This window comes from Acinetobacter sp. AOR01_HL (assembly GCF_027855455.1).
GTDB lineage: Bacteria > Pseudomonadota > Gammaproteobacteria > Pseudomonadales > Moraxellaceae > Acinetobacter > Acinetobacter baumannii.
The window spans coordinates 173,015-229,228 of the sequence record NZ_JAKTIM010000038.1 but is presented as its reverse complement, the minus strand read 5'-3'; the positions used below and the strand labels follow the sequence as shown (position 1 = coordinate 229,228).

The 56,214-nt window shown below is 37.0% G+C and carries 51 protein-coding genes and 1 pseudogene (1 of these 52 running past the window's edge); 20 read left to right on the top strand and 32 right to left on the bottom strand.

All coding sequences use genetic code 11. From position 1 onward, the window contains the following. Window positions 1-132: 132 nt before the first annotated feature. Window positions 133-456 (bottom strand): hypothetical protein, encoded by a 324-nt coding sequence (locus MKL62_RS12105; RefSeq protein WP_004739049.1) that lies wholly within the window; start codon window positions 454-456, stop codon window positions 133-135. Window positions 457-466: 10 nt separating this feature from the next. Further along, window positions 467-1,684 carry a phage/plasmid replication protein, II/X family gene (locus MKL62_RS12100; protein ID WP_000884016.1) on the bottom strand — a complete coding sequence of 406 codons (1,218 nt, stop codon included), beginning with the start codon at window positions 1,682-1,684 and terminating at the stop codon, window positions 467-469. A 129-nt stretch (window positions 1,685-1,813) separates the two neighbouring features. Here MKL62_RS12100 and MKL62_RS12095 point away from each other — a divergent pair, with 129 nt between their 5' ends. The 7 genes and pseudogenes from MKL62_RS12095 (at window position 1,814) to MKL62_RS12065 (ending at window position 9,966) form a co-directional block, all read left to right on the top strand. Continuing rightward, window positions 1,814-2,017 (top strand): hypothetical protein, encoded by a 204-nt coding sequence (locus MKL62_RS12095; protein WP_000301760.1) that lies wholly within the window; start codon window positions 1,814-1,816, stop codon window positions 2,015-2,017. Between the two features lie 1,082 nt (window positions 2,018-3,099). Then, window positions 3,100-3,390: a hypothetical protein gene (locus MKL62_RS12090; RefSeq protein WP_000794349.1), complete on the top strand. Its 291-nt coding sequence runs from the start codon at window positions 3,100-3,102 to the stop codon at window positions 3,388-3,390. A gap of 489 nt (window positions 3,391-3,879) precedes the next feature. Continuing rightward, window positions 3,880-4,413, top strand: a complete 534-nt coding sequence (locus MKL62_RS12085; protein WP_000731819.1) for a fimbrial protein — start codon at window positions 3,880-3,882, stop codon at window positions 4,411-4,413. Window positions 4,414-4,501: 88 nt separating this feature from the next. After that, window positions 4,502-5,236: a fimbrial biogenesis chaperone gene (locus tag MKL62_RS12080; RefSeq protein ID WP_000774086.1), complete on the top strand. Its 735-nt coding sequence runs from the start codon at window positions 4,502-4,504 to the stop codon at window positions 5,234-5,236. A 57-nt stretch (window positions 5,237-5,293) separates the two neighbouring features. After that, window positions 5,294-7,852 (top strand): fimbria/pilus outer membrane usher protein, encoded by a 2,559-nt coding sequence (locus MKL62_RS12075; protein WP_005128664.1) that lies wholly within the window; start codon window positions 5,294-5,296, stop codon window positions 7,850-7,852. Then, a complete protein-coding gene (locus MKL62_RS12070) occupies window positions 7,849-8,880 on the top strand; it encodes a fimbrial protein (protein ID WP_000821745.1) in 1,032 nt (343 codons plus the stop codon). The genes MKL62_RS12075 and MKL62_RS12070 overlap by 4 nt, the downstream gene beginning before the upstream one ends. 112 nt (window positions 8,881-8,992) lie before the next feature. Next, window positions 8,993-9,966, top strand: a pseudogene (locus MKL62_RS12065) (DUF4882 family protein). Window positions 9,967-10,023: 57 nt separating this feature from the next. Here MKL62_RS12065 and MKL62_RS12060 read toward each other — a convergent pair. Both MKL62_RS12060 and MKL62_RS12055 read right to left on the bottom strand, forming a co-directional pair. Next, window positions 10,024-11,133, bottom strand: a complete 1,110-nt coding sequence (locus MKL62_RS12060; RefSeq protein WP_000842124.1) for an S-(hydroxymethyl)glutathione dehydrogenase/class III alcohol dehydrogenase — start codon at window positions 11,131-11,133, stop codon at window positions 10,024-10,026. Window positions 11,134-11,362: 229 nt separating this feature from the next. Then, window positions 11,363-13,234, bottom strand: a complete 1,872-nt coding sequence (locus MKL62_RS12055; RefSeq protein WP_005128668.1) for a non-contractile tail sheath protein — start codon at window positions 13,232-13,234, stop codon at window positions 11,363-11,365. Between the two features lie 182 nt (window positions 13,235-13,416). Between MKL62_RS12055 and MKL62_RS12050 the strand changes: the two genes are divergently transcribed. Continuing rightward, window positions 13,417-14,580 (top strand): catalase family protein, encoded by a 1,164-nt coding sequence (locus MKL62_RS12050; protein WP_005128669.1) that lies wholly within the window; start codon window positions 13,417-13,419, stop codon window positions 14,578-14,580. 77 nt (window positions 14,581-14,657) lie between these two features. Here the strand turns inward: MKL62_RS12050 and MKL62_RS12045 are convergent, their stop codons facing one another. Together MKL62_RS12045 and MKL62_RS12040 are read right to left on the bottom strand one after the other, a co-directional pair. Continuing rightward, complete coding sequence (locus tag MKL62_RS12045; RefSeq protein WP_001127349.1) at window positions 14,658-15,023, bottom strand: hypothetical protein; 366 nt, start codon at window positions 15,021-15,023, stop codon at window positions 14,658-14,660. Window positions 15,024-15,835: 812 nt separating this feature from the next. Then, window positions 15,836-16,303: a hypothetical protein gene (locus MKL62_RS12040; protein WP_005128670.1), complete on the bottom strand. Its 468-nt coding sequence runs from the start codon at window positions 16,301-16,303 to the stop codon at window positions 15,836-15,838. Between the two features lie 431 nt (window positions 16,304-16,734). Between MKL62_RS12040 and MKL62_RS12035 the strand changes: the two genes are divergently transcribed. Then, entirely contained in the window at window positions 16,735-18,294 is a 1,560-nt protein-coding gene (locus tag MKL62_RS12035; RefSeq protein ID WP_005128671.1) for a phospholipase D family protein, read from the top strand. An 8-nt stretch (window positions 18,295-18,302) separates the two neighbouring features. Here the strand turns inward: MKL62_RS12035 and MKL62_RS12030 are convergent, their stop codons facing one another. From MKL62_RS12030 to ppk1, 9 genes are all read right to left on the bottom strand, one after another. After that, window positions 18,303-18,890: a uracil-DNA glycosylase family protein gene (locus MKL62_RS12030; protein WP_005128672.1), complete on the bottom strand. Its 588-nt coding sequence runs from the start codon at window positions 18,888-18,890 to the stop codon at window positions 18,303-18,305. A gap of 168 nt (window positions 18,891-19,058) precedes the next feature. Further along, a complete protein-coding gene (locus tag MKL62_RS12025; protein WP_000044010.1) occupies window positions 19,059-19,295 on the bottom strand; it encodes a hypothetical protein in 237 nt (78 codons plus the stop codon). A 1,008-nt stretch (window positions 19,296-20,303) separates the two neighbouring features. Next, entirely contained in the window at window positions 20,304-21,356 is a 1,053-nt protein-coding gene (locus MKL62_RS12020) for a dipeptidase (protein ID WP_005128675.1), read from the bottom strand. A gap of 16 nt (window positions 21,357-21,372) precedes the next feature. Continuing rightward, a complete protein-coding gene (gene pqqE / locus MKL62_RS12015; protein ID WP_002047332.1) occupies window positions 21,373-22,527 on the bottom strand; it encodes a pyrroloquinoline quinone biosynthesis protein PqqE in 1,155 nt (384 codons plus the stop codon). Then, window positions 22,524-22,808 carry a pyrroloquinoline quinone biosynthesis peptide chaperone PqqD gene (pqqD, locus tag MKL62_RS12010; protein WP_001031364.1) on the bottom strand — a complete coding sequence of 95 codons (285 nt, stop codon included), beginning with the start codon at window positions 22,806-22,808 and terminating at the stop codon, window positions 22,524-22,526. The genes pqqE and pqqD overlap by 4 nt, the downstream gene beginning before the upstream one ends. After that, window positions 22,805-23,563 carry a pyrroloquinoline-quinone synthase PqqC gene (gene pqqC / locus MKL62_RS12005; protein WP_000195110.1) on the bottom strand — a complete coding sequence of 253 codons (759 nt, stop codon included), beginning with the start codon at window positions 23,561-23,563 and terminating at the stop codon, window positions 22,805-22,807. Before pqqC ends, pqqD begins: the two co-directional genes overlap by 4 nt. An 8-nt stretch (window positions 23,564-23,571) precedes the next feature. Then, a complete protein-coding gene (gene pqqB, locus MKL62_RS12000; RefSeq protein ID WP_005128677.1) occupies window positions 23,572-24,483 on the bottom strand; it encodes a pyrroloquinoline quinone biosynthesis protein PqqB in 912 nt (303 codons plus the stop codon). A 75-nt stretch (window positions 24,484-24,558) separates the two neighbouring features. Further along, a complete protein-coding gene (gene pqqA / locus MKL62_RS11995) occupies window positions 24,559-24,633 on the bottom strand; it encodes a pyrroloquinoline quinone precursor peptide PqqA (RefSeq protein WP_001982218.1) in 75 nt (24 codons plus the stop codon). A 223-nt stretch (window positions 24,634-24,856) separates the two neighbouring features. Further along, window positions 24,857-26,932: a polyphosphate kinase 1 gene (gene ppk1, locus MKL62_RS11990; RefSeq protein ID WP_005128678.1), complete on the bottom strand. Its 2,076-nt coding sequence runs from the start codon at window positions 26,930-26,932 to the stop codon at window positions 24,857-24,859. A 306-nt stretch (window positions 26,933-27,238) separates the two neighbouring features. On the opposite strand from ppk1, the gene MKL62_RS11985 reads away from it, so the two are divergent. Continuing rightward, the gene (locus MKL62_RS11985) at window positions 27,239-29,020 is read left to right on the top strand and encodes a bifunctional metallophosphatase/5'-nucleotidase (RefSeq protein ID WP_031945815.1); all 1,782 of its coding nucleotides are present in this window, start codon (window positions 27,239-27,241) and stop codon (window positions 29,018-29,020) included. A 59-nt stretch (window positions 29,021-29,079) separates the two neighbouring features. On the opposite strand, the gene MKL62_RS11980 is transcribed toward MKL62_RS11985, so the two are convergent. From MKL62_RS11980 to MKL62_RS11950, 7 genes are all read right to left on the bottom strand, one after another. Then, a complete protein-coding gene (locus tag MKL62_RS11980; protein WP_000207886.1) occupies window positions 29,080-29,481 on the bottom strand; it encodes a transcriptional repressor in 402 nt (133 codons plus the stop codon). A gap of 527 nt (window positions 29,482-30,008) precedes the next feature. Further along, window positions 30,009-30,650, bottom strand: coding sequence for an isochorismatase family protein (locus MKL62_RS11975; protein ID WP_005128680.1), 642 nt, complete (start codon window positions 30,648-30,650; stop codon window positions 30,009-30,011). 72 nt (window positions 30,651-30,722) lie between these two features. After that, entirely contained in the window at window positions 30,723-31,493 is a 771-nt protein-coding gene (locus MKL62_RS11970) for an SDR family oxidoreductase (RefSeq protein ID WP_001257949.1), read from the bottom strand. A gap of 359 nt (window positions 31,494-31,852) precedes the next feature. Continuing rightward, window positions 31,853-32,473: an ATP-binding cassette domain-containing protein gene (locus tag MKL62_RS11965; protein WP_025470041.1), complete on the bottom strand. Its 621-nt coding sequence runs from the start codon at window positions 32,471-32,473 to the stop codon at window positions 31,853-31,855. A 4-nt stretch (window positions 32,474-32,477) separates the two neighbouring features. Then, a complete protein-coding gene (modB, locus tag MKL62_RS11960; RefSeq protein WP_005128682.1) occupies window positions 32,478-33,170 on the bottom strand; it encodes a molybdate ABC transporter permease subunit in 693 nt (230 codons plus the stop codon). Beyond that, window positions 33,167-33,952 (bottom strand): molybdate ABC transporter substrate-binding protein, encoded by a 786-nt coding sequence (modA, locus tag MKL62_RS11955; protein ID WP_005128683.1) that lies wholly within the window; start codon window positions 33,950-33,952, stop codon window positions 33,167-33,169. The genes modB and modA overlap by 4 nt, the downstream gene beginning before the upstream one ends. A gap of 188 nt (window positions 33,953-34,140) precedes the next feature. After that, entirely contained in the window at window positions 34,141-34,491 is a 351-nt protein-coding gene (locus tag MKL62_RS11950) for a winged helix-turn-helix domain-containing protein (RefSeq protein WP_000664116.1), read from the bottom strand. Window positions 34,492-34,710: 219 nt separating this feature from the next. Here MKL62_RS11950 and antA point away from each other — a divergent pair, with 219 nt between their 5' ends. The 4 genes from antA (at window position 34,711) to MKL62_RS11930 (ending at window position 39,168) form a co-directional block, all read left to right on the top strand. Next, window positions 34,711-36,126, top strand: coding sequence for an anthranilate 1,2-dioxygenase large subunit (gene antA / locus MKL62_RS11945; RefSeq protein WP_005128684.1), 1,416 nt, complete (start codon window positions 34,711-34,713; stop codon window positions 36,124-36,126). A 2-nt stretch (window positions 36,127-36,128) separates the two neighbouring features. After that, the gene (gene antB / locus MKL62_RS11940) at window positions 36,129-36,620 is read left to right on the top strand and encodes an anthranilate 1,2-dioxygenase small subunit (protein WP_000076814.1); all 492 of its coding nucleotides are present in this window, start codon (window positions 36,129-36,131) and stop codon (window positions 36,618-36,620) included. A 5-nt stretch (window positions 36,621-36,625) separates the two neighbouring features. Beyond that, window positions 36,626-37,660: an anthranilate 1,2-dioxygenase electron transfer component AntC gene (gene antC, locus MKL62_RS11935; protein ID WP_109850647.1), complete on the top strand. Its 1,035-nt coding sequence runs from the start codon at window positions 36,626-36,628 to the stop codon at window positions 37,658-37,660. Window positions 37,661-38,109: 449 nt separating this feature from the next. Beyond that, window positions 38,110-39,168, top strand: coding sequence for an AraC family transcriptional regulator (locus MKL62_RS11930; protein ID WP_005128688.1), 1,059 nt, complete (start codon window positions 38,110-38,112; stop codon window positions 39,166-39,168). 55 nt (window positions 39,169-39,223) lie between these two features. Here the strand turns inward: MKL62_RS11930 and MKL62_RS11925 are convergent, their stop codons facing one another. Genes MKL62_RS11925 through MKL62_RS11905 form a run of 5 tightly spaced genes read right to left on the bottom strand, consistent with a single transcriptional unit; the run spans window position 39,224 to window position 44,115 of the window. After that, on the bottom strand, window positions 39,224-40,171 hold the full coding sequence (locus tag MKL62_RS11925) for a SphA family protein (RefSeq protein ID WP_005128689.1): 948 nt from the start codon (window positions 40,169-40,171) through the stop codon (window positions 39,224-39,226). 54 nt (window positions 40,172-40,225) lie between these two features. Beyond that, the gene (locus tag MKL62_RS11920; RefSeq protein ID WP_000379602.1) at window positions 40,226-40,756 is read right to left on the bottom strand and encodes a flavin reductase family protein; all 531 of its coding nucleotides are present in this window, start codon (window positions 40,754-40,756) and stop codon (window positions 40,226-40,228) included. 28 nt (window positions 40,757-40,784) lie between these two features. After that, a complete protein-coding gene (locus tag MKL62_RS11915; RefSeq protein ID WP_005128690.1) occupies window positions 40,785-42,023 on the bottom strand; it encodes a styrene monooxygenase/indole monooxygenase family protein in 1,239 nt (412 codons plus the stop codon). Window positions 42,024-42,066: 43 nt separating this feature from the next. Beyond that, window positions 42,067-42,852, bottom strand: coding sequence for an SDR family oxidoreductase (locus MKL62_RS11910; RefSeq protein WP_005128691.1), 786 nt, complete (start codon window positions 42,850-42,852; stop codon window positions 42,067-42,069). A 12-nt stretch (window positions 42,853-42,864) separates the two neighbouring features. Beyond that, entirely contained in the window at window positions 42,865-44,115 is a 1,251-nt protein-coding gene (locus tag MKL62_RS11905) for a dienelactone hydrolase family protein (RefSeq protein ID WP_005128692.1), read from the bottom strand. A 328-nt stretch (window positions 44,116-44,443) separates the two neighbouring features. Between MKL62_RS11905 and MKL62_RS11900 the strand changes: the two genes are divergently transcribed. Further along, window positions 44,444-45,787 (top strand): MFS transporter, encoded by a 1,344-nt coding sequence (locus tag MKL62_RS11900; protein WP_005128693.1) that lies wholly within the window; start codon window positions 44,444-44,446, stop codon window positions 45,785-45,787. A 69-nt stretch (window positions 45,788-45,856) separates the two neighbouring features. Here the strand turns inward: MKL62_RS11900 and MKL62_RS11895 are convergent, their stop codons facing one another. From MKL62_RS11895 to MKL62_RS11880, 4 genes are all read right to left on the bottom strand, one after another. Next, complete coding sequence (locus MKL62_RS11895) at window positions 45,857-46,843, bottom strand: AraC family transcriptional regulator (RefSeq protein WP_001987950.1); 987 nt, start codon at window positions 46,841-46,843, stop codon at window positions 45,857-45,859. 323 nt (window positions 46,844-47,166) lie between these two features. Next, entirely contained in the window at window positions 47,167-47,952 is a 786-nt protein-coding gene (locus tag MKL62_RS11890) for a 3-hydroxybutyrate dehydrogenase (RefSeq protein ID WP_005128694.1), read from the bottom strand. 33 nt (window positions 47,953-47,985) lie between these two features. Beyond that, window positions 47,986-49,407 (bottom strand): GntP family permease, encoded by a 1,422-nt coding sequence (locus MKL62_RS11885; protein WP_000263722.1) that lies wholly within the window; start codon window positions 49,405-49,407, stop codon window positions 47,986-47,988. 443 nt (window positions 49,408-49,850) lie between these two features. Beyond that, window positions 49,851-50,363 carry a hypothetical protein gene (locus tag MKL62_RS11880; RefSeq protein WP_001121559.1) on the bottom strand — a complete coding sequence of 171 codons (513 nt, stop codon included), beginning with the start codon at window positions 50,361-50,363 and terminating at the stop codon, window positions 49,851-49,853. 226 nt (window positions 50,364-50,589) lie between these two features. On the opposite strand from MKL62_RS11880, the gene MKL62_RS11875 reads away from it, so the two are divergent. The 5 genes from MKL62_RS11875 (at window position 50,590) to MKL62_RS11855 (ending at window position 55,827) form a co-directional block, all read left to right on the top strand. Next, window positions 50,590-51,471 (top strand): LysR family transcriptional regulator, encoded by an 882-nt coding sequence (locus MKL62_RS11875; protein WP_000172956.1) that lies wholly within the window; start codon window positions 50,590-50,592, stop codon window positions 51,469-51,471. 245 nt (window positions 51,472-51,716) lie between these two features. Next, window positions 51,717-52,421 carry a CoA transferase subunit A gene (locus MKL62_RS11870; protein ID WP_001045572.1) on the top strand — a complete coding sequence of 235 codons (705 nt, stop codon included), beginning with the start codon at window positions 51,717-51,719 and terminating at the stop codon, window positions 52,419-52,421. A 1-nt stretch (window position 52,422) separates the two neighbouring features. Then, window positions 52,423-53,064, top strand: a complete 642-nt coding sequence (locus tag MKL62_RS11865; protein ID WP_000312583.1) for a 3-oxoacid CoA-transferase subunit B — start codon at window positions 52,423-52,425, stop codon at window positions 53,062-53,064. A gap of 115 nt (window positions 53,065-53,179) precedes the next feature. Beyond that, complete coding sequence (locus MKL62_RS11860) at window positions 53,180-54,589, top strand: short-chain fatty acid transporter (RefSeq protein WP_005128695.1); 1,410 nt, start codon at window positions 53,180-53,182, stop codon at window positions 54,587-54,589. Window positions 54,590-54,654: 65 nt separating this feature from the next. Further along, a complete protein-coding gene (locus tag MKL62_RS11855) occupies window positions 54,655-55,827 on the top strand; it encodes a thiolase family protein (protein ID WP_005128696.1) in 1,173 nt (390 codons plus the stop codon). 59 nt (window positions 55,828-55,886) lie between these two features. Here the strand turns inward: MKL62_RS11855 and MKL62_RS11850 are convergent, their stop codons facing one another. Next, window positions 55,887-56,214, bottom strand: partial view of a LysR family transcriptional regulator gene (locus MKL62_RS11850; RefSeq protein WP_001983834.1) — the 3' portion only. The gene runs 569 nt beyond the window's last position; the window shows 328 of its 897 coding nt (coding positions 570-897); its start codon lies off the right edge, out of view; its stop codon occupies window positions 55,887-55,889.

Sequence of the window (56,214 nt, the reverse complement as noted above, 5' to 3'; positions counted from 1 at the left end):
GCGTAAATATGGTCGCATCATTGACAAAAAACCCCGCTAACGCGGGGTATTTAGTCAATGAACATGGCAAGTAACATAATGCCGTATTATGCGAAGTGTTATATAGTTAACACTTTGATTCATATAGCTTTATTAAGCTGCTTCCACGCCATCAAAATCCAAAGCTACTAACACGGCCTTTGGTTGTTTGCCTGTGAAATCCCAATCAAAGATCAACTTAGCTTCGGCTGGTAACTTCTGATGCAAATAATCATTGAAGAACTGAGCGCCTTTAATCTTGTAATCAGTCGATTTAAAACCGATGGCGCCTTGTTCTTTCTCACGCTCAGAATATTCTTGCAGCACAGTTACAACCGTGTTTGAAAACTCGATTGTTTTGCCTTTGTCGTCTGTAAAGTCTCCAGCAGCCTTACGGATGCCTGTAACTGTCATAATTGGATGTTGTGAATTATTCATTTGCTCACCTTTAAGCTACTGATTTAAATTGCGATACTGGTGGCTCATACCACTCAGGCAATTGTTGGGAAAAGTCGATTTCTACGAGCTTCATAAATGGAATGACATTTTTAGCCTTGTTGTCATGCAAGTTCTGCAAAAATGCCTTTGAAAAGCCACATTCGCAAAGTTCAGATAAATGTCTATAAAACGTAGGCTTAGGAAGCATTTCAGCTAATTTCTCTAAGCCATGCTCACGAACTAAACAGTACGTAGAGTAAATATTTCGGATACGTGTTTGAGAAACCTTACCGCTATTGGTAACGACAACTGGCGAGTTAGATATGGCTTCCAAAACACTTTCATCATTAATCAATTTCACAGTTTGACCTCTCATGGCATCAAAAATGCTGTGCGTTGCCTTTGTCCAAAGTGTTTGAAGTAAATCAGGATTTGCCTTCTGAAATGCTATGAGTTCATAAAGGTTCGTAGGTACTCCGTTACGTTCAAGCCAACGTTTTTTTAAACGTGATTCAAAACGTAATAGTCCGACCGTCCAGTTGATTAAACGTGAATCGGACATAACATCAACAACTCGTTGAGCTGCCTTGTCATTCTTTTTTGCCAGTTGCTTAAGTTCTTCAAACTGGGAAAGAAATTCATCATGCTTTAAATAGCATTTATGGTTTACAAGTCTGGACGTCTGGCCACCCCAATACACAGAGCTATCAAACCGCTTATTGGAAAGTCTAGTTTGACCGCTACTGACATTAGCCAGAAAGTCCAGAATCTTTTTAGCCGTTGTCTGATCAGACAACTTGGCAGAATACGTAACGTCAATATGTGAAACCCAAGCACGTTCCCAATCAAGCATACGGGTAAGCACTGGGTAAGCCATGTGTAAGAAGCCAATCATCTCATCAGCACCCTGCTCTATGTCATCCGATCCAAAAACGTTATGGCCCTGCAACAACTTTGCAGGCGAAGCCTTAATCTGTACATAAGGTTCATAACTAGCATCGAAAAACACTTTCATCGCCATACCTGTGTAATGAGTCGGTACAGACTCATAAGGATGGAATAAAGCAGCAGCAGAAATCGAACCGTCATCATTCTTATGAACAGAACGAGACGCAAGTGGAATTTCTATGGTGTGAAGATCAATATCTACAAAAAAATAACGCCCTTCCGCATCTACTGAGTAGAAGCTGGATTCAAATGGCGCATTTATGCAAATATGATCTAGCATGGTCTAATTACGCATGTATACAAATAACATTTAGCAGAATTTAATACAATTACACATGAATAGCAAGCACATATAACACATATACAAGTAATATTGTATGCAAGTTAATAACCGTAAAATGTGATCAAAATGGCAGTAACAGTACGTTTAAATGACAAAGAGCAAGAATCTCTTAGAAAGAAGTGCGTAGAACTCAATAAAATTCTGATCAATAAAAATCTACAGCCGATTAAGGATAGTGAGCTAGTGCATATAATCCTTGATCAAGCTATCGATAACGTTGAAATATCAGCAAACGGGAAAGTTGTTGTTAGGAACTCTAAAGACCTCTAAAAATTCCGAAATATCGGAATAGAGTCCACCATTAGACAGCATATAGAAATAATAAATTCTCAAATTTGAGACTAGAGTCCACCATTAGAAGACGTGGACTCCCCGCCTCGGCTTCAAATTCGCATAATGCAGATTGATGTTAAAAAGCCCCGTGAGACTAACAATGTTCTCACTGGGGCTTAGTAACATAATCTGTGCATCACATTATACGAACAATTATATAGTTTAAACTAATCCCTAGTTATTTCTATCTTTCAGATCTAAAGCTCTCTTTATGTAGGTTTCAGTTATTTGGCTGAACATCACTATCTGAGCAAAAATATGACACTCATCATTCTCTATTTAGCTTTACATAGCTAACATAATTTTATTGATCACCGTATAGCTTTTCTTAGAATCTTTGCTGCACTTAAATTTAGATGATCATCCTTGGCTAAAGAATTAAAATTTAAATTAAATTTCAGATGAACCATGCTCCTTACTACTCAATTAAATTCTAACAACTTTATCATTACGGAAATTTTAAAATAATCATTCTGATACTCAAATTTCTGTATTCCTCTTGAATACTTTAAAGATTAAATCTTCTAATTTAGTTCGCCTTATTATTGTATAATTACCTTATGTTCTTAAGTAAAATTAAATAAATACAAGAATTATTTATAACCTATTCAAAAGTAATTTTATTTTTCATATTTTAATTTGTATAAATAAAAAATCTGAGCTAAACCATCTCTTAATTTTCATTAATATATATTATTTCAACAAATATTATGGTTAATTAAATTATTTTTTAATCTGGTATTCTAAGTTAAATTTTTATAATTTTAATTAAAGTATTTATTATCAATAATTTAATTTTACAATAACCAAGATACATTAATATTTGTAAAGTGTGATTTAATTATCGTTTTAATAAAATAGATGTAGAAATAAAACCTATTTATACAAATTAAATAATTAATGAGATATAGGTCACATATTATATTATGTTTTTTAATTGAAATTGATTTATATATTGTTTTTAAATAAAAAATATTGTATCACTTATATTAACTATTTAATAAATAGGTACTTATAAAATGAAAAATAATATATTTAAAATTTTGGTTTTGGCGGTATTTTCTACTTCCCCACTATTTTGTTATGCAAATAACACAATAATGATCAAAGGAAATATTGTTGAAGACACATGCTCAACAAAAAGTAATGAGATAGAATGTAACGCAGTCAATAATTTGAATATTAAACTTGATAGTGAATATTTAAATAAAGATAGTCTCTATAAATTAGCTCAACATACAGAGAAGATGGACACTAGCATTGAAAGTCTAGGTTCTAATCGAAAGATTATACTTATCAATTATCATTAAGCTCATTTCATCACATTTGATCTTATTACTATAGAAGCTGGCAAAAGAGTGATTCATACAATTCAACATAATTTTTTATGAATTGGGTATTGGGTCACTCTTTTTCTGCAAAAATGTCTATTTGTATATTTTTTCTATATACATCTGCATAATTTATTCTATATAATTGTATTGTAAGAATTTAAACTTCTTCTTCACGTAAATTGTTTAATTCTTTTCCAGTTACATAGTAGCCTTATGTAATTTTCTTATCTCTACGATTCCTTTCTTCTAAACAATAAAAACTATTTATAAAACAGCTACATAAGCTGTGTTAACTAGCTATTAACTGCACCCTAAAAGTGTGACACAATTAAAATTATGAAAAAATAATGTGACATATTTTGCATTTTGTTTAAAAAGTGTTAGCATTGTTACATTACTTTTCAAGATGTCAAACACTGGAAAAGTAAGGAATTAAACTTTTATCCAGACTTTTGAGAAAACACTATGAAAAAACTTGCTTTGATCGCTGCTCTTTCGGTTGTAGGGATTGCGAATGCTCAAGCTGCTGATGGTACAATTACAATTAATGGTTTAGTTACAGACAAAACTTGTGACATCGTTACTCCTGCTGGTAAAGATTTCACAGTGACTCTTCCTACTGTTTCTAAACAAACTTTAGCTGTTGCTGGGGATGTTGCTGGCCGTACCCCTTTCCAAATCAACTTAGCTAACTGTTCACAAGGTAAAGTAGCTACTTACTTTGAACCAGGTGCAACTGTTGACTTCAATACTGGTCGTTTACTTAACCAAGACGCTACTGGTGCTAAAAACGTTAACGTTCAACTTTTAGGTAGCAACAATAACTTCATCCCAGTACTTGCTGCTGGTGCAAACGGTGCTCAAGCTAACTCTCAATGGGTTGACGTAGCTGAAGGTGCAAGTGCTGACCTTAACTACTATGCTGAATACTATGCAACTGGTGCTTCTACTGCTGGTAAAGTAACTACTTCTGTTCAATACACAATTATCTATCAATAATTAATTGATAGCGGGGTTTCTATGTCCACATGGAAACCCTGTTTTGTGTAGCACTTTCCTGAATCTTTCTTGGTTGAGAACTCGAAAAATGAAATTGAACAGTTATAATTTTTTGTTAGGTTTGGCGTTTGCTTCATCTGTTGCTGCTCCTGCCGCTCAAGCAGAAATTGTAATTCATGGCACCCGTGTAATTTATCCGTCGGATGCTAGAGAAGTTACGCTACAAGTTAGCAATAACGGTTCAAAGCCAGCACTTGTCCAAGCTTGGATTGATGAAGGTGATCCAAAAAGTACCCCGGATCAATCAAAAGTTCCTTTTATGATTGCTCCTCCAATTTCTCGTGTTGAAGCGACAAAAAGTCAGACGCTTCGTATCACTGCCCTTCCAAATGCTTCTCAATTTAATCAGAAGCAAGAAACTGTTTTGTGGTTAAACGTTTTGGATATTCCACCAAGACCTACCTCAAAAAATGCAGATACGACACCTGATAACTTCTTACAACTTGCAATTCGTTCCCGGATTAAATTCTTCTATCGTCCGGCTTCAATTAAAGAAGATGCGAATTTAGCAGCAGATAAGCTTCAATGGGTTAAATCTGGTCAGAATTTAACGGTAAAAAATCCAACTCCTTTCCACATTACGATGACTTCTGTTTATCAAAAGGTTGGAGATAAAAAAGTTGATTTATTGCCTCAAGGGCTAATGGTTAAGCCTTTTTCTGAAGCTTCTATTCAGCTTAAGAATAGCAACCTTCAGGATATGAGTTTTATTAATGTCAACGACTATGGTGGTCGAGTCGAACACCAAATAAAACTTCAGTAATCAGATTATCTTTTTAATAAATTTAAGCACCTATTATGTGAGTAGGCGGACTTAGCTATGCCAAAAAAAAGGCAAGAATCTTATAAATTATTAAAACGCCATATTTGTTATTACTTGGCTTCTGGCGTTGTTACAATGACAATGCCTGTGTTCGTGCATGCTGAAGAAGCAGCTGCGAGTGCGCCTGTAGAAGCTGAATTTGATTCTGCTTTTTTAATTGGTGACGCTCAGAAAGTCGATATTTCTCGATTTAAGTACGGCAACCCTGTTTTACCAGGTGAATATAACGTTGACGTTTATGTAAATGGTCAATGGTTTGGTAAACGCCGCATGATTTTCAAGGCATTAGATCCAAATCAAAATGCCGTAACTTGTTTTACTGGAATGAATCTTCTTGAATACGGCGTAAAACAAGAAATTTTAACCAAGCACGCTCCCCTTCAAAAAGAAAATAATAGTTGTTATAAAATTGAAGAATGGGTAGAAAACGCATTTTATGAATTCGATACGTCTCGTTTACGTGTAGATATTTCAATTCCTCAAGTCGCATTACAAAAAAATGCTCAAGGCTATGTCGACCCAAGCGTATGGGATCGCGGGATTAATGCCGGCTTTTTGTCTTATAGTGGTAGTGCGTATAAAACTTTTAATCAGTCTGGTGACCGAAGCGAAACGACTAATGCTTTTATGGGGGTTACGGCTGGTCTAAATTTAGCAGGTTGGCAATTACGTCATAATGGTCAGTGGCAATGGCAAGATACGCCTGCGGAAAATCAATCTAAATCAGACTATCAAGAAACAAGCACCTATTTACAAAGAGCTTTCCCTAAATATCGTGGTGTTTTAACACTCGGGGATAGTTTTACAAACGGCGAAGTATTTGACTCATATGGTTATCGTGGTATCGATTTTTCAAGTGATGATCGAATGCTACCGAATAGTATGCTTGGTTATGCTCCACGTATCCGTGGTAATGCAAAAACCAATGCAAAAGTTGAAGTACGTCAACAGGGGCAATTGATTTACCAAACAACGGTTGCACCAGGTAATTTCGAAATTAATGACCTTTACCCTACCGGCTTTGGTGGTGAAATTGAAATTTCTGTTATCGAAGCGAATGGTGAAATACAGAAATTTTCTGTGCCTTATGCCTCTGTTGTACAGATGTTACGCCCAGGCATGAACCGTTACTCATTAACTGTAGGTCAGTTCCGTGATCAAGACATTGATCTGGACCCTTGGATTATTCAGGGTAAATACCAACAAGGTATTAATAACTATTTAACCGGCTATACCGGAATTCAGGCATCTGAGAATTACGCTGCAATATTGCTTGGTGCTGCCGTTGCTACACCAATTGGAGCAATTGCATTCGACGTGACTCACTCTGAAGCTGAGTTTGAAAAACAGGCTTCACAATCAGGTCAAAGTTTCCGTTTAAGTTATAGTAAGTTAATTACGCCGACCAACACAAACTTAACACTTGCAGCTTACCGTTATTCAACCGAAAACTTCTATAAATTGCGCGATGCCCTGCTTATACGTGACTTGGAAGAAAAAGGTGTAAACACTTATGCTGCTGGTCGTCAACGTAGTGAGTTCCAGATTACTTTAAACCAAGGGTTACCTGAGGGTTGGGGTAACTTCTATGTGGTAGGTTCATGGGTAGATTACTGGAATCGTAGCGAGAGTACTAAACAGTATCAGATTGGTTATAGTAATAACTACCATGGTTTAACTTATGGTTTATCTGCAATTAACCGTAAGGTTGAGTACGGCTCAAATGATGCGTCGCATGATACTGAATATTTAATGACGCTTTCATTCCCAATTAACTTTAAGAAGAATTCAGTCAACGTCAACGTTACTGCTTCTGAAGACAGCCGTACTGTTGGTGCAAGTGGAATGGTGGGTGATCGCTTTAGTTATGGCGCTTCTGTGTCACATCAAGACTATGCGAACCCAACATTTAACGCAAATGGTCGTTACCGTACTAACTATGCAACTGTTGGCGGCTCTTATAGTATTGCTGATTCTTACCAACAAGCAATGGTAAGTTTAAGCGGTAGTGTTGTTGCTCACTCAGATGGTATTTTATTTGGACCTGAGCAAGGCCAAACCATGGTACTTGTGCATGCACCTGATGCTGCTGGAGCAAAAGTGAATAACACGGTTGGTCTAAGTGTAAATAAAGCGGGTTATGCAGTAGTTCCTTATGTTACGCCATACCGCCTTAATGACATTACTCTTGACCCACAAGAAATGTCGAGCGAAGTTGAACTTGAAGAAACAAGTCAACGTATTGCCCCATTTGCTGGTGCAATTGCTAAAGTAGATTTTGCGACTAAGACAGGTTATGCAGTTTACATTAATAGTAAAACTGCTGATGGCAACAGTTTACCATTTGGAGCTCAAGTCTTTAATCAAAAAGATGAAGCTGTAGGTATTGTTGCGCAAGGTAGTATGATTTACTTACGTACCCCACTTGCTCAAGATAGTCTCTATGTAAAATGGGGCGACGAGAGCAATGAGCGTTGTTCAGTTGAGTACAACATTAGTAATCAGTTGCAAAATAAGCAACAAAGCATAGTTATGACTGAGGCTGTCTGCAAATGAAAAGAATATTATTAACAGGTTTTTTATTTACGGCTGGTCTTGGTGTGTATGGTGAAGCTAATGCTTACTGTACTTTAGGCAATGATAATTATGGAGCCTCATTTAGCACGGTTGATATTTCCATGGCTGTAGGTCGCGTTGTGGTCCGACCAAGTGACCCAGTTGGAAAAATTTTAAGAAAAGCAACTTTTCCAATTAACGCAAATGGTTCAACAGCAAGATGTACGTCTTATAGCGATACTATTACTGCTGCACTTACCCAAGGCTATGCATTAAGCCCACTAGGGAATAATATCTATTCGACGAATATTCCTGGAATTGGTATTCGTTTGTACCGTGAAGCGGAAAATGCAACTAACTTTTCTGGCTATTATCCGTATACCCGTAGTTTAACACCAGGTATGAAATATTTTCTTGCTTCGGGATACTTTGTTGTCGAAATTGTGAAAACTGCTGCACAGACTGGTTCGGGTACATTAGTGCCTGGTTTATATAGTCGATACTATGTAAGCGGTTATGCGAACCGACCTTTTTTAACCAGTACAGTTTATGGTAATGCAATTACTATCGCCTCTTCTTCATGTGAAATTCAAGGTAATATTAATAAAGTTGTACAATTGCCTACAGTTACAAAGGCTGGTTTTAAAGGCGTTGGCTCAACTCAAGGCGAACAAACCTTCGATATGAACATCTTATGTAATGGGGGTATCAACCCAACGGGTTACGAAGAGAAAAACCTTATTAGTTTAACTTACGACTTTACTCAAGACGGAACAAATAATCAGGTTTTAGCGAATACTGCTCCGACATCTGAAAAAGCAAATGGCGTAGGTGTGCAGTTACTCTGGAACTATCAAAATAAGAATCAGGTCATCAAAAAAGGTGACAAATTAGCATTAGGTACATTGTCTTCTAACCAGACAATTCAATATAACGTACCGATGACTGCCCGCTACTATCAAACAGCAACAAATGTGACTGCTGGTAAGGTCCGTGCAATGGCTACTGTAACTATTGAATATGATTAATCATATTCAATAGTTTTTAAACCTAATAATTTCAAATATTTAAATATTAATAATAAATTTTACTTTAACACTACTTTCTAAGAATTTCATACTTAACTTAATAGGAATATTTATGAAAAGAATAAGTATAGTTGCAGTTAGTGCAGTGACATTATGTTGGGCAATGTATGAGGTATCTTCTGATAATACCAATACAGCACCGCGTAGCGAATCTAACCAAAAAGTAGCATCTAAAAGCATTTCATCAACTACAAGGAATGAAAAATTAGCGCCTCAAATGCTTTTGGCCCAAACAAATTCTCTTAATTCTTCTGCCCCAGACTGTAAATATAATTTTGATGCGACTCAAGAAGATTATGATCTTTGGAACAATGAACATACTGACTATTGGTCTATGAAAATATTCCCATTAATAAGTGGGCAAAAATTTAGTCTTAAAGTAGAGCCTATGCCAGAAAATGAGTATGGTATGTAGAGTATGTAGCTAGAAGTAAAGCTAGTCTTAATTCTACTAATGATATTGGTGATTTAATAATACCTCACACAGGTATTATTGCATTTGAAATAGAGCTTAAGATCCCAACCTCAGCTCTTGGGAGCTCATCACTTGGAAATTCTACTTATTACTCCTCTGGCATTGCTTTTAATGGTGTAACAAATAATGGCTATACCGTCAGATCCAATTTTAGGTTTAATATGGGTACTTATGATCCAGATTTTGGTGAGAATCCTGCTAGATTAAGCTATTCTGTAGCTTACCGACTTAGTGATGAGACTGGCCCTGACAGTCGATATTCTAAAGGTCAAAACATGACAAATAATGCAAATGGATACCAAAGATTAGGTATTTATATTAATCAGAACACTAAGCAAGTTGGCTTTATTATAAATGGTGTTGATCAGGGGTATCAATCTACTTTGCCTGCGCCACTTGAGAATATACGCTTTTTTGTTTCAAGTGATATATCAATAGATGCCGAACAATTATTTGGACAAGAGTTGTCGAACGAACTCATTACTGACCGTAATGCGCTACAGTTTAACTACCCTCAGGGCACAACAGACATGTGTGGTAATGCCATCTAAGATATAAAATTATAAGTGGTAAAAAAGGGCTGAATCACAGCCCTTTTTTTATTTCGTTTAGAAATGGATAACAGTACGAATTGATTTACCTTCGTGCATTAAATCAAAAGCGGTATTAATGTCTTGTAGAGGCATAGTATGAGTCACAAAAGGTTCAAGTTGAATCTCACCTTTCATAGCATCTTCGACCATTTTAGGAAGTTGTGAGCGGCCTTTTACTCCACCAAACGCAGTACCTAACCATTTACGGCCTGTAACTAACTGGAATGGGCGTGTCGAAATTTCTTGACCAGCACCAGCAACACCAATAATAACGGATTGTCCCCAACCACGATGTGCACACTCTAGAGCCGAGCGCATAACATTGACGTTACCAATACATTCAAATGAATGATCTACGCCCCAACCTGTCATTTCTACAATCACTTGCTGAATAGGTTGGTCATAATCTTTTGGATTTAAGAAATCTGTAGCGCCAAACTGTTTAGCAAGTTCAAATTTATCTGGGTTTGTATCTACGACAATAATGCGTCCTGCTTTCGCTTGACGTGCACCTTGTACAACAGCTAAACCAATACCGCCTAAACCAAATACGGCAACCGAATCACCTTCTTGTACTTTAGCTGTGTTATGCACGGCGCCAATACCGGTCGTTACACCACATCCAAGTAAACAAACTTGTTCGTGATTCGCTTCAGGATTGATTTTAGCTAAAGAGACTTCCGCAACTACTGTATATTCACTAAAGGTTGAACAACCCATGTAATGGTAAATCGGTTCGCCGTTATATGAAAAACGTGTAGTTCCATCCGGCATTACACCTTTACCTTGCGTCGCACGTACCGCAACACACAAGTTAGTTTTTCCGGATTTACAGAATAAGCATTCTTTACATTCAGCTGTATAAAGTGGAATCACGTGGTCGCCAGGTTGAACACTTGTTACGCCCTCGCCTACTTCAACTACAACACCTGCACCTTCATGACCTAAAATCGCTGGGAAAACACCTTCTGGGTCATCGCCAGATAATGTAAAAGCATCGGTATGGCATACCCCTGTATGGGTAATTTTTATTAAAACCTCACCAGCCTTGGGTGGTGCAACATCAACTTCAACAATTTCTAAAGGTTTTCCTGGGGCAAAGGCGACAGCTGCACGAGATTTCATCTTTGGGTTTCCTTTATATCATTCGGTACTTATAGTCGAGCAAAATAGATTATGTAACCGTAATACAAGAGCTTAATTTTGCTTAAATTAAAATTGGCTTTCATGACAATCCATCACAGCATAGCCAGTCAGAAACGTCTAAGCAAGCCTGTACTAAAAAAAGAAGAAAACCTCCTAAGTGAAGAGGTTTTCTATCAGATTACTTCTCTTATAAACAGCTTATGTTTACTTAAAGGTAAATATCTGGTGGATACGGTGTGTTATCACTAATTGGTGAGTAAAGTGTATTTTCAACAAAGAAGCCATTTGGGGCTTGGGTCGTATCAATTGTAATTGAATCGAACATGACTTGCGGATAGGCCCAGATAAACTGCTTCCTTAGGCCAAGAGATACGTTATTTTTCATATCGCCAAAAATCCTCTGCCAAATTGGAGTTCGATAAGGTTTGTTTTTGTCGAATCCATAGATATAAGCAATAGATGCATCTGGTACAAATCCAGATAAATAAGCAACTTTATTTGCCGGATAACCTAAATCTTGAGTTGGTATCTGAGAAACAGCTTGATGAGCTAAATCTAATTTAGCTTCTAAAAGCCAGTCATAAGCTTCAGTCATGATGTAATCAAAATTTGGATATGAGTAGTGCTGGCTTGGATAGTTGATATAGGTTGCTAGGGTTTGTATTGGAGAACGAATGGATGGGAAAAATATTAAAGGACACACTTGAGCATTTGCATATTTAGCTTTAATGGCTGCTCGAATATTTTGACAGGTCTGTCCTAACTTATTTCTTAACCAAGTTTTAAACTCATCATACGGCGTACCTGTTTTATTCATAGCCTCATAGATTGTGCCTAGGTCTGGCGCATATAGTCCTGTATCGGCATTAAAGGCTAATTTTGTTGGATAGTCATACACACAAGGTAGATTCGTGTCCGTGTTATACCACCACCAAGGTTCACCAATTTGCATGTTAACATTACAGCCGCCAGCAACCATTGTATCTGCGAACTCAATAAAAACTTTGTGCAAATAAGCCAAAGCATTTTGATCACTTAAGCTAAAGAAATAACTCGGTGGTTGGTAACCTGTTTTACCTAAATTGCTATTCCAGTCACGCTGTGCCCAAAACTCATTTGCTCCAAGTGAATACATCTCAAAACTTACCCCAAAAATGGGTTGCATGTTTGCATTATGTAGAGCTTGGGCATATTTCTCATGCCATTTTCGGGTACATGCGTTGACGACTGCCTCACCTGTTACCAACGTATCTGGTATTTGCCATTTATTAATATCGCTTTTCCATGTCATTTCAGGATAATGCGACATTCCACAATAGTGGTTTACCAATCCCTGATATCCCAAAGCGACCATATTGTTGACTAGGCGCTGCGGGTTCAAGTCATAATGGTCATCATAGCTGGTACAGATCCCATAATTGTGCTGGGGTACAACAACACGACTCAGATTTAACTTTGCATTTGTTCCAGTCACGACTGAATTGGTAATACGAATATAACCATCTTCCGGCTGGCTTAAAGGCGTAGCTGACTGACCGTTATAGTGGCTAGTAAAGCCTGAAAATGAGATACGTTGAATATTGGTTACCGGAAAGCTATCTGTAGCAGAAAAACCGGCTTTAACTGTATCCCAGTTAATATGAATATGCGCCGTTCGCGACGAAGGATTATTTGCATAATTAAATAAGACGATATATGCAATTTTATCTACGCCATTGTCATGATAGTACACCGTTAAAGTTGGGGTTAAACTTGGATTATTAAGTACGGGCATAGAAGCCGATAATTCAATATCAAAATCCCAAACTACCCCTGCATAACTATATTTGGTTTCATATGCTAAAAATTTATGATCTTTCGTATCATAAGAATCCCAGCTAATCCCTACCAAGTCATTTGTCATACGTGATCTAAAAGATGCTTCAAATCCATTTCCATAATTTGTAATGGCAAAAGACATGGTTTGTGGGCCGTCTATTCTCCAGTAAATAGGACTAAACCGATCAATAAGTGTATTTTGGGTAATTGGATGAGGTGATGTATTAGTATTATTTTGCACATTTTGTCGATTAGTTATCATGACGTCATTCTCTTAATGTATTAAGAAGTTTTATATTAAATAAGTATTCTTATTTTACTGTTCAGATAAGTAACAATGACGTTTAAATTATTTACAGTGAATAATTTTAAAAAGCTCAAAATAAACTTAAACAAAAAACTTAATATTATTCTAAAATATTTTTTCTACCGAGGAGACTATAAATGTCAAAATTTATACAGCCTATCAATTTTAAGGCTTTGTTTATATTTGCTCCTCTTCTGTTTGTATCAATAGGTTGTAGTGAAACGCTATATTCCCAAACAATCCCATCAGTAAACTCTTCTTCAGAGAATATCGACTATCCAGAGATCGATACAGCATTAGGAGAAAAGTTACAACCAAATGAGGAAGTAATAGCTCATCAAATAACTCAAGTTATTGAGAAGTCGATTCGTGAACAGTATACGGCGGGAAATGCTTTACGTGATGCACACCCTAAAGCGCATGGATGTGTTCGTGCTGAATTTCATGTACTTAAAAATATACCAGCTCAACTTGCAAAAGGTATTTTTATTCCAGATAAAAACTATGAAGCATGGATTCGTTTTTCGAATGCTTCTAATGATGCTTCTAGAGCAGATATTGAAAAAGACGCACGTGGAATGGCAATAAAAATCTTAGGTGTATCAGGTCAGAAAATTTTAGAAAATGAAAAAGAGGCTACAACTCAAGACTTTATTATGATTAATCACCCCGTCTTTTTTGTAAATGACGGGCAAAGATACCTGTCTTTTATGAATGATGTAAATAGCCATAATATGGTCAGAAAACTTCACATTCCATTTGCTTTAGGTTTTAAAGGTACTATGAATGCTTTAGGTGCGCGTAATTCTAAAATTGCAAATCCACTATATGCACAGTATTGGTCTATGGTGCCCTATCAATTAGGATTAGGTGTTGACCGTCAAGCGGTTAAATACTCCGTAAGAAATTGCTCTACAGTGTCTGCAACTCTACCTGATCACCCTAGCCATAATTTTTTACGAGATGCTTTAAAAGATACATTGCAAAAGCAAGACGTGTGTATGGAATTTCTTATACAGCCAAGAACTTCGACTAAAATGCTGGTTGAAGATGCAATGACCGAGTGGAAAGAAAATGAAGCACCTTTTTATCAAGTTGCGACCATTCATATTCCAAAGCAAAGCTTTGATACACCTGAACAGAATCAATTTTGTGAAAATCTCTCTTTTACACCGTGGCATGCTTTACCTGAGCATAAACCGCTTGGCGCAATAAATAGAATGCGTAAAATTATTTATGAAAATATAAGCAGAGTTAGACACGATATCAACTCAGCTCCCCGACAAGAACCCAAAAACTAATTTAAGTATAAAAGAACTGCCAATAACCAAAGCAGTTCTTTATAGTTCAGTATTTGATGAGGATGGCCATAGATTTTCTAATGTCTATACATCAATTTCTCAGCAATAGAGCTTAGGTTGGCTAAATTCTTTTTTATTGGATAATCTCCTTTACTCGTATCTATGGTGATCCGATCAATGAAGTCTGCTAACCATAAAATAAATTCTTCTTCATTTTTATAGCTAGGAATCAGACTGCTATCAAATTTGAGCAATACTTCATCTTGAGGATTAAGCAGCGAACCACTGAAATCTAAAAAATTATATAAAAATTTTAATTCTGTTCCTGTAATGGCTTTTTTTATTTCTATAATTAAATTATTTAAGCTTTTTAGATAATTGCTTGAAGAATCTTGTTTAATATTTTTAGAAATTTTTTCTGCTAATAGTAAGTATTTTGGCATTTCTATCTCCTTATCAATTTTTTTATAAAATATGAGTATAAAATTAAAGTTATAAATTTAAGTTTTCAGTTTTTATTGAAGTGTTATTTATTTTTTAAAATTAATAGAGTTTTATGTAAGTTGCAACTTTTTATTATTTTAAAGTGCGAACTACTTTGAATTATATTCTGAGTAAATTAATAGGTTTTATATGATTACTGAATTAAACTATGCTCTTCTTTAAAATAAATAAGCTCAACACTTTTAATTATTGAGCTTATCTTTAATTGGCTTAGTATGACTGAAGTATTTCACTTTAAACTTAAGTCATTTTATGGGAACTCTTCATTTTATGAATTTTCCCACACTTTCTGCATTCTCTGACTTCATCATGTGAAATATCAAAATCATATTCCCAGATGTGTATGCAGAAAAATTGTCTAATATTATGGAGCATAGACACCTCCTTAAAAAAACCAACAATTATGGAAGTTTTTTAGAGATTCAGAATACATCTAGACTCAATTGTCTAAAAGGGAAATTTTTCACCATATCTTTTTTGAAAGGTATGTGAAAAGCTTAAATTGAAGCAAAAAGAAAATATTTCAAAATATCTTATCTCCTTACTCAATGAAGATAAGTAAAAGTTAGCACTAATCTATGTATCTGTTTTTATAGGGAACAAGTGACTTCTGTTTACAATGAAAACTTATGTGAAGAGAACGAGATAAAAAAGAGATTAAGCCACAAAAAACCGCCCCAAAAGGCGGTTGCTGAATTTTAACAGCTATGAATAGAAGTACGGCAGAAACCTTTCTATATTTCTTATCACATTATTTTTCTTCGTTTATAATTTTCATAAAAGCTTCAGATTTAAAATAGTTAATGATCAGTTCACCTTCATCATCTGGATGTGTAGATTTTGTTGGTGTCTTAGCGTTATCAAATTCGCAATTAAACTTAAAATCGGGCGGAATAAATTTTGAGATAGGTGGAAGATGGGTTTCCCCGCCTGTCGTCATTCGTTCTATAAATCCAGCTAACCATAAAATATATTCATCTTTATTTTTATGACTAGGCATGAGGCTAATATCAATTTTGACGGCACATTCATCTAGTGGCTTTGTTAAACATTCGTCAAAGTCAATAAAATTATATTTAAGCTTAAACTTTGTACCTTTGATTTCCTTTCGAATCACACCTATTAAGTTATTTAAATGCTCGGTCGGAGTATCAGAGAAAAGATCATCTTCTTTAATTTTTTTATACACCTTTTCAGCAATCATTAAATATTGTGGCATTTCCTATCTCCTTCCTTCCTCTTTCTGGCTGGTTGCTTACTCAGCTTTTTAAGGAAGTATGATAGAAATCATGTGTTGTAATGTAATTGTTGGTAACTTAATTGTAAGTAATGTAAAGTTATGAAATCTGAGTATCTAATAAAACGCATCTTATAACGACAAAGAGAACTACGTCACTGTTTTACTTATAAAAACGTAAATGATCGAAATAATTGTTTGCAATAAAATACAGCTCACATAATTACGTTAATTACTCATATATAACTATAGAAAATTTAAAAAATAATTTATAAACTTCTGTTTTTATTATGTTTTAAATTTTAACCTTCTTAGATTATAACAAAATCATACAGTTATTGTGAATTTTGACATATAAATTGAATATAAGAATGCTCTTATAGCTCTAACTTGGATGCAAATTAAATGCTTACATGATCAATCAGCTATATGAGCAGTATAGTACTATGGCTTTAAGTGCTTGGGGCTTTACTGATTTACCTTCTTATACAGATAAATATGATCCTAATGAGAAAGATATAGTGATAAAGACAAATAATTGGTTGAATGATGAGGCAGCAGAGGAAAAAACTCAACAAGGTCTCACTGCCTTTGTAGCTCTTGATGACGCATTTATGAGTATTGCATCACGAATTTATTTAATTAGAAATGCCAAGGAAACGATTGATCTACAATACTACATTTGGACCAATGATTTTGTGGGGAACCTTATTTTACATGAGCTGCTCAAGGCAGCGGATCGTGGCATCAAAGTTCGCTTATTAATTGATGATCAAAATGGTATAAAGCTTGATGGTATATTAAGAAGCCTTTTACAGCATACCAACTTTAAAATTAGATTATTTAATCCTTATAAATTTCGTTACTTACGTATCTTCGATTATCTCTTCCGATTTAAAAAAGTAAATCATCGGATGCACAATAAGCTCATTATTGCAGATGCATCGATTGCAGTAACAGGCGGTAGAAATATTAGTAGTGAATATTTTGAAGCAAGTAGTAAGTTTCAATTTACAGATATGGATATCTTATTTTACGGGTATGCAGTGCGACATGCCCAAGCTGTATTTACTGATTTTTGGGAAAGTACTTTAAGCGTAAATGCAACTGATATTATCGGAACTTGTGCTGAGTATCATTTAAAAGCTTTAAGAGAGCACTATGAACAACTCCACCACGAAGACCATAGCCTCACTGAAGATAAGCTTTACGATGCGCAGAGTTACTTAAAAGAGCTTTTAGAGCATAACCCTATTCAATGGTCTAAGGCCCATTTTGTTGCTGATTCTCCTAAAAAAATACTGGGCACTGCAACTGAACATGAAATGCTTTATGGCCAAGTCTTGTCTATTATGGGTAAACCTAAGCAACACTTAGAATTAGCTTCAGCTTATTTTGTACCTACCCAACAAGGCACTTATTACTTAAAGCAACTACGAGTTGAAGGCATAAAAGTCCGCGCTTTAACAAATTCTTTTGCTGCAAACGATGTTGCGATCGTACATGCCTTTTATAGCCAATACCGTGTAGAAATGCTTAAAAGTGGTATTGAACTGTATGAGTTTAAACCTGTTCTGGAACGACGACGTAGAACGTGGTACGAAATCGTAACAGGCAGCGTTATACCAGCAAAAGGAAAAAATAAGTCGAGCTTGCATGCCAAGTTTTTTGATGTAGATGGCAAAGTCTTTATCGGATCATTTAACTTTGATCCCCGCTCTACCTATTTAAACACCGAAGTAGGTTTGGTGATTGAGTCCAGTCAATTACAAACTCAGATTTCTGTTATGTTAGATCAACATTTACCTCAAGTAGCTTATCAACTTAAGCTAAATAGCCAAGGCCAAATTACTTGGCTAGATTACCAAGCAAACGGACAAATCATTGAATATGATAAAGACCCGGGAACCAGCCGTTTTCAGAGAACAATGATTAAAGCTGTCTCTTATTTGCCAATTGAGTGGATGATGTAATTTTCTTATTACAAGAAACCGATTTCCTTAAAGAATTTCTGATAGGCTTCTGCTTTTTTCTCGAGAGCTAATGGATATGCTCTAGAAGATGACGGTAATCGATATAAATTAATATCGCGGTCTGCAAAATAAGTTGATGTATATGTCCCAATTAAAGGTTTTTCTGTGTTCTCAGGTAAAACTGAGATTAAGGTATCTGTGGCTTTATCGCCCGTAGTCATAATAGTGTGACATTGAGGAATCTGTTTCAATAAAACCGCTAAGTCTGTCGGAGTGACAATTTCAAGAAACTTATCTGAAGCATTGCCCTTTAGGCGTTTTATTTGATACGCCGTATCAAAAATAGCAATGCCTGTCTCAATCAGAAAGCTGCGGATAGCTTCTTCGTTAAAGTTTTTTTGGTTCTCACTTAAAAAATAAGTTTTATCTTGAAAAAAGATTAAACCAAAAATTCTCCACATATCGTTTTGAAAGTTCGGATAGTAAAAGTCCATCTTCCATTTATTACGTGGTGGTGGAAAACTTCCTAACATTAATAAACGGGCATTTTCTGGCAAAAACGGTTGCAGTGGATGGGTCTCTATCTCAATTATCATAAAAAAACAGTATTTACTTCAAAATTTATAAATAACTTAACGTATTTTAAGGTTAATCACGAGTCAAGAAGTGCAAATTATCTTAATTAAATGTATTGAGGCGAAACGTTTTGTTGTTTCGTCTCAATCATTTCTAATTTTATATTCATGCTAAAAACCAAAAAATATTTAAGAATTTAAAACTTTAAAGACTTTCCCTGTTCTGGGATGAGCAAAGGTGTTATCTTGATCTAAATTGATAACTTTATCTGAAATCACAATCTTGGAAAGCGGTAACCAGTTTTGTTCGATTTCAGCCGAAGCTAAATTTTTCTCCAATGTATTTTCAAAAATTTGTTCTACCACAATTTCCATCCCACACATACTTTTCGCATTAACTTCTTTTAAAATATGGCGCTTTGACATTCTAATCTCCATTTTTTTATTCTTAACATAAAAAATAGTAAAGGGTGTTTTGCTACAATGTGTAAAATTTAACATTTGAAGTGTTTTTTTTGTTTTAAACATATTTATTTAATAATTAAATGAATAGTGGAATATCTTTAAATATAAGTTTTATTATTAAATTAACTTATTAAAGCTATCTTTATTTTAAGTAAAATTAATTTTATAAAAAATAATATTTAAAGGGTTCACGTATGAACCCTTGCATTTAACTTTAAACCTGGACAGCATTATCGAGTGAATTGTCATCTTTACTCTTATTATTATCCTTACTAATCAATGAGTCGGTATCACTATCAGTAGAGAAGCTCTTACTGTTCTTTTGCTTTTTCTTGTACATACACATGCCAATCGCAATACCTGTTCCTAATACTAAAATTGACTTTAACATTTTGCACCTCTTCAATTGACGGAGAAACTTCTGAGAAATCAACTTAAATTAATAGCATATTCTTTGTTATTTAAGGGCTTTCATTTGAGCCGCTTTTGTAAGGTATTTAATTTTTATGTTAATTAAAAAGTATAATTTTGAGAAAATAAATTTTGATACAAAGCAAAAAGCCTATTCTCAAAACAGAATAGGCTTTCTACTGTATTTCAGGATTAAGCAGTATTATTAATTGCTTTAAGCAATCTTATTTATATTTAAATACAATTCCAATGTATTTAATGCTGAACTTTTAGTCAAGATAGGAAGGCGATGATTTGCAATTAATTGGCTATTCTTGTGATGAAGTTCTCATTTTTTAATTAAGCAAAAGAAAACGCCCATTTCTACTTCTCAAAAAGAAATGAGCGTAAGTGAAAACCACTAAAGACCTGAAATACCAAATGTTCTTACATTTAGTAATGTTGATTCTAATTAACTTAGCAATTGGTTGACAATTAAACTAGTTGTACTTTTTTTAGTCATTTCGGCCAATAAAAAATGTAAAATAATTCGCTATTTTTAATATATTTAGCAATAAATTATTTACTTAGGATGCGATTGAGCACGGTTAGCCAGTTAGAAAAACAAATTTTTTCTATAATCTCATTCGAATAATGTCGCTTTTGCATTGCTTCAATCAGTAGGTGTAGTCCCCTTACATCTTCAATTTCATGACTAATCAGTGCTCCATCAAAGTCAGAACCAAAACCGACATGATTTTCTCCCATTTGATCTATTAAATATTCAAGATGTTCTAAAAGTACCTCAATGGATGTGTTTGCATCACGCTGCCCGTCTTTACGCAAAAATGCGACATCAAAATTTAACCCGACTATGCCTTTAGAATCCTTAATTGCTTTAAGTTGATTATCTGTTAAGTTTCTGGCTTGTGGACATAAAGCATGCACATTTGAGTGAGTTGCGACAATTGGCTGCTGAAGAATGTTAGCTGTATCCCAAAAAGCTCGTTCATTCATATGGGAAACATCAATCACCATTTTTTTATCAGCAGAGCGCTTTATAAAAGCTTTACCTTCGTTTGTAAGCCCTGCTCCGGTATCAGGTGAATGCGGAAACTTGGCATTTAAACCATGACCAAAACGACTTGGTCTATTCCAAAGTGGACCGATGCTACGAAGCCCAGCATCATAAAATACATCGAGTAAATCTGGATTATGTTGTAATGCTTCAGCACCTTCCATATGCAATACAATGGCTAACTTTTGCTGTGTTAGGCAGTGCTGGATGTCTTGAACAGTTGTGCAAATTTGAATGTCGTTAGAGTACTCGGCAAGTTGTTTTGCTAAATCGAGCTGTGCTAAACAAATGTGTTCAATTTGCTGTTGCGTGAAGTCGGATGCATCTTGGTCAAATAGTTTGTTGGGATGATGCTGCTTAACATAATGAAAAGGCGGCAAGAAAATAGCAAACATACCGCCAAAAAAACCGGCTTGTTGGCAACGTTTTAAATCGAGATGTCCGGCTAAACCTTCTTGAATAAAAGCTTGAGCAGGATTGTTATGATCACTTAACCACAATCGGGTTAGTACATCATTATGGCCATCAAAAACAGGAAATGTGCCATGGTTCATATCGGTTTTCTCATAGCTAATCATCTACAATATTTTGAACCGGAATGTTTTGTTGAACCGTGAATTGCTTTGAATTTCGGCTATTACGGAATACTAATTTTCCCAGAGAGGAATCAATTTCGCTCTCGGCACGTGCCTGCTCAATGAGTTGATGATACGGCGATTTACCACAAACAGGGTCTGCGTTACTTGCGTCGCCTGTTAACATATAAGCTTGACAACGACAGCCACCAAAGTCGCGGTCTTTATCTGGGCAACTACGACATCCTTCTGGCATCCATGCATCACCACGGAAGTGGTTAAAACCAGTAGACTCATACCAGATTTTTGATAGGCTTTGTTCACGAACATTTGGGAAAGAAATCGGTAATTGTCTTGCTGCGTGACAAGGCAGAGCCATACCATCTGGAGCAACTGTAAAGAAAATTTTACCCCAGCCATTCATACAGGCTTTTGGTCTTTCTTCGTAATAATCAGGCACTACAAAAATAAGTTTGCAAGGATGATTTTGCGCTTTTAACTTTTCCCGATATTCATTGGTAATACGTTCAGCACGTATGAGTTGTTCTTGTGTCGGTAATAAACCCTGACGGTTTAAAAATGCCCATCCATAAAACTGACAAATTGCTAGCTCGACTGTATCTGCATTAAGTTCTAGGCAAAGCTCAATAATTTTATCGATCTGGTCAATGTTATGCCGATGAATTACAAAATTGAGGACCATCGGATAATCATATTTCTTAACAAGTCGGCACATTTCATACTTTTGTTCAAAAGCATGTTTCGATCCTGCCAAAGCATCATTAACGACCGGATCACTCGCTTGAAAGCTGATTTGAATATGGTCTAGGCCAGCTTGCTTTAAATGCGAAATACGCTGTTCGGTAAGTCCCATGCCTGAGGTAATCAGGTTGGTGTAGAAGCCAAGTTGGTGTGCATGCGCCACAAGTTGTTCCAGATCTTGACGCACCAAAGGTTCACCACCGGAAAAACCGAGTTGTACAGCTCCCATTTGACGCGCTTGATCAAAAACATCAAACCACTCTTGCGTAGTCAGTTCATTTTTATGCTGCGCGTAGTCTAAAGGGTTTGAGCAATATGGACATTGTAGCGGGCAACGATAAGTTAACTCCGCTAATAACCATAGAGGTAGGCCAACACCTTCTGTCATACTAAATCAATCCAGTGTTGTTGCTGGGCAACTAACATGTAATCAATAACATCGTTGTCAATTTCGGCTACATCACCAAATTGTTGCTTGAGCTGGGCAATAATTGCAGAAACATTATTTGTCCCATCAATATACTGTCCAATAGCCCCTGCACTTTCATTTAATTTGATCATGCCTTCAGGATATAAAATAACAAAGCCATTTTGAGCAGGCTCAAATTGAAAGCGATAACCTTGGCGCCAAGTAGGCACAAGATTTACATCAAATTGTTCTTTATTCATTTAAATAGTCCTTTGTGCCATACCCGTTCTTGAGTCACGCTATGATACGGTGCTTCATTGTGTACATATGCCAGTGTTAAAGCATCTAAAATGCTCCATAGAATATCCAGTTTAAACTGTAATATTTCCAGCATTCTTTGTTGTTGTTCATGAGTAGTAAATGAATCAAGCGTGATTGTTAAACCATGTTCAACATCACGGCGTGCTTGACTTAAACGAGAGCGGAAATATTCATAGCCCTTGTCGTCAATCCAAGGGTAATGTTGTGGCCATGACTCAAGACGAGACTGATGAATTTGAGGTGCAAATAGCTCAGTTAAAGAACTGCTTGCTGCCTCACGCCATGACGCACGGCGTGCAAAATTTACATAGGCATCTACAGCAAATCGTACACCCGGCAAAACCAATTCTTCGGAAATCACTTGCTCACGACTCAAGCCTACAGCTTCGGCTAACCGTAACCATGCTTCTCGTCCACCGCCATCAGGATATTCACCATCTTGGTCAATCATGCGCTGAATCCATTCCTGTCGCACACGTTGATCAGGACAATTTGCCATGATCGCAGCATCTTTGAGCGGAATATTGATTTGATAGTAGTAGCGGTTTGCAACCCAAGCCTGAATTTGTTGTTGAGTGGCTTTTCCTTCATACATCATCACATGAAATGGGTGATAGATATGATAATACTGACCTTTATCAATAATGGCCTGTTTAAATTGTTCGGTCGTTAAAGCTTCAGGTGTTTGAGTCATGTTTCACCTTAGAGTTCAATTTGCATGCCATCAAAGGCAACTTCTACATCATTTGCTTTTAGTTCAGCAAATTGAGCAGAGTCTTCATTTAAAATCGGATTGGTATTATTAATATGAATTAGCACTTTCTTTGGTGTACTGAGTTGGTTTAAGTAAGATAACGAACCGCCTTCACCACTAATGTATAAATGCCCCATTTCACGGCCAGTTTTTTTCCCTACACCGGTTTGCTGCATTTCATCATCTGTCCATAGTGTGCCATCAATCATGACGCAGTCAGAATCTTGCATAATCTGCATGATTTGATCGTCAATCTTTCCAAGCCCTGGCGCATAAAACAACTGTTTTTGTGTTTTATGATCTTTGATGATTAAGGCAATATTGTCGCCCTCATGCGGGTCATGGCGATGTGGCGAGTATGGCGGCGCCGCGCTTTGAATAATTAAAGGCAAAAATTCTAAATTTTCGAAACCATCAATTTTAAAAGCTTGTTTAGGATCAATTTGGTGATATTGAAGACCACCATTCCAGTGTTTCAGCATATTGAATACCGGAAAACCCGTGGTGAGATCTTGATAGACCATTTCAGTACACCACACATTCATTGGACAGCCTTCACGTAAAGTTAAAAGTCCAGTGGTATGGTCAAGTTGGCTATCCATTAAAATAACATTGGTAATACCAGTATCACGTAATTTTCGCGCTGGTTGAGCCGCTTTAAAATCAAATAATTGTTGACGGATATCTGGTGATGCGTTTAATAAAATCCAGTCTACGCCGTTTTCTGAAATTGCAATTGAAGATTGAGTACGCACTTTGGCATTAATCGTACCTGTACGAACACCATGACAATTAGGACAATTACAGTTCCACTGAGGGAAACCGCCTCCAGCTGCTGAACCTAAAATATAAATATGCATAAAATTAATATCTTATTAGAAAGACATAAGCCCTAGAACAAGACTAGGGCTTATGACAGATTTGAATAGAAATGATTAACGTGCTTCAAAGTACATTGTTACTTCAAAACCAATACGTAAATCAGTGAAAGCTGGTTTTGTCCATTGCATAAATTTTACTCCAGTCAGTATTAATCTCGTGAAATGAATCACTTGATTAAATCTCATAAGGCAATTAAAAATTTATTCTAATTAAAAATGCCACGTTTGTAGATAAGCTCGGAACAAGATATTGTTCGATAATTGTGTTTTTTGTCCAAATTTTAATAAATCCTGATCTTTCAAAAGCATTTGAAAAGTCATAACAGGTCAATGTTCTGTTATGACTTATGCCTTACCCAGCTAAGTTCATCAAGTGTTGCTGTGCAATATAAAGTTCTTCTTCCGGCTTAGGATGACATTGCACCCAAGTTCCATCAGCTCGTAATTCCCATGCTTGACGATTGTCTTTCAAATAGTTGTTTAGGCCATCTTCAATGACTTGTTTCTTTAATTTTTTATTTTCAATTGGGAAGCAGGTTTCAATACGAGAGAACAAATTACGTTCCATCCAGTCTGCACTTGCACAATAAACTTTTGTATCGCCATCATTATAAAAATAGTAAACCCGCGTATGCTCCAAATAACGACCAACGATTGAACGTACTCGAATATTCTCTGAAAGTCCTGCAACTTGTGGTCTCAAGCAGCAAATTGAACGAATAATTAAATCAATTTTTACACCAGCTTGTGATGCTTTATAAAGCGCGCTGATGAGCTGTGGTTCAGTAAGCGCATTCACTTTAATGATGATGTGTGCTTTTTTACCAGCAAGGCTATTTTTAATTTCTTGTTCAATAAGTTCTAACAGCTGAGAATGTAAGGTAAATGGCGCATGAAAAAGTTTTTTAAGCTTTGCCATTTTGCCCATACCGGTCAGTTCTTGGAAAATTTTATGGACGTCTTCACAAATTTCCGCATCATTGGTCAGCAAACCAAAATCGGTATAGATTTTGGCATTCACTGCATGATAGTTACCTGTACCTAAATGCACATATCTTTTGATTTTATCTTGTTCACGGCGGACCACTAAAATCATTTTAGCATGAGTTTTATAGCCAACAATGCCATACACCACGACTGCGCCAGCTTCTTGCAAAACGTTAGCAACTTCAATATTTGATTCTTCATCAAAACGTGCCCGCAACTCAATAACCGCGGTCACTTCTTTACCATTACGCGCAGCTTCTGCGAGTAGCTGTACGATTTCCGAGTTGGCACCACTACGGTATAAGGTTTGTTTAATTGCTAAAACATTTGGATCTTGTGCAGCTTCCCGAAGGAACTTGATAACAGGTGCAAAAGAATCAAATGGATGATGAAGTAGAACATCTCCTGCTTTTAACACATCAAAAATCGGTTTTTTAGTGTATAAAAGCTGAGGCAAAACTTGTTGATATGGTTTATAGCGTAACTCTGGTAAATCAAAGTTTGAGATAAAACGGGCTAAATTAACGGGGCCATCGACGTAGTAAAGATGTTCTGCATCTAAATCGAATTGCTCTAATAAATAGTTAGCAATTTCTTCAGGACATTTTTTTGCTACTTCCAAACGAACTGCTTGGCCAAAACGGCGTGAAGATAATTCGCCTTTTAAAGCAGCAGCCAAATCTTCTACATCTTCAGAAACGGTTAAATCGGCATTTCGAGTTACACGAAATTGATGACAGCCCGTCGCTTTCATACCCGGAAATAAATCCGAAATATGTTGATGGATAATGGCCGAGAGCAGAATGTAATGCTCTGCACCGCCAGAAATATGTTCTGGAATTTTAACAAGCCTTGGTAACGAACGCGGTGCCGGCACAATAGCTAAATCAATTTGACGTCCAAAAGCGTCTTTACCTTCTAAAGTTACAATGAAGTTTAGACTTTTATTGACCAGCCTTGGAAATGGATGTGCTGGGTCTAGACTGATTGGCGTAACTACAGGTTGTACTTCTTTAAAAAAATACTCTTTAATCCATTCTTTATGCTTTTCTAATATATCGCCGTGCTGAATAAAATGAACGCCATAGCCTTGGAGTTGCGGTAACAAAGTATAGTTTAAGATTTTATATTGCTCTTCAACCGCCTCATGAGCATTTTTTGAAATTTGCTTTAATACTTCTACTAACGGTAAACCTTCTGGTCCGGTTGCCTGACTCATTAAGCTAATTTTCTGGATTAAACTTGCCACACGAATTTCAAAAAACTCATCCAGATTACGCGAAAAAATAATTAAAAAATTCAAACGTTCCAGTAATGGGTGTTCTATATCTTTGGCTTGAGCAAGCACCCGTTTATGAAACTCTAATAAAGAGAGTTCTCTATTAAGATATGTTTCTAAATTGTGCTGGTTTGAGCTAGCTAAAGTGGGCAATGATGTCATTCTTGACTCTTATACTGGGTAAAAAAGTTAAAATGAATAAAAAAGATTAATTTATTAATATATAACCGATTTTATCCACCGGACATTTTGTAACTGCTTTATTGCAAATTCATGAATTTTTTATGAAAACCTTAAAATTAATATTTATTTTTGCCTTATTTACTTCCTTCTAGTCATCCATATCTACCATCATCTTAACATTAATTTTTTAAAGATTATTCTATTTCGATTCAGTTTCAATTTTCATCAAATATTCATACTCTATGCGTATTTTTTATGCATCTTAATTCATCAATTGATAAAAAAATGACGACTTTAAACATACTATTTAAAACAACATCTTTATGTCTGGCAATGGCCTTATTGGTAGGCTGTAATGATAACGATGACAATGATTCAAGCACACCAGCACCGCGAAGTAACCAAACCGTAAATATTTTAGCTTTCAATGACTTTCATGGAAATTTAGAACCACCTAAACGTTACGTTGAAGCAGCGAATCCAAATGATGCATCTCAAACTGTACGTATTCCTGTCGGTGGTGTGAGTTACTTTGCAGATGCAATTAAGAAACTTAAAGCTCAAAATCCCAATAATGCTGTTGTGTCAGCAGGTGACTTAATTAGTGCTTCCCCACTCACTTCTTCGTTATTTCTAGATGAGCCTACTATTGAAGTCATGAATGATATTCAAATTGACTTTAATGCGGTTGGAAATCATGAGTTTGACCGTGGTACAGATGAATTGCGTCGTTTACAAAATGGCGGTTGTCAACAATATACCAGCACTGCCCCATGCCAAATTAATAAAAACTTTAGCGGCGCAAAATTCAATTTCCTTGCAGCTAACGTGGCAATGAAAAATGATACAAGTAAAACGATTTTTCCTGCCTATAAAGTCAAAACTTATGGCGGGATTCCTGTAGCTTTTATTGGTTTAACACTTAAAGCGACTCCAAGTATTGTTTCAGCGGCGGGTATTAAGGATGTTGAATTCCGTGATGAAGCGGATACGGTAAATGCGTTAATTCCTGAACTCCAAAAACAAGGTATTGAAGCCATTGTTGTCGTTGTCCATGAAGGTGCAGCGCCAAGTACGAAACTCAATCAAAAAACATGTGATGGCTTAAGTGGACCAATTTTAGGTATTTTAGATCGGTTAAATCCGGCAGTTGATATTGTTGTTTCGGGGCATACACATCAGTCTTATATTTGTGATTATGCAACCAAGAATCCGGCTAAACCGTTTTTACTAACCTCAGCTGGCCAATACGGCACGCTTATTACCGATATTAAGGTGGAGTTGGATGGTAAAACTGGCGATATCATTAAAAAGGATGCTAAACAAATTCCGGTTCAAAGTGAGGCCTATACTTCGGGTACAACCACTGTAAGTCTGACAGACCTCTATCAAAAATTTAGTAAAACGCCAAGTATCGAAGCGATTTTAGATAAATACCGTCAAGCAGTAACCACAATTTCTGGACGTGTTGTTGGAACTTCTACTGCCGTTGTGAGCCGTACACAAGTCGAAAGTGGTGAAAGCCCACTAGGTGATATGATTGCTGATGCACAGCAAGCTGCCGCTCTTCAAGCAAGTAATCAAGGTTCGGATTTTACGTTAATGAACCCGGGCGGTGTACGTGCTGACCTACTGATTAACAGCAATAACCAGATTACGTTTGGTGATATTTTTGCAGTTCAACCTTTCGGTAACTCGATTGTGACTTTGAGCTTAACCGGTAAACAGATTAGAGATGTGCTTGAACAGCAATGGTCTGGTGCAAATGCAAATTCGCCTAGAATTTTACAGCCGTCTAAAGAGTTGAGTTATCAATATGCGGCAAATACATCTGTTTCACCACGAGCAAGTAACATCATGGTTTCTGGTTCACCATTAGTTGACACTAAAGTATACCGTGTGACGGTAAATAGCTTCTTGGCAGATGGTGGTGACAACTTCACGGTGTTAAAAGAAGGTCAAAACCGTGTCGGTGGTGGTCAAGATATCGATGCGCTTGAAAGCTATGTTGCTAAGAACTCACCGTTAATTATTCCGGCTACGACTCGTATTAAAGTCATTAAATAACTCATTTAAGAAGGACAGTACGAAGCTGTCCTTTATTTTTATAACAGTTTAAAAGATTTTTATTCGGTATAAAGATTAAGTTCAACACTACTAATGTCGACTCCGGTGTTTGCAAAAATAATATCCGTAACCTCATGAAGTAATTCTTTAACTTTCTCATTTTCAAAGTTTAATGCTTCAGAGGTTTTGAGCGAAATGAGGTTACAGCTCATCTTGTCTTTTCTAAGCTTATAAATACTTTTACTTTTTCCTAAAAACACCCTTTTGATGATTTTACGGTTTTCAAACTCAGATAAAATTCGATAAATGGTACCTAACGTAATTTTATGTTCATTTTTAATTTGCGCATAGATACTTACCGCGCTTAAGCCTTGTGGGTTCTGATTTAAAATCTCAAAAACTTGTACCCTCGATTTTTTTATCGGTAATCCATTTAATAATGATTTTGATATTGTCGTCATCTTACTGAACCTTAATGTCTAGAAATATAGGAATTTTTTAAAATTATTTTGACTATATTTACCTGAAAATTATGGAAATGATTTGATCTATAAATTAGAACTTACTACCCTATAAATAAGCTCTGAGCTAATTATTACGTTTTAAAATAACTCCCATATTATCCCTCTCTTTGCTTTCTACATGTACGCACTTTGCGACTAGATGCATTCTTGAACTGAACCATATGGCGACCCTCTTCATTAATGTCACTCTTCAACATTATTTTGTATAATGGTTAACATATGATAATTATTATCATTTGTGTTTAACGGTGTATCATATACACATAAGTTTTAATATTCAATATTAAGTAATTATCAAATACATAATGATAACCATTATATTTTATTGATTAAATAATGATGAATTGCATCCATCCTCTATTATAAGTATTCATTTCGACCTATATAAAAAGCAGATCAATGACCTGCTCTTTATATCTTAAATACAGAAAGTTAAATGATTTTTATTCTAGAGGTAGTGCATCTTATTCTTGTATCCATGCTTGGATTACTTGTTGTGTTGTCATGACTTGAGCACATCGCGTACTGGCATATTTTAATGCCATATCGTGCTCTTCTCTGCTAAAGTCAGCCAGCGCATCACCGCATAAAAATGGCTGTATGTTTAGCATAAATGCTTCCGCAGCACTCATTAGACAACCAATATGTGCATATACACCACAGATAATGAGTTGATCGCGACCAGAGTCTCGCATGAGTTGTTCGAGCGGAGAAAATTTAAAAACACTATATCTCCACTTAGTAAGCACCGTATCATTTTTTTGAGGTGAAATTTTCGGAAAAATCTGTGTGATGTTTGGCTCATCCTTTAAACCAGGCCCCCAAAAGTCGGTTAATAACTGCCGATATTCATGTGATTGGTTGCCAGGTTGTGCTGTATAAACAACAGGAATATTAGACTGGCGAGCAGCATCAATTAATGCCTTGGTGTTTTGAATTAGTTCTGGAATAGGTTCTTGGGTTAGATCATAGAAATCTAAAAAATATTGCTGCATATCATGAACCAATAAAACAGCACGACTGGTATGCAATGGCCAATTTGTTTTGTTTGGAGTAAATTCGTGCGCTTGGGGCATGCTGTAACTTGCAATCTTTGGAATACTCATTGGTATTTTCCTTTTCTATCTTTAAAAATATTTGTTCTTTAATTTCAGTGTATTGTTGTGCTGAAGTAAGCTTTAAACCCCAAGTGTAGCTCCTCCATCTACCACTATTTCTTGCATAGTAATTTGGGCCGCTCGGTCCGAAAGTAAAAAGCTCACGGTATTGGCAATATCATCTGGTTGCGCGAGTTTTCTTAATGGAATTCCTGTTCGATACTGGCTCAAATCACCATCAATTACTGCAGGTGGAGGTGCATTATCTGTCCAGAGTTGTTGCTGCATTTGAGTGAGAGTAGATCCAGGTGAAACGATATTCAGCCTGACTTGATAAGGGGCGATTTCAAGTGCCAGATTGCGACAAAAATGACTTAGTGCAGCCTTAGTGGTGGCGTACATACCAAGTTGCATACGTGGCATACGCGCACTATTTGAACTAATAGTGACAATGCTACCCCGCCTTTTTGCACAAAAATGTTTAGCAACTTGTTGGCTGATCGCGATAGGCGCCATGACATTGACCGCAAAAAGTGTTTCCCAATCTTCCGTTTTTGCTTCAAGCATGGAGCGCATAATTAATACTCCTGCTGCATTTACTAACCCCGTAATTTCGTATTTTTCTAACAGCTCTGAAATTAAAGTTTGTGTTTCTTGTTGATGGGTAATGTCTTGTGAGATGCCTTGCCATTGTGAAGATTGATCTGACGTCATTGTTTTACTGATATCCCATTGTTCAGGATTTTTTTGACAGTCAATACCAATAACATGATACCCCTGATCTAGTAGTTGCTTGGCGATAGCTGCTCCTATCCCTCTTGCAGCACCTGTGACCACGATGGTAGAGCGCATGTTAATACTCCAATTTATATTATAAAGAAATCTATAAATATAATTGCAAATAATTATCATTCTTATCAAGAGCAAATGGATATAAAAGTTCAAATTATGATCTGATACAAATGAGTTACAGCTTAAAATTACAAGCTAAAATATTGTTTTATACGTAGTTTATAAAATTTAAAGGTCAAGAATATTTTGTTATTAATAATCATTTTCAATAAGACAGGTTTTGATTTATTCGACTAAAATCAGATTTATGGTTTATCAAACCTAGTAACTTTTTAGGCTTCAATCTCCCGCAGGCTCAGAATGAGTTCTCTATAACTCCGACTCTCGTAAGTTTGGAAATGCGTATAAAAAATGAAAAATTATAAAATCCACATTGTTTCGGTCAGTTGTTTAATCTCTTGAATATCATGACTTACATAAATCATCGGAATTTTAATTTCCTCTTTTACTTTCTGAAAAAAAGGAATAATTTCAGCTTTATGATTCGCATCTAATGCTGATAAAGGTTCATCAAGCAGTAACAGTTTAGGTGAATATAACAATGCTCGACCTAGTGCCACGCGCTGCTTTTCTCCACCAGAAAGTTTGATAGGCATACGTTGTAATAAATGATCTAACTTTAATAATTCAATAATGTAATCTGCTTCAAAGTGACGTTCTTGTTGGGAAAGATGCTGAAAACCAAATAATAAATTTTGCTTGACTGTTTTATGCGGAAAAAGCTGAGCATCTTGAAAAACCAATCCAACATGCCGTTTTTGCGTGCTGACATTAATTTTTTGATTTGAATCAAACCACGTTTGATCCTGTATTTTAATAAGCCCACTACGCGGAGTGTTCAGCCCTGCAATGGCATGTAAAATGGACGTTTTACCTGACCCAGAGGCACCAAATAAGCCAATAACAGCAGCATCTGACTGGAAACTAGGCTCAATATGAAATTGGCCCATGTGTAGCTCAAAACGGCAATCAATCAACATAATTTTACCGCCCTAAACGCTTCTTTTGATCACGATGAAACCACTGCGCAAACCATAATGCCAGAAAAGCTACACTTAACGATAAAACAATAAGCCTTTGAATAGCAGCTTCTGTATCGGGTTGTTGCATTAAGCTATACATGGCTAGAGGCAAAGTCCGTGTTTCATTTGAAATATTACCCACAAAGGTAATGGTGGCCCCAAACTCCCCTAAACTGCGGCAAAAACATAAAATAGCACCAATTAAAATGCCACTGCTGGCAAGAGGCAAAGTGACATGAAAAAATGCCCCTAAAGATGAAGCTCCTAATGTCTTTGCTGCTATTTCTAAACGCTGATCGACCAGTTCAATCGCTAGACGAATAGATTGCACCAAAAGCGGAAAACCCATCACTGCCGAAGCAAGAACGGCGCCTTTCCAGTTAAATGCAAAATCAATTCCGAGTGGGGCCAAATATTGCCCAATAATGCCGCGGCTCCCAAAAACTTGTAAAAGCAAATAACCAGGAACTACTGGCGGTAGTACTAAAGGTAAAAACACCAATGTTTCAATGAATGACTTACCCCAAAACTCTTTACGTGCCAGAAACCATCCCACACAAATTGCAGGAATAATACTAACCACAAGACAACTCGCTGCCACCTTACAAGAAAGTTGCAGAACGCTGAGCTCTTCTGGGGTTAGAGAAAACATCATGGCTTGACTGGAGCCAACATATTAAAGCCATATTTTTTAAAGACAGCTTTGGCTTGGTTGCTTTGTAAAAATTGATAGAACTTTGCTGTGTTTGAGTTCTTTTTAATCATCCCTACAGGATAAATAATTGGTGAATGCGTATTTTCCGGAAATATGCCTGCTACCTTCACGTCTTTACTAATCGCAGCATCGGTTGCATAGACAATACCGACCTGACATTCACCACGCGCAACAAAGTTTAAAGCAGCTCGAACATCTTCTGTTTCAACTAACTTTGGCTCAATACGATTCCACCAACCTAAATTAGTAAAAGCTTGTTTAGCATATTTGCCTACAGGCACACTTTTGGTATCTCCTGTACAAATCTTTCCTGTAAACACTCTATTGGGATCGGTCGTTTTATCTAGTTTTATGTTTAATGATTGCCCTTTAGGGGTAATTAGCACCAAACGGTTACCTAATAAATTTATACGGTCTTTTGCTGCAACTCGTTTTTTGTTTTGTAGATAATCCATCCACTGGGTATCTGCTGAAATAAAAATATCAGCTGGTGCTCCAGCTTCAATTTGTTTAGCTAAGGTTGATGATCCTGCATACGAAGTTTTAACTTCTACTTTATTCTGTTTTTCGTAAATTTTTTCTAAATCGTTAATTGCATTCGTTAAACTTGCTGCTGCATAAACAGTAACTGATTCAGCCTTGGCTGAGATATTAAAGACCAATCCGATGCTGAGGACTGAACAGGCTAAAGCCAATTTTTTTATCTTTGTATCACTTACCATTATTTTTACCTTTTTGTCGTTTTTACAGCGATATATACCCAAGAATATAGCGCTACATGAAGATTATGAAAAGCATAATTCATTAACTATAGATGTCTGGAATGCAGCAGTGCTTTTTCAGCACGTAATTTGAATTAAGCAAAAGCTATACCAAATTAAAAGATTTCATACCTAAACAATCTTTTATCTTAACCTTTTAAATAGCTACTCATAATTTGATAATCATGTTCTAAGGCTTGTCGAGCATTGATTTCCATTTGGCGGTAATGTTGTAAGACTTTCTGGCCCAAAGCTGTGACAGCTGCCCCACCACCATGTGTTCCGCCTGTTTGTGTTTCTACTAAAGCTGTTTCAAAGCATTGATTCATTGTATCGACCAATTGCCATGCACGGCGGTAGCTCATATTCATAGATTTTGCAGCTTGTGAGATTGAACCAGTTCTCGCAATTGCTTCAAGTAAGTCCGCCTTACCCGGACCAAATGCAATGTTTTGCTCTAAAAGAATTCTAATTTGTAATTTTAAGTTTTGTTCTTTCATAGACTTAGTTCACAAAATTTCATTTTATGTTCATTAATTATAAGGAACTTTAATAGCTTAAAACACATACAAATTTAAATCTCTACTCTTTCTTCAAAAGAGTTCATTTAAAAAATCAAATCTGCACAAAGTGGATAAAGATCTGGAAAAAACGGATAGAGAGCAATGCTTAATCGCGGTTCAATCAGTTAAAAGCTGATTGATTGGAGGATTGAGTAAATGACCTCATCTAATTTAAAACAATGGAATGATTTTATAGATGGATGTATCGACTTCCGTCCTAACGATGGCGTGTTCCGTATTGCACGCGACATGTTTACCGAGCCAGAACTATTTGACTTAGAAATGGAATTTATTTTTGAAAAGGTTTGGATTTACGCATGTCACGAAAGTGAAATTCCAAACAATCATGATTTCCTAACCGTTCAAATTGGCCGCCAACCGATTATTGTAAGCCGTGATGGTAAAGGCGAATTACACGCGATGGTCAATGCTTGTGAACACCGCGGTGCGACCTTAACACGCGTTGCTAAAGGCAATCAATCTACATTTACCTGCCCGTTTCATGCTTGGTGTTATAAATCAGATGGCCGTTTGGTTAAAGTAAAAGCGCCTAGCGAGTACTGTGAAGATTTTGATAAATCAAGCCGGGGCTTAAAACAAGGCCGTATTGCCAGCTATCGTGGATTTGTATTTGTAAGCCTTGATACTCAAGCAACAGATTCCCTAGAAGACTTTTTGGGCGATGCAAAACTGTTCCTTGATTTAATGGTTAACCAGTCGCCAACAGGTGAACTCGAAGTATTACAAGGTAAGTCATCTTATACCTTTGCAGGTAACTGGAAGTTACAAAATGAAAATGGCTTAGATGGTTATCATGTAAGTACCGTTCACTATAACTATGTCTCTACAGTTCAACACCGTCAGCAAGTCAATGCATCAAAAGGTGCCGAACTCGACACACTTGACTATAGCAAGTTGGGTGCAGGTGACTCAGAAACTGACGATGGCTGGTTTAGTTTTAAGAATGGTCATAGTGTTTTATTTAGTGACATGCCAAATCCGACAGTTCGTCCGGGCTACAGCACAGTTATGCCATATATGGTTGAAAAATACGGCGAAAAATATGCTGAATGGGCAATGCATCGTTTAAGAAATTTGAACTTGTACCCTAGCCTATTTTTTATGGATCAAATTAGCTCACAGCTTCGTATTGTTCGCCCTATGGCATGGAATAAAACTGAAGTCATTAGCCAATGTATTGGTGTTAAAGGCGAATCTGCTGAAGCACGCCGTAATCGTATTCGCCAGTTTGAAGATTTCTTTAATGTGTCGGGCCTTGGTACACCAGACGATTTAGTTGAATTCCGTGAACAGCAAAAAGGTTTTCAGGCACGGCTGGAACGTTGGAGCGATATTTCGCGTGGTTGTCAGTCTTGGGAATATGGCGCGACCAAAAACTCACAAGATTTAGGTATTCAACCCGTCATTACTGGCCGAGAGTTTACCCATGAAGGACTGTATGTAAACCAGCATGGACACTGGCAACGTCTCATGCTCGACGGCTTAAACAAGAAAGCCTTGAAAATGCAGGATATTACTTTTGAAAATAATGCCGTAATGGATGAGGTGTAACCATGTCACAAGAACTACATTTTGCTGTATCTCAGTTTTTGTACAAAAAAGCAGAACTTTGTGATGCTTATGACTGGGATGCCTACCTAGAGCTTTACGATGAAGATAGTGAATATCATATTCCACAGTGGATTGATGACCATAACTATGTTCAAGATCCAAATCAGGGCTTATCTTATATTTATTATGCGGACCGTACAGGCCTTGAAGACCGTGTATTCCGTATTCGTACCGGAAAAGCAGCCTCTGCAACGCCGTTACCACGTACTTTGCACAGCATAAACAACATTCGAGTTAAAACACTGGAAGATGGTCTTATCGAAGCAAAAGTTGCATGGCAAACGCTTTATAACCGTCAAGGTTTAGAAGGCTGTTTTTACGGACACGCTACTTATCTTTTACGCCAAACAGCAGATAGTTTCCGTATTCGTCGTCAGCACAGCATTTTGCTGAATGACAAAATTGATTCCGTTTTAGACTTCTATCACGTTTAAGGGGAATGAAAATGGGACATTCAGTTGCACTTAACTTTGCCGATGGCAAAACCTTTTTCATTTCGGTAAATAACGACGAATTGTTGCTTGATGCGGCAGTTCGTCAAGGAATTAACTTGCCGTTAGACTGCCGCGAAGGTGTTTGTGGTACCTGTCAGGGACAGTGTGAAACCGGCATTTATGAGCAAGAATATGTCGATGAAGATGCATTAAGTGAACGTGATTTGGCCGAGCGAAAAATGTTAGCTTGCCAGACGCGTGTAAAATCAGATGCAGCTTTTTATTTCGATCATGATTCTGCTATTTGCAATGCTGGAGATACCTTAAAAATTGAAACCAAAGTGACTGCGGTTGAGCTGGTTTCAGAAACAACAGCAATTTTACATCTTGATGCAAGCAGTCATGCTGAACAACTTCAGTTTTTGCCAGGTCAATACGCTCGTTTGCAAATACCGGATACTGAAGACTGGCGTTCTTATTCTTTTGCAAATAGACCAAATGCGACCAATCAATTACAATTTTTAATTCGTCTCTTACCAGACGGTGTGATGAGTAATTACCTGCGTGACCGTTGTCAGGTTGGACAAAGCTTACTTATTGAAGCACCGCTTGGTAGTTTCTATTTACGTGAAGTAGAACGACCATTGGTTTTTGTGGCAGGTGGAACTGGCTTATCAGCTTTCTTGGGAATGCTTGATAACTTGATTGATCAGCCTAACTCACCTGCAGTTCAGTTGTACTACGGCGTAAATAGTGAAACCGACTTGTGTGAACAACAGCGTTTACAGGCCTATGCAGAACAGCTACCCAACTTTAGCTATCACCCGATTGTGACTAAGGCAACGGAAACTTGGCAAGGTAAAGCCGGTTATATCCATGAGCACTTAAATAAAGATCAACTGGCCGAGCAAGCTTTTGATATGTATTTATGTGGCCCACCGCCAATGATTGAAGCCGTTAAAAATTGGTTAGATGAACAAGCTTTGCAAAACTACCGTATCTACAGCGAGAAATTTTTACAGAGCAATACCTCACGCTAAAAGTATAAATAGCTTAAAAACTACTAAACCTGAAATGATTCAATATACTCTTATAAGGGGTATATTGAATTTTTGCATTTAAATTAAAAGCTTTTATATATCAATAATATAAAATAATGAATTCCGACAAAATAAATTGACCAGTTCGCATGGATTTGTTATAAATTTTGATAGATCTTAAGGAATAAGATCATGATGAGATTAAGTTATAGCACCTTTTATATCCCCCTATTCTATTTCTCGAATGTATTAAATTGATGGAAAAAATCCGACTTAAAAATTTGAGAAAATCCCAATAACTAGCGGTTAGATTGGTCTATATCTTGCTTATATCTCATTGTATTTTACGCTTAACTTAATTTTTAAGTGCCGTATTTACTTATTGCACAGTGAAAGTTTAAAGCTTTTGCAACATAGGTAAATACAGGAGTGAGCCAAAAGGGATAAATATGAACCAAGCCAACTCCCACGAACTCAATGGACGTCATTTTCAAAATGAGCCGATCTTTACTGATCATAATTTGGTGTTCGATCACCACGATTTAAGCGAAACCTGCCGAAATGTAGGCCAAATTTTTAAACCGCATGATCTTAAAATCTCTCATCAGAAGCGAGATTTCAGTGCAACTATGCACCATGTTAAAACAGGCGCATTGTCTATTAGTCGCTTAGAATATGGCGCAGATGTCATTATTGAACCAGATCATCTGGATAACTTTTACTTAATTCAAATTCCAACTCAAGGCTACGCAGAAATCGAGTTTGGTTCACAAAAGTTTATTTCTTATTATCAAGTTGCCTCTCTTATTTCACCTCAGCAATCTTTACGTATGCGCTGGCATGCGAACTCACCCCAGCTTATTCTAAAAGTGTCAAAGGATGATTTTACTTACCATTGCCGTCAACACATTGCGGATTCAGAGAATAACTTACTCGTTTTTGACCCTAAATTAGATTTTTCTACCCAAGGTGGAGCCTATTTTTTACAGCTCGTTAGAACATTGATGGATGCTTTAGCATGTGATCAGCACCCGCTCCATCATCCATTAGCCTTTAAACAATTTGAGTCAAATCTATTTAATGCACTGATTTATGGTCAACCCAACAATGCATTACATAAGCTTGATCATTATAAAGAAAAAACGGTATCTCCTTATTTCGTGAAGCGTACAGAAGCCTATATTAAAGAACATTTGCATGAGCCGCTTAATGTCGAAATTCTGGCCGAGCATGCAGGCGTGAGCGTAAGAACCCTATTTACTGGTTTTAAAAATTATTTGGGGACAACCCCAATGTCTTATTTAAAAGAATTACGTTTTGAACAAGCCCATTTAGAGCTCATGCACAATGAAAATCTATCTGTCACTGACGTTGCATTTAAATGGGGATTTACCCATTTAGGCCGTTTTTCTCAAGAGTACAAACGCCGTTATGGTGAGTTACCTTCGTCTACTCGCCGATCTGGACAGAGTGAAGGGTCAGGCATAATTACTTCAATTTTTTCTTAAAACAAATAGATAAAAGCCTTTTATATTTGTTGATATAAAAGGCTTTTTTTATGACTTAGAAATGATGAACATAACGAACTTGTAGTCGCGTACCTTCTGGGCGGTTTTCAGCATCTTGCTCAAAATAGGCATTTGCAACCAAGTGATCATTTTTAGAAAAACTATACATCGCACCCGGACCAATTGCCCACACTTGTTCACGTCGACCTTTAACTTTTTCACCATCCACTTCAGTATCTGTGACTTGTTTTAACCAATAGCCATTTAGTCCTAAACGGAACTGTTCAGTAATGGCATAGTCTGTTGCAAAGTTTGCATGAATTACTTGCCCTGCCTGCATATCATTTGCACCTGCAAACGCATAGCTTGGGTCATCATTTTTAAAGTTATAGAGATAATGGATACGTGTTGACGCAGTCCATTTGGGATTAAACCAATATGTGGCAGCCCAATAAGGGTCAAATGAAACGGCATTATTACTTGGATTAATATCTTTTTGCTGGTCGTATTCGCCAGTAGGTAAATTCACTTGAAACTCAAAACGATGTACAAACTTCGGTCCTTGTGCACCCATAACTGGATCGAACTGAATAAAAGGTCCGATCATAATGTCCCCAAAGCCACTTTGGGCTTTAATTGCAGCATTATTCAAGCCATCATCCATGTCCATTTTACTGACAAAAGGAATTAAAAAATTCATACCTAGGCTGGCTTTATCTTTTACTCGGACATTCGATAAATAACTAATCTGCTCAACCAGTACGTGATAATTTAAATCTGTTTTAGGTAAACCGAGTTTTTGTCCATTGGCATCAACCAGTTTATTGCTATCATAATTTTGAAAATAGGTTTGAGCATACCAGCCGGGCCCTGCAGGTAATCCGCCATCGAGAAAGCTGGTCATGCCTAAATTTACGGTCGGTAAATCATAGGCATGTGTAACCAACGGCAAACCTAACAATGTCCCTGCTAAAAAGCCATGTTTAATTAAAGTGCTTTTCATCTTCTTATTTCCTATAAAAAAAATCACGACCGGATTGATCGTGATTGTGGTGAATTAATGTGCTAATTCTGGATGCTCAGCGGCAATTCGATACTTTCCTGCGTGGAATACCAATGGTTCACCTTGGCGCTGTTGGTATTGTTCAATTTGACCAATAAAAATCAGGTGATCTCCGCCTTCATACTGATTTACATTGCGACAAACCAAGGTTGCGAGTGCATCAGTCAAAATTGGAACGCCAGCATTGCATTGTTGATGGGCAATGCCTGCAAATTTGTCTTCGGCACCTCGAGCAAAATGCCCCGAAAGCTGATGATGCTCTTGTGCCAACATGTGAATGGCAAAATATTCTGCTTCTACAAAATCAGGCAAACTTGGCGCCGTTTTTGAAAGGCTCCACAAAATTAATGGCGGATCTAATGACAGAGATGAAAATGAATTGGCTGTCATACCTATTTTCCGGCCATCTTTACCACGAGTTGTAATCACGGTAACGCCAGTTGCAAACTGACCAAGCAAATTACGAATTTCTCTTGGATTTTCGGCATTAATCGCTTGTAAAGCTAAAGTGTCAATTGTGTCCATTTTTAAAGCTCCCTTTGATATTTTGACCTTAGGCTACTTTTGCTGCGGTTTTTGAAGCTAAGAATGCCTGAGCCTGATCTGCATCAAACCACCAAGGAGCAAAAGCGCGCGGGTCATCAAAGTTATTGGCCATAATTGAAGCAATGCTCTGGTTTTGGCTTGCAGCTGCTAGGAGTTCAACGACATGAGGCTCTGGTGGTAATAACAAGCTATTGGTCCAAGCCACGACTTTTTCTGCATAAGCCCAATAGCGTTCAAAAGTTTGAACCATCCATTGTTCGCTAAAGCTTTGATTATCATTGGCTAAAATGGCATCAAAATAGATCTTGCTACACTTAGCCGCATTGTTTGAGCCTTGACCGGTAATTGGATCATTGACCACTAAGGCATCTGCCATGCCAAAAATCTTTTTGCCAGACGGTAAGGTTAAAACGGGCTTACGTACCGTCGGCGGGAAACGCCCTGCCAAATAACCGCCAGCATCAGTTAATTCAACATTTGCGCAGCGTTCATATTCCCAAGGCACAAATTTCTTTAGTAAGTCCAGACTACAATGCAGGTGCTGTTCTGGTGTTTTCACATCTTGCCAACAGTCCATTGGCCCATTTGGAATACCTTCAAATACCATAATGTCGCAAGGCCCATTCACGGTCAGTGCCGGAAATGAAAAGTATTCCCCGACTTCAGGAATAATGTTAAAAGTCACACGTGAATAAGGTGAAATTGGCTTCATGTTTTTGACGTAGGTCAAAGCCAAAGCGCGCTGCGGTTTATCAAAAACACTTCGTACATCATCACGTTCAAACTGTTTAACAACTTCACCTTTACCAGCCGCGAGCAATACAAGCTCGTAGTCGTTTGCGAGTTGTTCTAACTCTTCTATTCCTACATCTTGAATCACCAATCGACCGCCACGGCGTTCAAATTCTTCCATCCAATATGGCATTTTGACGCGTTGATCGACCGATTGAGCGTAGCGCTCAAGACGAGCGCTCCATTCAAATGCTTTACCACCATTTTCAGGGTTCACTAAAGCTAGCCCAATGCCTTCTACGGCTGGACATTGTTCTTCCCAGAAATTTAGTCCCAAGTCACGTTCAGTTTGTAAAGCGGTATGAAACATACACTGGCTTGACATGACTTTACCTTGACGGATTTCATCGGCAGTTCGGTTAGTAATCATGGTTACGTCGTAACCTGTATCTAATAATCCCAAACCAAGCTGTAAACCAGACTGTCCTGCTCCAACAATTGCAATACGGCGCATAATATTCTCCATAATTTTCTAAATGTGCTTTTAAAACGCTGTGCTATTCGGCTAAACGTGGAATAGCGGGCTGTGATCCTTCAGGGCCCATCACTGAATATCCACCGTCGACCGCATAATCTGCTCCGGTGACAAAGCTCGCAGCAGGTGACAATAAAAACAAAACAACATTGGCGACTTCTTCGGGATGACCCAATCGGCCTAGTAAGTGATAATCGGCTGCCACGCTATCGGCTTTTTCACGGTTATTGCCACTGACTTCTGCAATGACGCGAGACCATGTCCAACCCGGAGAAACCGAATTGACGCGAATACCATCGGCAGCAAAATCCATTGCCATGCTTTGGGTGAGTTGACGTATCGCGGCCTTAGAAACCGGATATAACCAACGCCCTGTTTGTGCCACTTTGGCCGAAATTGAAGTAAAATTAACGATTGAACCTTGCTGCTTTTTAAGGTCATGGTATAAAGCACGGCTCAGCTCAACGGTAGAGACCAAATTAAGATCGAGTGCTTGTAACCAGTCCTGACGTGAGGATTTAAAACCATCATCTAAGTAGGTACATGCCAGATTGACCAAGTAACTCACTTCACCTAAATGTTGGTGAATATCCGCCACAGCTTGTTGAATAGCCGCATCGCTGGTTAAATCGGTTTGAATAAACATCACGTCATGGTTAAAGCTTTCGGCAATCGCCTTACCTTTGGCATCAATATCTAAGATAGCGACATGAGCACCTGCACTCACCAAGGCTTGTACAACAGCTTTACCAATCAGTGTTGCACCGCCGCTCACCACAGCAACTTTTCCTTTTAAATCTATATTCATTGCAGATCCTCCTTAACTAACTGGCTTGCCTTCACTACTTGACCAAGATGGCATCAACGTATTGGAAGGAAGATCTTCATCAAGAAGTTTTCGCGCTGTCTCGACACCTGCAACTGGTAAGCCTGTTGGGTCTAATAAACCAATTTGAACGAGCACCGATGCTTGGTCCCAGTAAATATGTTCATGACACAGCTTTGAACCTCTGAACTGAATTACACCTAACATTGGAATTTCGACGTATTTACCAGTTGGTTTTACACCCGGTAATAACCAGTCAATTTCAGCGTCGTGTGTAAAGCTCATAATGAATTCGTCTACCACTTGCGTTGAGCCAACCGTACGAGAGATCGAAGTGATCTTCATATCTTTCGGGTTTTGATGAACAAAGTGATACTGATAAAAACGAGCAAGCTGGCTTTGGCCTACCCCACCAGTTAACGTTGGAATATGGTTGACATAAGGTTCTGCGACCATTGTTGCCATAGTTGCGGGGACGTCACGCGTATCGAACTCATGACGGATATGCTCTTCCCAGAGTGCGACTAGGTCATATTTCGGTCCAATCGTTTCATGTAGAGCTGTTACTGTACGCTCGTGAGCAAAGCGTGCTGAAGGTTTGTGGTAATGGTTGCTTTTTGGTCGTGCAAAGGCATGATCAACACCTTCGTAAATATAGGCTTGTACATTTGAATATTGGTTAGCTGCATCGACAATCACTTGTCTCGCATCTGGCGGTGTAAATTGGTCCAGTTCTGCAATATGTAAAACCAAACGTCCTTTTACGTTAGCTAACTCATCTAAGGCTTTTTCAATACCTACACCGTAATAACCTACGGCACATGCTACTTCAGAAAGTCGACAGCCTGCCAAGTAAGCTAGCTTTCCACCTAAACAATAGCCCACCACGCCGAGACCTGTAGAGGTATCACATTCTGGTCGTGTCTTTAAAAAAGCTAAGCTGTCTTGAATATCTTCAACACCAAGGTTTTCGTCATATTGCTGATAAAGTTCAAAAGCTTTTTGAAAATCATCTGGTGTATAACCGAGTTCAATATTAGGTGCTACACGCCAAAATAGATCAGGAACTAAAACGGTATAGCCTTCTTCTGCAAGAAAATCTGCCTTTTCCCGCATTGCTGCATTCACCCCAAAGATTTCCTGACAAAGCACCACACCAGGTCCTTTTCCTGTTTCTGGTGTCGCTAGATATGCACTGAACTGCTTTCCAGATGCAGTTTTAATTTGAATGGTTTGACCAGCCATAGTGTCAACTCCTGACATTGTTATGGCTTTATCTTCTATCTGAAATTTTTTTTAGACTGTCCAAAAGCTGCAAGCACTATCCAATCTCTGCGTAATTATCAAAATCAATCAAACTGGATAAAAATTAAAAACAAAGAAATATCTATATTTCAAAAACATAAATTAAAAATGAAATTAATACTTTTTATCTAATTTGGAAAAAATGGATGAAGATTAGGACTTATTGGATAGTGAAGACTGGCTAAAAATAGTTCAATCAAAGACACAGGTTTTGTAACGAATACATTGAATTACTCAGGGAATTAAATAATTTTAAGAAGGAATACATATGAAAACGATAGATGCAAACACGATTATCAACCGTGAGAAACTGTCTCCCTTACAGTGGATGGTTTTTATCCTAGGCTTTTTTGTCTTTTTCTGTGATGGTCTAGACACAGGAATTATTGGTTTTGTTGCTCCTGCATTACTAGATGACTGGGGAATTACCAAGCCTCAACTTGCACCAGTTTTAAGTGCAGCCTTAGTTGGTATGTCGATCGGTGCAATCATTTCGGGACCCTTAGCCGATAAATTTGGCCGTAAAGGCGTTATTGTTTTTACCAGCCTCTTGTTTTCCATATTTACGATTTTATGCGGCTTTGCCAATTCAACCCAAGACTTAATGATTTATCGCTTTATTACAGGTGTAGGTCTAGGCGCGGCCATGCCAAATATCAGTACTATTGTCTCAGAATATATGCCTGTAAAACGTAAAGCATTCCTTACAGGTCTTGCTGGCTGTGGATTTATGCTAGGTATTTCTTGTGGCGGCGTGTTGTCAGCTTATCTATTAGAAAGCTATGGCTGGGCCAAAGTGATTATTATTGGCGGAAGCATTCCCCTAATTTTAGTGATTGCTTTGTTGCTTAAATTACCTGAATCAACGCAATACTTAATTACACGTCATCAACAAGATAAAGCACAGCTTATATTAGAAAATATTCAAGGCCATTCTTTTCAAGAACCTGTAAAACTTGTTTTAACTCAAGCAGAAACTGTATCAGATGAAAATCCGGTTAAAGTGGTTTTAGGAAAATATCTTTGGGGTTCAAGCATGCTTTGGCTCTGCTGTTTTACTAGTCTTTTGGTGTTCTATCTTTTAACAAGCTGGATGCCAACGATTTTAAAAACAGCAGGTTTCAGTACCCAACAGTTTAGTTTAATTGCTGCGATTTTCCCTTTTGGTGGTGTAATTGGCGCAACCATTATGGGATGGTACATGGATAAACTGAACCCAACTACAGTGATTAAATATTCATATCTGATTGCTTTCGTCCTATTCATTGTTGCAGGTTTGGTGAGCTCCAATATTTTCTTATTGGGTCTTACTATTTTCTTAATTGGTGCTTTACTCGCTGGTGCACAGTCTTCATTACTGCCACTTGCAGCTATGTTCTATCCAGCAGTATGCCGCGCGGTTGGTGTTTCATGGATGCATGGTATCGGTCGTATCGGTGCAATTTTAGGCGCTTTCTTTGGTTCGCTCATTTTCACTTTCAACCTAAGCTTAAGCGGTATTTTCTTTATTCTAGCAATACCAACCTTCATCTCATTTATTGCACTTAGCCTAAAAGTAATTTATGAGAAATCTAAACACAAACAAGTGTTAAAGCTCGAAGAAAGTCTATAAATATTAATCGATAAATAAAAAAACTGATTTAGTTGCCTAAATCAGTTTTTTTATTTGGAAAATTAAATATCAGAAAATTTTGCCTTTGGTCTCACTTGGGTTTTCTCCAAATTCTTCACGATATTCTTGAGAAAAACGGCTTAAATGGTTAAAGCCCCAGTCATACGCAAGCTTTGAAATAGAAACCTTTTTATCTGCTCCTGTAGTGCTCAAGATTTTGTAAATTTGTTGAAGACGATATTTTTTCAAATACGACATTGGGCTGGTGCCGTAGTATTGTTGAAATTCATCATACAATTTTGATTTTGAAACCCCAGCCAAACGCTGCAAGTCTTCTGCACAGATTTCTTCGTGAGCATGTTCAATAATAAAATTACGAACCTTTCGAATATAAGCTGGCTCATCTTGATGTGAGAGTGACTTTAAAGCTTCAGAGTAGTTGTTTTCTTGAGATAATAGTAAGGCTTTAATTACAAAATTTTCATAGTCTTCAGATAACATCTGTAAACCATAAAAATTGCTATATTGCGATTTTAGCTGTAAAAAATTCTGAATATTCTTCCACCACGCTCCAATCAGTTGCTCAGAGTCTAAGTGCATTTCAGGGTTAAAAATAATAGGCGTTTCTATAGGTTTATTCAGTAAATCTGCAAGGACAATCTGCATACTTCGCTCAGGAATAACCACCTGAAATTTTCTACAGTCTTTATCGATAATCAGATCTTGTTGATCATTATTTGAAACAATTAGGCCTCTGTTTTCATCAGATTGATAATGTGCACCACGAATGTTGAGAGCTTGTCGCCCCTGTATAGGTAAACTAATGCTATAAGCTTTTAAATTTGAGATGTTGATAGCGACGTTTGCACCATAACTGATTGTGCCGATTGCCATTTTTTTATTGGGCAAACGCATTCCGTCATAGTGGAAATCGAGATTATCTTTGTAAATTGTGTCTAGACGGTGTTCACCACAAATTGTGGACATCAGATTCTGCGCAAATTCAGCTTTGCGTGAATAATGATTGAGTTCCATCTGTTGGCTGAGTGATATCATATCCTTTTCACCTAGCTAAAACTTATTGCTAAAAAAGCAACTTGTATGCCAATTAATACCCTTTAATTGACGAGTTTTCCTGAAAATATCTAATCAGGAAATAGCGTAAATATTACTTTCTCATACTCTATTAAATTTTAAAAATGGAAATAAGTTAAATACCTTTAAAGTATAAATTTATACCCTAACGAACTTATTTTCTTAGTTTTTTATAACAACTTATAGTAGAGATAAAGCATTCTTTTGAACAGTAGATAATCATAAATTTTTAACGAGTAAAAAACCGCTTATATAAAATAAGCGGCTTTCATAAAACAATTAAATTATTGGGCCGTATAACCGCCATCCATCACGACAGCTTGGCCTGTTACCCCACCTGCTTTTTCACTCGCAAGGAAAATTGCATAATCAGCGATTTCTTCAACAGATAGCAAACGCTTTTGAGGAACCATTGCCAAAATTACATCCTCAAGTGCACTGTCTAAACTTACATTACGGGTTTTAGCCAAATCTGCAATTTGCCCACGAACCAATGGTGTATCTACATAACCCGGGCATAGAGCATTTACCGTAATACCGTCGCGTGCACATTCTAATGTGGCAACTTTTGTTAGGCCAATTACGCCATGTTTAGCGCTGTTATAACCTGCCTTTCCAGCGAAACCAATCAAGCCATTAATTGAAGCCATATTAATAATACGACCATATTTCTGAGCTTTCATGATTGGAAAAACATGTTTAATACCAATAAATGCCCCAGTTAACATGACTTGAACTAACTTTTGAAAAACAGCCGTTGGAAATTCTTCAATAGGCGCAACATGTTGGAAACCAGCATTATTAATTAAGATATCAACCGTACCAAAAGTCTTTTGAGTAAGCTCAATGGCTTGTTTATAAGCATCTTCATCAGTCACATCACATGGTGCAGATAAGGCATCAAAACCTTGCTCTTTAAGTGAGCTCGCCGTTTCTTGGCACTTTTCGGCATTCATATCAGAAATGACAACTTTGGCACCTTCTTGAGCAAATTTCTTAGCAATCTCTAGACCGATACCACTTGCAGAACCTGTAATAAAAGCGACTTTACCGTCTAAAAGTTTTGTCATTTATTTACTCCTTAATACTTATAACGTGCTGATTTAAACAATACCCGTTACGGTAAAGACCGTAATGACCACAAATACCGCTAACGTTTTAATTACCGTGACTGCAAAAATATCTTTATACGATTGTTTATGAGTTAAACCTGTAACAGCGAGTAAAGTGATAACAGCACCATTGTGCGGTAAGGTATCCATACCGCCTGATGCCATTGCAACCACACGGTGCATGACTTCTGGTGGAATACCCGCAGCTAAAATCGCGGCGTTATATTGTTCAGCCATCGCACTTAAAGCGATACTCATACCACCAGAAGCTGAACCGGTAATACCTGCTAAAACTGTTGTCGTCACAGCCCCATTGACTAGTGGATTTGTAAAAGTACTGCTCATTGCATGACTAATCATGGCAAAGCCCGGTAATGACGCAATAATTGCACCGAAACCATACTCAGATGCGGTATTCATCACTGCTAAAAGTGAGCCACCAATACTGGCATTAATGCCTTCTTTGAAGTTCGTCACTACACGTTGATAATCAAATAAAATTGCAGTAATAATCCCGACAATCAGCGCAAGACCAACTGCCCAGATCGCACCAGTTTTTGCAACGTCTACGGTGTAATCCGCTAATCCAACTGCGGCAAAATCAAAACCATTTGGGTACCACTCTTTGATTGCTTTAGACAAATATTTGTTCATTACGGCAACAAGAATGAGAGGCACAAACGCTAAAAACTGACGAGCCGTACTTCCATTATTTTGCAAGTTCATATCGGCTTCAATTTCTTGAGATGGTGTATTGTCTACGCCAAAACCCGAAAAACCTTCGCCAGCTTTTGCAGCAGCTCGGCGACGCCATTCTAAGTAAGCCAAACCCATGCATAGAACAAAAATAGCACCAATAATTCCTAGAAATGGTGCGGCATAAATATTGGTGCCAAAGAATGTGGTTGGAATTACGTTTTGAATTTGTGGTGTACCAGGCAATGCATCCATGGTAAATGTAAATGCACCCAGCGCGATGGTTCCTGGAATTAAACGTTTTGGAATATTCGCTTGTCTAAAAAGCTGGTTTGCAAAGGGATAAATTGCAAATACAGCAACAAATAAACTTACACCGCTATAGGTTAAAATTGCACCTAGTAATACAACCGTTAAAATTGCTTTTTTTGCCCCAATCCATCTTACAATGGTTCTAGCAATAGACTCAGCAATTCCTGACATTTCAACGACTTTACCGAAAATTGCCCCCAGCAAAAACACAAGAAAGTAATCTTTAATAAAGTTCACCATTTTGGGCATAAAAACACCCGAATAAAACGGTAAAACATTGGCTGGATTAATGAGTAAAACTGCAAGTAAGGCACAAATTGGTGCCATGAGAATGACAGAAAAGCCCTTGTAAGCTGTATACATCAACAGCCCAAGCGAAAGTAGAATTACAAATAATTCCCACATATATTCTTTCTCCCTAAAGAATAGATATTAGGTTCAATAAAATTACCAAAAGATATTTAGGTTATCCCAAACCTATAATGATAAAAATCACAATATCCATGTGTGGTAATAGGTAAATGAGCTTAAAAATAAAATATCACTAAAATATTTAAAAACAATGTAATTTATTAAAATTTTTAAATCATAATAAATTACAATCACTTATTTGGCTCTCTTGGTAAAATTTAATTATTAAAAAATATTATTGTTTTATAAAACTTATTAATTATTGAGTAAATTAAATTAATGTTTCTATATTATTTAATAAAGCCAATTGAATAATATATTTTTTAAATTAATTTAAAAAATATTTTATTAGTTGAGATCAGTAATTTTTTATAAGAAATAAAAAAAATAGATAGCGGTAATTTTTTATCTCTCTAAAGATTTTCTACTATGTACTTTTAATATTTAATTTCTACTATAATAATATAAACAATATAAATTAATATATAGATTAGCGCTGCCAGTACCCCACCGATTACTAGTGCGATCTCCATTGAATTAGAGGGATTATTTTCTGGTTTTCTAGCAAAAATTACCGGGTATTTTGCATTCTTAATTTTTTCTTCAGCAATTCGATAATGCTTTTTACCTATTCTTATAAAAATAAGGATACAAATAATAGGTAAAATAAATGATGAGTAATAAACTAATGAATCTACTGACAATTTATTATTGATCGCATCATCACATTTATGAAAATAATTTTGATTTTCTTTACTTAATTTACTGATTTTTTCAGGAGTAATTTGACTAAAATCAAAATCATTACGGCAACCAGATATAAAGACATCTTTGGCATCTCTAGAACTACTTGACCCACTACTCGTATGACGCATATGTACTGTTGTATAAGACATAATATTATTACAAAATAAAAAGCTAAATTTTATTAGATTAATAATAATTGGCAACCTAAACCTTCCTTAGCTGATATTTCCAAATAGTAGCGGCTGGATCCTGCGTTTCATCATACTTTGCTAAAAACACTGATTAATTCAGCTAGAAAAATTTACTAAAGTAATTCAGCACATTGAGCTCTACTTGCTTTTTCATAATTTTTTGTCAAAAAACATCATATTAGGCAAATTTTCGTATAAATTACTCTTCTAGGTAAGTTGAGTAATTTAAAGGAAAGAAATGACGCTTAAACAACTAAAAGCTTTTTTGGCCCTTGCGCGTACACTCAACTATGCCAATGCTTCTTTAGAGTTACATCTCAGCCAATCTGCTTTAAGTCTCACCATCAAAAGCTTAGAGGAAGAATTAGGCGGTAAACTGTTTAACCGTAATACACGCCGTGTTGAACTTACCCAAGAAGGCAAATCGCTCATTCCATATGCAAAAAAACTCCTTGCCAATTGGGATGAAATGGAGAACGATGTTAAACAGCGCTTTAAACTCAATCGCGGAACATTAAGTATTGCCTCAATGCCCTTTGTGACTCATGCAATTTTGCCAGAGGTGATTCATCAATTTTTAGCAGTCCATCCCAATCTTAATTTTTCAATTCACGATATTCCAAATGAGACCATTATAGAAAAAGTACAAGATGGTATTTTTGAGCTTGGTATTTGTTTTGAACCTGATCTCACCGAAGGTTTAGAGTTTAAACCGTTGTTTGAAGAAGACTTCTTAGCTCTATTACCTAAGAGTCACCCACTCGCTCAATCATCTTCTATTACATGGCATGAGCTTTGTTCAAATCCATTTGTAACCTTGCAAAAACCCTCAATTGTTCGATATTTAGTTGAGCAAAATTGTTTGCGAAATAATATAACGCTAGATTTAAAAGTTGAATGCCACCAAATTTCATCTCTTTCAAGTTTCGTTGCTTATGGAATTGGAGTAAGTGCAATTCCAAGGCATTTTGCTAAACACATTGATAAAGAACATAACGTACTGATTGATTTAAAAGATGAAGCCATTCATAAAACAGTAGGAATTGTTTATAAAAAGAACTTTGAAATTTCAAATATTTCTGCTCAATTTATTGAGGCACTGGTTCAATATAAATTTTAAAAAATTAAAGATTGTCTTTTAGTATAAGTTAAGCTTATGGATAAGTTAAATTCTTTAATTTTTATAAGTTTCAATATGTTGTAGATTGATTTTTAAATTTTTTAGCTTGTATGCGTCTTAAGTTTTGTACTTAATTTGATATTATTCATTGATTATACTTATTAATCATTTAAAAAAATTAACTTCTATAACACAAAATGTGATGCTAAAACTAGAAACACTAAGGGATATAGGAAAACAACAGAATGAATAAAGTTTATGCCAACGCAGAGGCAGCACTGAAAGATGTAATTACAGACAATCAAACACTTGCTGTTGGTGGTTTTGGTTTGTGTGGAATTCCGGAAAAACTAATTGTTGCAGTTAAGCAAAGTGGTGTGACTGGTCTAACTTGTATTTCAAATAATGCAGGTGTAGATGATTTTGGTTTAGGTATATTGCTTCAAACCAAACAGATCAAAAAAATGATCTCTTCTTATGTGGGTGAAAATAAAGAATTCGAGCGCCAATATTTAAATGGTGAATTAGAAGTTGAACTAACCCCACAAGGCACCTTAGCTGAAAAGTTACGTGCTGGAGGTGCTGGAATTCCAGCATTTTACACACAAACTGGTGTAGGTACACTCATTGCTGAAGGTAAAGAAGAACGTATTTTTAACGGCAAAAATTACATTTTAGAAGAATCTTTAACAGCTGATGTAGCTCTTGTTAAAGCATATAAGGCAGACAAGGCAGGTAATTTAGTATTTCGTAAAACTGCACAGAATTTTAATCCCGAATGCGCAATGGCTGGAAAAATTACAATTGCAGAAGTTGAACAGGTGGTTGAAATTGGGGAACTGGATCCGGATGAAATTCATTTACCAGGTATATATGTGAACCGCATTGTATTAAATGCATCACCTGAAAAACGCATTGAGCATAAAACTTTAAGCACGGAGGCAGTATAAAATGGCTTGGTCACGTAATGAAATGGCACAACGTGCTGCAAAAGAACTTGAAGATGGTTTTTATGTCAATTTAGGTATTGGTTTACCTACTCTTGTTGCCAATTATATTCCTGAAAATATTAATGTTTGGCTTCAATCTGAAAATGGCCTATTAGGTATTGGTGAATTCCCGACTGAAGAAACTGTCGATGCCGATTTAATTAATGCCGGCAAACAAACGGTTACTGCTCGCCCTGGTGCAGCCTTTTTCTCAAGCTCAGAATCTTTTGCCATGATTCGTGGTGGCCATGTCAACATTGCAATTTTAGGCGCAATGGAAGTTTCTGAAAAAGGAGACTTAGCGAACTGGATGATTCCGGGTAAAAAAGTCAAAGGTATGGGCGGTGCAATGGACTTGGTTGTTGGTGTTCAAAAAGTTGTTGTTCTTATGGAACACTGCGCAAAAGACGGTACACCAAAAATCGTGAAAAACTGTAGTTTGCCTTTAACAGGTAAAGGTGTTGTTCATCGCGTAATTACAGACTTAGGCGTAATGGATATTACGCCACAAGGTGTAGAGCTCATTGAACTTGCTAAAGACGTAACGCTCGAACAAATTCAAGCTGCTACAGGTGTCGAGTTTTATAAAACCTTAGTCGCGTAAATTCTAAGGCTTAGTTAGCTGTACAAGACTCAAGTTAGTAAGTGAGCTTGAGTCTTAGCCCTATCAAGCACCGGATGTGCTGTCTATAAATAAGAATGAGAAGGATTTTTCAGCTATGGAAAAACAGCAAGGAATTTTTGAAAGATTTGCTCTTCGGATTAGTGACTGGTCTGAAAAATGGTTTCCTGATTCATATATTTTTGCTCTGCTTGGCGTCATTATTGTCTCTGTTGCCGCCTTGGGTATTGGTGCTCCAATCCATGATGTAGCCACTTCATTTGGTAATGGCTTCTGGAGTCTTATTCCCTTTACCCTACAAATGACTATGCTCATTATTGTAGGTTATGTTGTTTCTGTATCTAAGCCCGTAAAATTCCTGATCCAAAAAATGGCGCGTATTCCAAGTTCTGGACGTGGTGCTATTGTTTTGGTGGCAACCGTTAGTTTATTAATTTCACTAGTCAATTGGGCAATAAGTACGATTCTTACTGCACTTTTAGTGATTGCATTAGCAAAACGTAAAGAGCTGAATATGGATTATCGTGCTGCTGCGGCAGCTGCAATCATTGGTATGGGAGCAACTTGGGCTCTTGGAATTAGTTCATCAGCAGCACAGCTTCAGGCAAATAAAACCAGTTTACCTGAGTCAATTTATAACCTGACTGGTGTTATTCCATTTACCGAAACCATTTTCCTTTGGCAATCAATTGCAATGACCATTATTTTAGTGATTGTTTCAATCGCTATTGCATATTGGTCTGCCCCAAAAGGCAATAGCGTTAAAACCATTGATAGTTTTGATGTGCAATTTGAAGAAGAAAAAACAAATGAAGTAAAATCTACTCGTCCAGGTGACTGGTTAGAAAATTCGCCTATCTTAACGATTATTGTGGTGGTTTTAGGCTTAATCTGGATGTTTTTTGAATTTTCAAAAAGCAATCCCATCATTGCCATTTCAAGTCTCAACACCTACAACTTCGTGTTTTTAATGCTTGGTCTAGCATTGCATGGCACACCACGAAACTTTTTAAATGCAGTTTCAAAAGCAGTTCCAGCTGTATCAGGAATCTTAATTCAGTTTCCACTTTACGGAAGCATCGCTTTTATTATGACCCAAGCTTTAAATAGCCAAGACTTATCGCTGTCACATTATATTGCCGAGTTTTTCGTTTCAATCGCCTCAAAAGAAACCTTTGCAATTGTGATGGGAATTTACTCTGCGGTACTTGGATTTTTTGTACCGTCAGGTGGTGGAAAATGGATTATTGAAGCCCCATATGTAATGCAAGCAGCAAATGATTTAAAGGTTCATTTAGGCTGGTCTGTACAAATTTATAATGCAGCCGAAGCTTTACCAAACTTAATCAATCCATTCTTTATGCTTCCAATGTTAGGCATTTTAAAACTAAAAGCAAAAGATGTGATTGGTTTTACAGTGACACAGCTCGTTGTGCATTTTCCTTTAGTTTTATTCTTGCTGTGGTTCTTTGGTAGAACGCTCAGCTATACCCCTCCAACTTTTTAATTTAGTGGCGCCTTTAGTTTAGGCTAAAGGCAAATTTAGCAAATACACCAATAAGAGATATTAAGATGAGTTCAATTGTTATAGTTTCAGGTAGCCGTACTGCAATGGGTGGTTTTCAGGGTAGTTTATCTTCTCTAACTGCTCCAGAACTTGGCGCTGCTGTCATCCGTGAATCGATCCAACGTGCAGGTGTTAAGCCGGAACAAGTAGATGAAGTGATTTTCGGTTGCGTACTCAGTGCAGGTATTGGTCAAGGCCCTGCTCGTCAAGCCATGCGTAAAGCTGGCGTGCCTGATCATGTCGGAGCTGTGACCATTAATAAACTTTGCGGCTCTGCAATGAAAGCTGTGTTAATGGCATCAGATACCTTAAAAGCAGGCAGTGCCAATATTATTGTGGCTGGCGGCATGGAATCTATGACGAATGCACCTTATATTTTGCCTAAAGCTCGCGGTGGTTATCGTATGGGACACGGCGAAATTAAGGATCATATGTTTTTAGATGGCCTCGAAGATGCAGAAACAGGTCGTTTAATGGGTTCTTTTGCTCAAGACATGGCAAATACCAAAGGCTTTACCCGTGAGCAAATGGATGACTTTGCAATTTCTTCACTTAAAAAAGCACAAACTGCAATTACGGAAGGTTATTTCAAAGAAGAGATTGTTCCTGTTGAAGTAAAAACACGTAAAGGTGTCGAAGTTATTGATCAAGATGAGCAACCATTAAAAGCTAATCTTGAGAAGATCCCAACATTGCGTCCAGCTTTTAGTAAAGATGGGACAATTACAGCTGCTAACTCAAGCTCGATTTCTGATGGTGCTGCTGCGTTAGTACTTACCACTGAAGAATATGCTCAAAGCCATAGTTTAAATACTTTAGCAAAAATTGTTGCAACTTCTACTCACTCACAACATCCAAGCGAATTCACAATTGCTCCAATTAGTGCAATTCAAAAAGTACTTGAGCGTGCTGGTTGGTCTGTTGATGAAGTAGATGCTTGGGAAATTAATGAGGCTTTTGCAATGGTGGCAATGACACCAATTCATGAGCTAGGAATTGATGAAGCAAAAGTAAACGTCCATGGTGGTGCATGTGCATTAGGCCATCCAATTGGTGCTACAGGTTCAAGAATTATCCTTTCTCTTATTTATGCATTAAAACGCTTAGGTAAAAAGAAAGGTGTCGCTGCCCTTTGTATTGGTGGTGGTGAAGCAACAGCCGTTGCGATTGAAATTTAATTTAAAATTAAAAGAAGATGTAAGGATTTTCTTACATCTTCTTTTTATAATTAAAACTTTTAAGCAGTTTTAAATAGTTCATAACAAGTTTGACGGAACCATTTATGGCTACTCTTATGGTGACAAGACATATGCCAATGTTGCTTAACATCATAAGTTGGAAAATCAAGCGGTGCCGGTAAAATCTGTAAGTTCTCTCTAACCAATAAAACCTGACTTAAATAATATGGCACAGTGGCAATAGCATCTGTTTCTTGAACGACCAATCCCACACCTAAATAACTTGGTAAACGAATTAAAATATTTCGATCCAGCCCTTTATTCTGCAGCTCATTTTTAATGTGATAATGCCCAATACCCGCATCAATATCGATGTGAGATTCACGC

Excerpts from the sequence above, each read along its gene's own strand:
- MKL62_RS12105 (WP_004739049.1), bottom strand. The coding sequence starts at position 456 with ATGAATAATTCACAACATCCAATTATGACAGTTACAGGCATCCGTAAG.
- MKL62_RS12100 (WP_000884016.1), bottom strand. The coding sequence starts at position 1,684 with ATGCTAGATCATATTTGCATAAATGCGCCATTTGAATCCAGCTTCTAC.
- MKL62_RS12095 (WP_000301760.1), top strand. The coding sequence starts at position 1,814 with ATGGCAGTAACAGTACGTTTAAATGACAAAGAGCAAGAATCTCTTAGA.
- MKL62_RS12090 (WP_000794349.1), top strand. The coding sequence starts at position 3,100 with ATGAAAAATAATATATTTAAAATTTTGGTTTTGGCGGTATTTTCTACT.
- MKL62_RS12085 (WP_000731819.1), top strand. The coding sequence starts at position 3,880 with ATGAAAAAACTTGCTTTGATCGCTGCTCTTTCGGTTGTAGGGATTGCG.
- MKL62_RS12080 (WP_000774086.1), top strand. The coding sequence starts at position 4,502 with ATGAAATTGAACAGTTATAATTTTTTGTTAGGTTTGGCGTTTGCTTCA.
- MKL62_RS12075 (WP_005128664.1), top strand. The coding sequence starts at position 5,294 with ATGCCAAAAAAAAGGCAAGAATCTTATAAATTATTAAAACGCCATATT.
- MKL62_RS12070 (WP_000821745.1), top strand. The coding sequence starts at position 7,849 with ATGAAAAGAATATTATTAACAGGTTTTTTATTTACGGCTGGTCTTGGT.
- MKL62_RS12060 (WP_000842124.1), bottom strand. The coding sequence starts at position 11,133 with ATGAAATCTCGTGCAGCTGTCGCCTTTGCCCCAGGAAAACCTTTAGAA.
- MKL62_RS12055 (WP_005128668.1), bottom strand. The coding sequence starts at position 13,234 with ATGATAACTAATCGACAAAATGTGCAAAATAATACTAATACATCACCT.
- MKL62_RS12050 (WP_005128669.1), top strand. The coding sequence starts at position 13,417 with ATGTCAAAATTTATACAGCCTATCAATTTTAAGGCTTTGTTTATATTT.
- MKL62_RS12045 (WP_001127349.1), bottom strand. The coding sequence starts at position 15,023 with ATGCCAAAATACTTACTATTAGCAGAAAAAATTTCTAAAAATATTAAA.
- MKL62_RS12040 (WP_005128670.1), bottom strand. The coding sequence starts at position 16,303 with ATGCCACAATATTTAATGATTGCTGAAAAGGTGTATAAAAAAATTAAA.
- MKL62_RS12035 (WP_005128671.1), top strand. The coding sequence starts at position 16,735 with ATGATCAATCAGCTATATGAGCAGTATAGTACTATGGCTTTAAGTGCT.
- MKL62_RS12030 (WP_005128672.1), bottom strand. The coding sequence starts at position 18,890 with ATGATAATTGAGATAGAGACCCATCCACTGCAACCGTTTTTGCCAGAA.
- MKL62_RS12025 (WP_000044010.1), bottom strand. The coding sequence starts at position 19,295 with ATGTCAAAGCGCCATATTTTAAAAGAAGTTAATGCGAAAAGTATGTGT.
- MKL62_RS12020 (WP_005128675.1), bottom strand. The coding sequence starts at position 21,356 with ATGAACCATGGCACATTTCCTGTTTTTGATGGCCATAATGATGTACTA.
- pqqE (WP_002047332.1), bottom strand. The coding sequence starts at position 22,527 with ATGACAGAAGGTGTTGGCCTACCTCTATGGTTATTAGCGGAGTTAACT.
- pqqD (WP_001031364.1), bottom strand. The coding sequence starts at position 22,808 with ATGAATAAAGAACAATTTGATGTAAATCTTGTGCCTACTTGGCGCCAA.
- pqqC (WP_000195110.1), bottom strand. The coding sequence starts at position 23,563 with ATGACTCAAACACCTGAAGCTTTAACGACCGAACAATTTAAACAGGCC.
- pqqB (WP_005128677.1), bottom strand. The coding sequence starts at position 24,483 with ATGCATATTTATATTTTAGGTTCAGCAGCTGGAGGCGGTTTCCCTCAG.
- ppk1 (WP_005128678.1), bottom strand. The coding sequence starts at position 26,932 with ATGACATCATTGCCCACTTTAGCTAGCTCAAACCAGCACAATTTAGAA.
- MKL62_RS11985 (WP_031945815.1), top strand. The coding sequence starts at position 27,239 with ATGACGACTTTAAACATACTATTTAAAACAACATCTTTATGTCTGGCA.
- MKL62_RS11980 (WP_000207886.1), bottom strand. The coding sequence starts at position 29,481 with ATGACGACAATATCAAAATCATTATTAAATGGATTACCGATAAAAAAA.
- MKL62_RS11975 (WP_005128680.1), bottom strand. The coding sequence starts at position 30,650 with ATGAGTATTCCAAAGATTGCAAGTTACAGCATGCCCCAAGCGCACGAA.
- MKL62_RS11970 (WP_001257949.1), bottom strand. The coding sequence starts at position 31,493 with ATGCGCTCTACCATCGTGGTCACAGGTGCTGCAAGAGGGATAGGAGCA.
- MKL62_RS11965 (WP_025470041.1), bottom strand. The coding sequence starts at position 32,473 with ATGTTGATTGATTGCCGTTTTGAGCTACACATGGGCCAATTTCATATT.
- modB (WP_005128682.1), bottom strand. The coding sequence starts at position 33,170 with ATGATGTTTTCTCTAACCCCAGAAGAGCTCAGCGTTCTGCAACTTTCT.
- modA (WP_005128683.1), bottom strand. The coding sequence starts at position 33,952 with ATGGTAAGTGATACAAAGATAAAAAAATTGGCTTTAGCCTGTTCAGTC.
- MKL62_RS11950 (WP_000664116.1), bottom strand. The coding sequence starts at position 34,491 with ATGAAAGAACAAAACTTAAAATTACAAATTAGAATTCTTTTAGAGCAA.
- antA (WP_005128684.1), top strand. The coding sequence starts at position 34,711 with ATGACCTCATCTAATTTAAAACAATGGAATGATTTTATAGATGGATGT.
- antB (WP_000076814.1), top strand. The coding sequence starts at position 36,129 with ATGTCACAAGAACTACATTTTGCTGTATCTCAGTTTTTGTACAAAAAA.
- antC (WP_109850647.1), top strand. The coding sequence starts at position 36,626 with ATGAAAATGGGACATTCAGTTGCACTTAACTTTGCCGATGGCAAAACC.
- MKL62_RS11930 (WP_005128688.1), top strand. The coding sequence starts at position 38,110 with ATGAACCAAGCCAACTCCCACGAACTCAATGGACGTCATTTTCAAAAT.
- MKL62_RS11925 (WP_005128689.1), bottom strand. The coding sequence starts at position 40,171 with ATGAAAAGCACTTTAATTAAACATGGCTTTTTAGCAGGGACATTGTTA.
- MKL62_RS11920 (WP_000379602.1), bottom strand. The coding sequence starts at position 40,756 with ATGGACACAATTGACACTTTAGCTTTACAAGCGATTAATGCCGAAAAT.
- MKL62_RS11915 (WP_005128690.1), bottom strand. The coding sequence starts at position 42,023 with ATGCGCCGTATTGCAATTGTTGGAGCAGGACAGTCTGGTTTACAGCTT.
- MKL62_RS11910 (WP_005128691.1), bottom strand. The coding sequence starts at position 42,852 with ATGAATATAGATTTAAAAGGAAAAGTTGCTGTGGTGAGCGGCGGTGCA.
- MKL62_RS11905 (WP_005128692.1), bottom strand. The coding sequence starts at position 44,115 with ATGGCTGGTCAAACCATTCAAATTAAAACTGCATCTGGAAAGCAGTTC.
- MKL62_RS11900 (WP_005128693.1), top strand. The coding sequence starts at position 44,444 with ATGAAAACGATAGATGCAAACACGATTATCAACCGTGAGAAACTGTCT.
- MKL62_RS11895 (WP_001987950.1), bottom strand. The coding sequence starts at position 46,843 with ATGATATCACTCAGCCAACAGATGGAACTCAATCATTATTCACGCAAA.
- MKL62_RS11890 (WP_005128694.1), bottom strand. The coding sequence starts at position 47,952 with ATGACAAAACTTTTAGACGGTAAAGTCGCTTTTATTACAGGTTCTGCA.
- MKL62_RS11885 (WP_000263722.1), bottom strand. The coding sequence starts at position 49,407 with ATGTGGGAATTATTTGTAATTCTACTTTCGCTTGGGCTGTTGATGTAT.
- MKL62_RS11875 (WP_000172956.1), top strand. The coding sequence starts at position 50,590 with ATGACGCTTAAACAACTAAAAGCTTTTTTGGCCCTTGCGCGTACACTC.
- MKL62_RS11870 (WP_001045572.1), top strand. The coding sequence starts at position 51,717 with ATGAATAAAGTTTATGCCAACGCAGAGGCAGCACTGAAAGATGTAATT.
- MKL62_RS11865 (WP_000312583.1), top strand. The coding sequence starts at position 52,423 with ATGGCTTGGTCACGTAATGAAATGGCACAACGTGCTGCAAAAGAACTT.
- MKL62_RS11860 (WP_005128695.1), top strand. The coding sequence starts at position 53,180 with ATGGAAAAACAGCAAGGAATTTTTGAAAGATTTGCTCTTCGGATTAGT.
- MKL62_RS11855 (WP_005128696.1), top strand. The coding sequence starts at position 54,655 with ATGAGTTCAATTGTTATAGTTTCAGGTAGCCGTACTGCAATGGGTGGT.